Origin of the sequence: Sporolactobacillus shoreicorticis, from assembly GCF_024125445.1 — a bacterium.
Taxonomy (GTDB): domain Bacteria; phylum Bacillota; class Bacilli; order Bacillales; family Sporolactobacillaceae; genus Sporolactobacillus; species Sporolactobacillus shoreicorticis.
The window spans coordinates 1-57671 of the sequence record NZ_JAMXWM010000004.1 but is presented as its reverse complement, the minus strand read 5'-3'; the positions used below and the strand labels follow the sequence as shown (position 1 = coordinate 57671).

Here is a 57671-nt window from a genome sequence, read left to right as displayed (position 1 = left end):
AGTCAAAACCGAACTCACTGTTCGTCCCGTAGGTAATATCTGCAGCGTAGGCTTCCTTCTTATCCTCAGGACTCATCCCGTTAATGTTCAGACCGACCGACAGACCGAGAAAATTGTACAGCAATCCCATCTGCTCTGCGTCACGCTTAGCCAGATAATCATTGACCGTAACCAAGTGTGCGCCTTGACCGGCCAGCGCATTCAGATAAAGCGGCATTGTCGCGACAAGCGTTTTACCTTCACCGGTTTTCATCTCGGCAATGTTGCCTTGATGCAACGCAATCGCACCGATCAACTGAACATAATAAGGCGTCATGCCGAGAATACGTGTCGACGCCTCGCGGACAACCGCAAAGACTTCTGGAAGCAGGTCGTCCAACGTCTCGCCATTCTCCAATCGCTGTTTGAATTCTGGCGTCTTTGCCTGAAGCTCATCATCACTCAGCGCCTTCATTTGATCGGCATAGGTTTCAACCACATGCGCTAATTTTTCCATCTTGCTGAGCTTGCGGAGACTGGTATCTCCTAAAACCCGTTTAAGCATTCCTATCATGCCTGCATACACCTCATTTAAGATTTCTGATTGAGCGCCACATACCCGCGCCATCAGTAACAATCACTTATATCATGCGTTCACGTATGAACCCGTCCGAAAAAACACGTCCTCAATATGATCTCTATTTTAACAATATTCGCTTGCGGTGACAATTACCCGCAGTCCAGAATCATTTGATCCTCCGCATGTACGGCGGATGATCCACATAATTATTCGTCGCTTGCCTCGCTTTTCAGGGCAAGTATCCGTCATGGACAGACCACAACATCTTCCATTATACGGCAAAACACACGCCGTGAAAACAGAAGAACACTCCGGAAAAAGCAGCTTCGAGTAAATGGGCTGCGCAGAATCCCGAATTCAGCGTAAACGGCTCACACGTGTGCACGTCTGGGAATCCGAAAGGGGAGATTCGCCTGCGCGAATCTCCCCCAGTTGTATATAAACAATCTTAATCGTTATACCTGATCAATCAAGCCAAACCGCCCGTCTCTGCGGCGGTAAACCACTGCGGTCGCGTTGTCCTCCGCATTATTGAAAACGTAAAAGGAATGACCAAGCATATCCATCTGCAGAATCGCTTCGTCAACCGTCATCGGTTTAAACACGAAATGCTTTTTGCGAACAACGTCAAGCGTTTCTTCTTCTTCAACCGTCTTCGTCGCTGTACCGCTCGCATTCTGAAATACCTGCTTCGCACCTTGACGATTCTTACGATTGATTTTCGTTTTATGTTTCTTAATCTGACGCTCAAGCTTGGAAACAGCCAAATCGATCGCCGTATAGAGATCTTCCTCGCCTACTTCAGCTCTCAGGAGAAGGCCTTGAAGCGGAATCGTAACCTCGACCACCTGCTCTTTGTTGTGGACGCGCAAATTCACACGCGCGCTCGCTTCAATCGGTGTATTGAAGTACTTTTCCAATTTGCCGATTCTTTTCTCTGCGTAATCCTGCAAAGATGGTGTCACTGTGATGTTTTCCCCGCGAATAATAATATCCATGAGAAAGCCTCCCTTCAATATTATATACATTCGCCATTCCCGTCCTAATTCCTTCTCAAACATCAAAATGTTTTTACAAAAAACGTCTTGCTTTTTATATTTTCGACAAAAGCCGGACATTTAAACCTTTAACCTGATTCATGCAAATAAGGTATTAATAACATGCAATATTCCAATCGAAACACAGGCCACAAAAGGGCCAATTTGTATTGACGCTGCTCGTCATAGCACATATAATGATTACGCAAACAGGAAAAACCATAGCAGATTCAAGCGGTTTTGTCCAACATTTTCCTATATAAAACTAAGAAATTCGTGTTAGACTATCTAACACCTTAGCACGTATATGATTCATAACGCAAAGGCTATAAGCCGGACGGTGACCATATCTCATAAAAGGGGTTTTGACTATGTCAGTCAAAAAAGAAGAAATCATCGAATTGTTTGAAAAGCTCAATGAAGATGAAAAAGAATCCACCTACAATTACTTGCAGTTCCTCGCAAGTCTGAATACAGAAAATGAAGAAACAGCAGTTGTCGTTGGCGACTAAATGTAAATAAATTAACTGATTGATTGCCCATCCGTTCATAGCGGGTGGGCAATTTGTTTATCCGGAGAGAAAGCAAGAAACGAATCAATGATCCTAGTGTATGTAACGGATGGGCGGTTGGTGAAAAAGAAAAAACCACCGGCTTATACGGTGATCTATTCATGTCGATCAAAATATGCACTTGATTGATTAATCAAGGGGTTCTTATAGCCCCTATAAGTCTTTAATGATTCTTTTTTATGTTTAAATTGTTGCATCTCACCAACTAGATTTCGTCTTGCCACTTGCATTAAAGAATGAATTTCATTATTTGCTTCTATAATTTTTTCACCGATTTTTTTTTCATCTTTACTGAACGCTTTGGGAAGTTGATCAATTAGTTTCTGCCGAAGCTCAAGCTTGTCGTTGATCTCTTTAGTGAAATCATTCTTTGGGTTTTCTGATTGCTGTTTTACTAGTTTTTGAATTTCTTTAGTCACTTGATAAAGTTTCTCTACACTCATCAGATTCGAGTCCTAACTGGAGAAGATTTTGAGTGATTCCTTTTATTAATTTCCAATACCCGTTTCCATGCGTCACGAAAATCAAGAATCAATTTCTCTACCTCATCCAAGATTTCTGTATCATTCTTAATGTTTGCTTGAATGATTCGCCTTTGAATGTAATCATACAATCTCATCATATCTTTAGAGATCGATTGTTTTTCATCTAAAGTTACCATAAGCTCAGTAATAATCGCTTGTGCTTTTTGAAGTTTAATATTTTTATCTGCATAATCTCCATTAACTAACGCAATCTTTGCTTGTTTAATAAATTTAATGCATCCTTCATAAAGCATTAACGTTAATTCTCCTGGAGATGCAGTAAATACTGAGTTTTTTTGGTACATATTATATGCATTATTTGGCAATTGGACTGCCTCCTAGTTCAATTTCAACTGAATGCATTTTGAATAAAGGTCGCTTGCGAATTTGCTTGCTGAATAGCTTGTTCCATTGCAGTAAATTGAGTATAGTACCGCGTCTGAATCATTTTTAGATGATCCTGAAAGCTTGATATTTCATCATTAAGGTTATCAATGCTCTTTCCAATATAAAATTGATCGTTTGGAAGTGAAACTGTACCTGCCTGAGTTTTAATCTTAGATACAGTATCGGTAATTGTATTAAATAATCGTTTCGCAATACCCATTGATGACGCATTGGAAGTTGAGGTATTGCCATTTGTAAATAATTTCATGACGCTATCTGGATCAGACGCAATGGCTGATTGCAATTTACTTTCGTCAATAATTAATTTTCCGTGTTCCATATAATTCTGGCTAGTGGTAATACCAATTTGAGAGATTTGACTGTAGCTGCCGCCCGTAATCCCACTGATTGCACCATAAATATCCTGACGCATTTTGCTTAAGGAACTATTTAAAATCGTATCATTATACAAGGTTCCCTGTCTTGCTTTTTCATTCCAGTTCGTAATATCTGAGTCAGACATTTGGGCCTTTTGTGCAGCAGTTAGTGGTGAATAATCCCTATTAGGAGCCACACTGGTCATGCTGTTAATTTTATCGATGGTTTCATTATATTTATCGACAAAACTCTTGATCTTGTCGAACATCCCATCTGTATCCGTATCAATACCAATCGTTACAGTTTGCCCCGAAGAAACCTCTTGATTCAACGTAAACGTCGTATTGTTGATCGTAAACGTATTCGAAGATGATGTCATTGGCATTCCGTTAACCGTTACGTTAGCATCCGTACCATTGACTGCTTCTTTAAGTCCAAGTGTTGTTGTTAAAAAAGAAGTATTAAATGTAATGTCATTTCCGCTTTTATTTAAATCCCCAGTAGCAGAAGCAGCAACAGAAACTTGTTTCGATGTTGAATCATAGAAGGTATTTACTGTTCCGTACGAATTAATCTTTTGCAAAATACTATTAAGAGACATGCTTCCGTTTGCATCGAATTGAATACGTTTTTCATTACTATTGCTATCATAAGTAGTTAGATCGATTTTTACCGTATTATACTCATACGACGCATCAATGGTTGAATCTTTTTCAATCGTGTTATTAAAAGTCAGTTGACCCGTTGTTTTATTAAGAAGTACTTTATTTGCTTCTTCTGAGGTGTTAAATTCTTCCTCAGAATCAAAAACTGTGTAGCTGGTAGTCACTCCATCTTTATCGGTTACAGAAACCGATAGTGAATCTTTGTTAACCGCTCCGTTATTCAATTTAAAAACTTTTCCATCTGCTGAAACGGAATGTGACTCAGGGGAACCCTCTTCGTCCTGTGCCGATTGTGTTGTCCAACTAATTCCGTCTGCAAGGTTTGTCACTTGTTCAATTAACGGCTTGCTGGGATCAAAATCTTGACTAGCGTTTACATGACTATAAGTCATCGCAGCCGTAGCTAATGTAGCACTCGAAATTGTATACGTTCCATTTCCAGCACCGGAAGCCGGTGTTACTGTTACTTTTGTCGGATCACTGACCGTCGCAGCCTTTGTATAACTGGATTGCAACGTCATCGTATTGACAATATTAAGCAAATCAGACAATTGACTGCTCATACTGCGATAGTCATCACGTTTCCATTCAAGCAGCTGCAATTTTTGATTCATTGTATCCAGCGGAACAGATTCTGCCTGCATCAATTTATTTACGATACTATCAACATCAATCCCACTTGCTAAGCCTGAAATCTGCAGGTTGCTGCTCGTCCCGGTATTCAATAGGTAATAATTTGAAGTCGTTGTTGAGGACGTTCCACTTATACTCGCCATAATTCTCCACCTTCCTTTACGCTTGATGATTAACGATTAAACCTAGCTTTTCAGCAATTGCTGCATACATTTCCATAAATTTCTTCGGAGGGATTTCTCGAATCACTTGATGTGTGTTCACATCCTGAACTTGAACATAGTAGGTTTGTAATTTTTCAAAGTAGACATACTTCAGCTCAGTCACATCAGACTGCAAAATCTGATTCGCTTCATCGACTAACTTTCCAACCTGATTTTTAGATAAAACGTTACTCTGTTTATCAGCAGATTGTAATCGACTTTGCCCCGAAGTTAGTTGATCTAGTTCCGGCACTTGACTTAATTTATCTTGCTGCATGGATGAGCTATTCACATTAATCGAACCAACGTTAACATCCATGGTCTTCCCCTCCCCGAACCAATTAATGAAGTTATCTAATGATTTTATCGGTTAAGGGCAGGGAATGTTTAATAAAAAAATAAATTTATGCTCAAAATCACTTCCATTATGAACGTCTTTCAACCACCTTATGAAATGTAGCTTCAATTCGATCAACGACATTCTTCACCCGATATTTCTCAACAGAATCCATGCAGGTTTCGGCATTGGGTAGAACTTTCTTACCATCGATAATATCTTGTAGTATATTATGTAATTTTTCACGATCACCGCATGGAAAGAGCCAACCGTTTTTATCTTCGTCTACAATTTCATCTGCGCCACTCCAGTTACTGCTAATAACAGGTACTCCTCTTGCCAATGCTTCAATTAATATCAAAGCGAATCCTTCAAAATCTGAAGAGAGGATCAATAATGAAACATCTGTTATGGTATCCCATGGTTGTTCTTTCCAGCCATGCCAATTTATATTTCGATCAATTTTAAATTCGGAAGCCATCTTTTTAAGGGGGATAACATACGGTCCATCACCAATTATATCAAGTGCCCATTCTCCTTTTAAGTTCTGTAGACCTTTCAACAAAACATCTAAGCGTTTTTGACTATTTTCAATTCTACCAACATATACAAACTTTGTCCTACCGTTTGTTTTTCTAATTAATGAAGCATGATCAAAATCAATTGTATTGCCAATATAATAGACTTTATTAGGGTTATCATACTTAGCAATTTGATTGCCAATACTTTTAGAAATAGCAAGATGTCCTTCGCAAAGCGCAAGACAACGCTCACCACCAAAAATTTCAGGTGGGCCATGAAGCCAAGAAAGAATAATTGGTCTACTTTTTTTCAATTCCATTTTATCAACTGCTAATCTGCAGAGATAACTTATTATCGGTGCATGTGTTGCGAGAACTATATTAGGACGTCCTAATAAACGGGTAAGTTGCTCGTAACGTAAAGATAGTTTACCAATTATCTTTTCATCTAAAATGGCATAGGGAGTATCTCTATCGCCATAATAATATATATTAGAAATATTATCTGCCCATTCCTGATTTTCTGGAGGTACCATTTGAAAAACTCTGACTGTGTGTCCCCTTCTCTCCAATTCACCATATACTAATTTAATGACATTTTCGAGCCCACCTTTTCCGACTGCATAACCCAGTACAATGTCAATGATCATATTATTTATCCATCCTTGTTTTCATTCTCCATACCGTTGTAGCATCTGATCAATAAAACTCCATACCCTTTCTGTTGAATGATTGTCTTGATAAAAATGCACATGATTTTTTATTTTTATTCTTTCTTCTTGATAGTAACTTTGATCATTCGTTGATTTCAAAATCTCATGTTGGAGTTCTTCTTGTTGCGTTACTTTTGGTCCCGGCGTCCAATTTTCGTATGGCTCCAAAACGAATCCACGTGATTTCCGATAGTCTTCAAGATCAACTGGAGTGAAGATAATCGGGCGATTTAGCAATAAATAGTCAAAGTAAACTGATGAATAGTCCGTAATTAGCATATCTGCTCCGTTCAATAAATCATATACATCCAATTGCTGTTCTACTAGTAGATCCGTCGTCAACAGGAATATATTCTCACTCTCGTGAACACTATTTTTAAACATTCTTTCATCTGCAGGATGCAATTTAACAATGAGTTTATAGTGATTTTCCGCAAGAAATCTTTCAAAAACTTGAGAATCAAAACCACTCATGTCAAAAAGACTATTCCATTGTTTGTTACCATCTTTTCTATTTAAACGAGGTGTATGCCGCCATGTAGGCATATAGAAAATAACATGATCACCCTGATCAGTAAGATTAAACAGTTTTCTAAGCTTTTCTTTACCGTTTGTTTGCAACAACATATCATTTCTAGGAGTACCTAACACTTGAAACTTATTATTAGAAATACCAAAACATTTTTCCATAGATTGATTATATAACTGAGAGTAAGAGATCATCGCATCTATATTTTTCCAACGATTCTTTATTTGTTCTTTTCCTACCTCGCTTGCATCCAGAAGTCCCATCGATTTTAATGGGAACCCATGCCAAAGTTCAACTACTTTCTGATTTGTTTCAACCTTCTTTTTTTCGAACGGATAATTTCCTTCTGTGGTGACAACAACATCATTCTCTAGTAACTCGTTAAAGTAATTCAAATCACTTCTTTGCTCAATCCAATTAATTTGATATTTTAGTGTTATCTCATCCGGTACTTGGCGCATTAGAGCGGTGACATTCGATCCAGATAAAGGAGTATAAACAAGTGCAATCTTTTTTCGTTTTTCGCCCCAAATTGTTTTATTTATAAGATATTGACTATCCGGATAGCATTCTAACGCTAAATTTTGAATAGTTATTGCTAATTTATCCGCATTCATCTTGTAAACAACTTTTCCTAAATTTTGTAAGATAGAAAAATTATAGTAGCCCTGTTGAATTGCCTGATTACAAAAATTATAAGTTGCTTCTTGAAGATTATTTTTTTTACATTCGTCAATGAGGTTTAAGTATGTCTGCTCGTCAAAATTTTCATTTCCGGCTTTTTGATAAAATTGAATAGCCAAATCAAAAAAATGATTTTCATAAAGCAAATGGCCGATTTTAATATCTATCGTTGATTCAAAAACAGTTCTGAATTGAAGAAGTTTTTCAAGTAAATCAAACTTCCTCAGTGAAATGCTTCGTTTCAGTAATACAATATAGATTTCATCCTTAATTTTAATCGTGTTATTACTTCCATTTTCAAGTAAAAATTGTATTACTTCAGATGATTGTGGACTGATTTTAGAAAGAGATTCTAGCATTTGTTTTTTCCCTAAATCAAAACAAAGCAGGAGAAAATCAGTAAAATCAAAAAAATCTTGATTAATTACTTTTAATAGCTTTTCAAATGAAAGACTATTTAATTGTTCAAAGGCCTGTGTCGTACGATTTTCGTTCCATAGCCTTTTTATTTGAATACCAATATTGTCTTTATATTCGTCTAAACGAGCTAATTGATTAATAATTTCCTGAGCAGGCTGTAGATGTATTAAAGCGTGAATAATTTTTTCTGAATAGACCTTTTTTTTCAACCATTTTTCTTTTTTAATAAAGTGAACAACATCCTTCATCTCTTCATTATCAATTAACAATGTAAAAAACCTTTTAATCAAATCTTCATCATTAAAATTTACATTTAGTGCCTGACTATAGTAGAATACTGCTTTATTTTTATCATTCAATCTTTCAGAGATAATAGCCAGCCATTTATTGGGGTAATAGTCAAGATAATCAGGACTGGTAATTATTTCTTGATATTTTTCTTTATTATCTAATAGATCCATTAACTCTGATTTAGCTTCAATTAACCTTCCTTGCAAAATAAAAACATTCGTTTTCAAAACTTTAAAGTCGGGAGACTTAATAAAAATTTGGCTTGCTTCTCGAATTACTGCTAATGCATCTGAAAATCGTTTTAAATTAATGAGTGTTCTAACAAGTTGAACAAGGCAAGCCGGAATCCATGCATAATCAAAGTCAGGTTTATTTTGATAGGCCAACTTATAATAAGTTAATGCCTGATCATTATCTCCTTTCGATGAGGATTCGTTACCAAGATTAAAATAGTCAAATCCATTTAATCCAACTTTATCTATTTGTTCATCTATTAGTTGCTCATTCCGCTTTCGCTTCCCCTTTTCCCCAATCGTATCTGACATATATCCTGAATGATAGATCACAAGATCTGAACTGGCAATGGGAAGTAAATTATTTTCCTTATAAAGTTGCTCATGAATGGTCCTTTTATATTTAATTGTTGGCACGTTCCGGTAAAGGCGTGTATGGTGATGCTGTGTTGTGTATTCTCCATGTATTCCAACAAAATTATATATTTTTGCACTATAACCATCATATTGATTATCATTTCTTTTTAATTTTTTAACAGTTTCTTTAAGATTTTCTAAATAAACATATTCATCAGCATCTAAAGCAAGAATCCATTCTCCTTTTGCTTTAGATTGCGCAAAGTTCCTAGCTTCCGAAAAACTATTGGTCCATTGGTAATCAAATACAGAATCCGTGTACTCTTTCGCTATTTTTTTGGTTTCATCCGTCGAACCAGTGTCAACAATAACTATTTCATCAACTCCGCCTTGTACTGAATCCAAACATCTTTTGAGCACTTTTTCCTCATTTTTAACGATCATACACAATGATAAAAACACGGACATAGTACACACCTCTATTCAGTCATAATAAATAAAGGTGAGGTTCTATTATATAGAGCCTCACCCTGGCATATCTTATCCAAATCTTCTCAATTATCTTAAAAGTTGGAGTACTCCTTGTGGCAATTGGTTTGCTTGAGCAAGCATTGCTTGTGCAGCTTGATTTAAGATATTATTTTTCGTGAAATTAGCCATTTCAGAAGCCATATCCACATCCGCAATACGTGACTGAGCATCAGTAAGATTCTGTGAAGAAGTGCTCAAATTATTAATTGTATGTTCCAGACGATTTTGAAGCGCACCAAGATTATCACGCTGAGTAGATACAGTTTTCAGAGCAGCATCAATCAATGAAATTGCTGAACTAGCACCAGCATTATTTGTAATATTCAAAGCAGAACCAATACCTAATGAAGCAGTTGTCATTGCACTAACCGTGAATGAAAGAATCTGACCAGAATTAGCACCAATTTGGAGAACAACTGCACTTGCACCTGTAAGGTCTCCAGTTAGCAAATCTTGTTTGTTAAATTGAGTCGTAGTAGCGATACGATCAATTTCAGATTGCAATTGGTTCAATTCAGTATTAATCTGATCTTTATCTTCTTCTATGCTAGTTCCATTTCCTGCCTGAACAACCAATTCACGCATACGTTGAAGGATTGCAGTAGTTTCATTTAATGCCCCTTCAGCAGTTTGAATCATTGATGTTCCATCTTGTGCATTTCTCTTCGCTTGATCCAAGCCATTGATCTGTGCTTTCATTTTTTCAGAGATCGCCAGACCAGCAGCATCGTCAGCGGCTGTATTGATGCGAAGACCAGAAGATAGTTTTGCAAGTGATTTTTGTGTTGCCGTTTCGTTTTTGCTCAACTGATTCAATGTATTCAGTGAAGCAATATTGTGATTGATAATCATAAATAGTTTCCTCCTTGAATTGTAAATGTCCACATCCATGTGGAATAGTATTTGGCAATTGGAAAGGCGCCTTCCCAATTGCCTTACAATCTATATATCGTCATTAGCAAAAAGATGTTTAGCAGGCTAGAATATTTTTTCATATTTTTTAACAGCATCATAATCAATCTGAATTACGATTTTCTAAACATTTCTTCCACTTTGTCCTTATCTGCTTATCCTTTCTCCAGAAACTCATTAGGAATTCCATGTACATATCTTTATCATACTACCACTTGTCTAAAGAATGAAAATAAAAATGGTCTGTTGCGCAAGTATTTCCCCAAGGGGCATGATCTAAAGCAGGATTCCGGTCCCAACGTCCAACAACACGGTTGACTGAAGCACCGTCCAAGCAAACGTCTGGGATGGCAAACACCTTTTAAGGCCTTTTATCATCAGGGGTTGCACTTGATTCGACAATCTAAGCATTTTAATGCTGCAAAATAAGACTGCGAATAACTTGTGGCTTTATTTGATGAAAATGAGAAATAAATCCCTTTTTGAGAAAGATATTTATGACCAAATGCTGAGATCCGAAAAACTAGATCTTTTTTGCGTACTCATCGGGCAACACCTTTTTGCGCGAACGAATCGATAATTTCACGCATCTCATCTATAATCAACTTATACTGGGAAGGAGGCTGCCCGATGCGTTTTTATCTGTATTTGCTTATTCCGTGTATTCTATCGTCACTTCTACCCTTTCTATGGCAGGCGCTTGTTCTTCTACTTGTCTTCTCAATCTGCTGCGCTTTTATTGTCACTCGTGCTACAGATAAACGACTTGGTTTCTGGCAAGCCAGTCTGATTTTTTCGCTGTTGTTTCTTTTCCTGATATAGGATGGTTTTCACATATATCTTGGAGTGACGGATGGTGCGATGCCTCAGGCAACTCTTTATTAGAATTTTATCCCGCATAGCACATGTGTCCGATAAAATGTTAACAAAAATTGGTGTATGGCTTATAAATCGAAGAAAATCATCGTATCTGACACTTCTGCAAAGATATAGATCTGCCAATGCTCATTCTGATTCGTATGTCTGCGAAGCGGGCTTGTTCAACTTTTAAAAACAGATAGACCAGGTTCAGATCAAACGCACCGATTCGCTTTCTGTTTTTAGTCTGGCTGTTTCATCCAAATTAATCGTACAATGAGGGGGACCCTATGACTGAGCAAAAAAAAATAATCGGCGGTTTTTTTTCTTTGGAACTGCCGGTGCGAACGGAATATCATAGTCAGGCATTGCGTCTGAACAGCGCGCGTTATGCACTTGAGTATGTGCTGCGGATTAGAAATTACAAAAAAATTTATCTGCCTGCCTACATTTGTGACAGCGTACTTCAACCAATGAAACGGCTGAATGTTGCCTTTGCTTTCTACACTATTGATGAACACCTCGCACCTATTTTCAACTCCATTCCAGAAGATGATGCCTGCTTGCTTTATGTCAATTACTTCGGTATAAATAGCAGCAATGTGCAAAATATCTGCCATAATCTGAAGCACGTCATCATCGACAATACGCAAGCTTTTTTTGAGCAGCCTCTCACGGGCATAGACACGGTGTATTCGCCACGTAAGTTTTTCGGTGTTCCGGACGGTGGTTATTTATACACCGATTCCAAAGCACAGCTTGATTTGGAACAGAATCCGTCCTACTATCTTTGCGACGCGCTGCTGAAACAAATTGATCTTGGGAGTGTCTCCGCCGAGCCGCTTTTCGAGCAAAACGAAGCCTATCTCGATACATGCGGCATGCATGCAATGGCATGCGCGACTCAGCGACTGTTGACGAGTATTGACTATGAGCAAGCACGGACCATCCGAAACGACAATTTCCACTTTCTTCATCAGCAGCTTGGACGGTACAATCAGCTCGATACGCATTTCGGTAACGTGAACGGCCCAATATGCTACCCTTTCCTCATTGAGCGCGGAGAACAACTAAAGAATCATTTATTGCGTCATCACATCTATGCTGATGATTTTTGGGAAGATGCTCTATCGCGCGTACCCTCCGCAAGCTTCGAATATCGACTGGCTAAAGATTTGGTCGCACTGCCGATTGATCAGCGCTATACTCAGACGGACATGAACTATATTGTGCAAACCATTCGCGGCTTTCTGATATGATTGGTTAACTCAAACGTTCGCCGATCCATTTTCCCAGAACGGATTCACGATGCCCACTTATTCGGATTTCATTAATCGATCACCGGGATAAAAGCGGTATTTCTGAACATTTCTTCAAAACTGGAGATTCATAACTTAGTTATGCCTCGCTTGTTAGTAATCGCTTCTTCACTTAATCCCGTCATTTCACTGATTCTCTCATGACTCATTCCTTTCTGCAACAGCTTTTGGGCAACCTGTTCTCTCCCCAGATCAATTCCTTGTTTCTTTCCCAAATTAATTCCTGTTCAATTCCCTCCTTCTTTCCACGCTCATGAAAGGAGTGTTGGGCCATTTGAGCACTTCTTCTCGGATTTCCTCCGGGAGTTCTTTCGCTTGGTCCATCAATTGATCCACCTCTTTCTTATTTAATTGAAGATAGGTTTCGAAAAATCCATTGATCATGCTTTCACGTGCTTCACTAAGATGCATGCCGATCATCTGCCTGATAAAGGCAAGCCGAACCTGCACACGTTCCTTTTTGGAGTAGTTCATCCTGCTCATGAGTGCGGCGGCAGGATTATTGCTACACATGAATTTTCGCCAATTCATTTTAGTAACCACAAGCTTAAAAAAATGGAATTCGCTGACCCCCGTAAAACCTTGACCACAAATTCATCCGGTTCCTCTCTAACTCCATCATAATTGAAGATCGCAATCAGTAAAACAGGCTTTCGAAATTTCAGATAAATTCAGATAAATAACGATGTAGTAGAGGTACATCCGTCCGGCAAAATCATCTTGAAAGTAATTTTGCGTCTCGAGATGGACCATCAGGATCAGATCTTTTTGGGATTTCAGCTTTGCTTCCGCAATGATGTCCGTCCCTCTTCTTGTCGCCCTCGATTAGATCAGGAAACAGCTTCTCCCAGAGAAATCTTTTCTCAGACAGATCAAGCATGTAATCTTTGGGAAAAAGGCTTCGAGAAATTCATCAAAAAACTCGTGCAGCAAGACTTTGAAGCGCCGATCATGGTCAGTAGGCATAGGGGCCTCCTTCGAGGTATGATTTGAGTTGTGCAAAAGGAATTAGAAAGAAGAAATTGAAAAAAAGTAGGAACAAACGATCGTATGCACAAAAAATATAACCAAATCTACATCAAAATGTCGAGAAAATAATCTAAATAAAACTGTAGTTTTAGACATGCCGCTAATCCTCAAAAAGTTAATTAATAAATAATCGAAATCTGCCGGGACTTTGCTTCAACACTTTTCAAGCAATTATGCTATCTTTTGTATAGATGCGCGTTTGGAGGCTGCAGTTTCATGAATAAGTCAAGAGCTTTAACCTATCAGGATGATCCAATCGTCCAGAAAAGACGATGGCTGATCCTAATCAGTATTAATATGTTCACGTTTATGTCGACACTTGATGCGAGCATCGTCAATGTAGCGCTGCCGCAGATTTCCCGTGACTTACATTTGCCAATCGCCAGCAGTCAATGGATTGTCACTATTTATTTGATGACAATCTGTGTCTTTATCCTGCTTTTCGGGCGGCTTGGCGACATGCTGGGCAAAATTCGCATTTTTAAGATTGGCACTGCCCTTTTTGTTTTTGGATCACTGCTGTGCGGATTTGGTCTTACCTTGAGTTTCTTGCTTGTCGGTCGCATAGTTCAGGCCATCGGCGCTTCGATGACGATGGCCAATAATTTTGGGATCGCAACCGATATTTTCCCGAAATCCGAGCGCGGACGGGCGCTTGGTTTAATCGGTACTTTCGTTTCTCTGGGCTCAATCACCGGTCCGGGAATCGGCGGACTCGTTGTCTCCACGTTGAGCTGGAATTACATCTTTTGGATTAACATACCGATAGGTCTTGTGGTGATGATTCTGGGCTGGCGTGTTCTGCCTAAGGATTTGTTTGCATCAAAAGGCCGCTTGGATTGGGCAGGAACATCCATTTTTGGATTATTCATCATAGCTCTATTCAGTGGATTGCTTCTTGGACAACACTTAGGGTTCAGCGACGGACGTATTCTTGGATTGCTTTTTCTTTCTGCCGGTTTGCTGGTTTTATTTATCTTTGTGGAATGGCACATCGAACAGCCGATGCTCCGGTTGCGTCTGTTCAAGAATCTTATGTTCTCGATCAGCATTTTCTGTGGCTATTTAGTCTTTCTTTCCAATTTCTGCTTCAATATGATCGCACCATTCTACACCCAGGACATTCTGCATCTGTCGGCGGGTCATTCCGGACTGCTGTTGATGCTGTTTCCGATGATGATGGCCGTCGTCGCACCGTTCAGTGGCGCTCTGTCAGACAAAATCGGTTCAGAAATTCTCACATTCATTGGATTACTGGTTCTTGTGGTGGCACAGATCGGACTTGGATTTTTGAATGGGAAAAACTCGCTTATCTATGCTGGCATACTGATCGCTTTGCTCGGTGCCGGCAGTGGATTCTTTATGTCGCCAAATAACTCGCTCGTCATGTCGACGGTTCCGAAAAATCAGCTTGGAAGCGCGGGGAGTGTCAACGCATTGATCCGAAATTTAGGCATGATTAGTGGGATTACCTTTGCAACAACCTTACTGTTTGCCAACATGTCGCGGGCTGCGGGTCACCGTGTAACCGGAATGATCCCAGGCCATCCGTCTATTTTTCTTTACGGTATGCACACCGTCTTTTTGGCGTCTGCCGGAATTTGCGCGTTTTGTGCCGTGATTACAGGCGTCCGGCTTCTTACCGTACGACGCCAATTGCATAAAACCACTTAAAACACAGCGATGATATCGTTGTGCACGGATACATGACTAAATGTTTAAACTAAAAGAAGACTTGTTACCGATCTAATCATTCCGGAGACTTAAAGCCCGGCGCCCTAAATTCAATACTTAAGCAGGCAAGACTGAAATAAGTTCTGTTTTCTCTACGGAAATTTTGATTATGGCTAAATATATTTACCCTGCTGTATTTGACCCGAAAATAGACGGCAGTAAAGGATATACCATTACATTTCCTGATCTTCCCGGCTGCATTTCTGAAGGAACGGATATACAAAATGCTCTATATATGGCAAGAGATGTTCTCGAAGGTTTTATGTACATCCTTGAAGAAAGATGGTTCTATTATCCCTGCTCCTTCTAATCCAAGCAACATAAAAGCACTATCAGAGGGATTTGTGGTACTTGTCGAAGCCTGGACGGACATTGTACGTGATGAAGCTGAAAACAAAGCCATCAAAAAAACATTGACTATTCCAAAATGGCTAAACGATGAAGCAGAGAAGAACAAAATTAATTTTTCTCAACTCCTTCAATTCACCATAAAAGAACAGCTAGGCATTAAGCGTCCTTAATTAGGGACGTTTTTTTATTATTGTAAAAAGAAACCTGTGCTGATTAGGTACTCTTAAAAATGCTGATTGTATGATGCTTACAGATTAAAAGAACGATACTCATTTACTGATATAATAGAGGTTAAATCAAACTAACCGCTCTTTACCACCCACACTATGACGTGGGTATTTTTTTCAGAAACACACTATAAATATATAGATGTATAGAATTTTGTTAAATACAGTTCTTAAACAAGCATTTTTGTTGAATGATGTTTTCCAAGTATTTATTATTTAGAATGTCTTATATTTTAAATTGGAGGGGAAACTAATTTGCTGAATTTAGGAATTTTAATTATTCGCCTTATATTAGGCTTATCATTTGTTGGTCATGGAGCCCAAAAATTATTTGGTTGGGCTGGGGGGTCTGGATTAAAAAGTACCGGTGGATTTTTTGAATCAATAGGAATAAAACCTGGTTTTCTTATGGCTGTTCTCGCCGGGCTATCTGAATTTATTGGTGGTATTTTATTTACACTTGGTCTGTTGACGCCACTTGCCGGGATCATCATTGCAGGAACAATGATTGTAGCCATCGCCACTGTCCATGGGAAAAATGGATATTGGGCTACTCAAAATGGTTTCGAATATAACCTCCTTATATTTGCCGTATCTATTGGTATTGCTTTAACAGGTGCAGGGACTTATTCGATTGATGCACTTTTATTTGGGTAATTAAGGAAAAAATAGGAGAATTCCCTTTTGAAGGGTGGTCTTGATTCAACAGCAACATTACGAGAACTGCAAAGCTAATCATCTCATCAATGTTAGAATTTAATACTGTAGTTAAGATGACGAAAATCGTGTTCCTGAATCCTGGCAAACCTTTCGGCAGACAATGCAGTTGATTGATGCTGTTTTATTTGTAACTCCCGAATATAATCGGTCAGTCCCTGCTGTTTTAAAAAATGCACTGGATATAGGTTCACGTCCATATGGGCAAAGTGTTTGGGACAAAAAACCGGCCGCAATCGTTACTGCATCTCCCGGCGGAATTAGCGGTTTTGGTGCCAACCATCATCTACGTCAATCTTTAGTATGTCTTAATATACCAACGTTACAACAACCAGAGGCTTACATTGGTCACGTTAATTCACTCATCGATGAGAATGAGAAATCACAAATGAAGGAACTTTGAAATTTTTCCAGACGATTGTTAATGTATTTGTAGAATTGATTAAGAAATACAATTAAAGACATAAATTCAACGCATTTTAATAATAGCACGCTTAATTAAGACTAGTTCAGTACTGAACTAGTCTTAATTTTATATATTTTTTGAATGCCTCAAGTCTTGTTATGCAAAAAGAAAACGGGGACCCGCCGAATAACGATTCCCCGTTTCCTAGCTGCTTAGTCAGCTCTGTTAAGTATATTTTAACCTATTATGTATCCGGTGTATTTATATACCGCGCAGTCACCGTGGGCGGTCGAGTTACGCAAGATACTAACATTCGCGACTGTTTTCCAAGCGCCGTTACGATTTCGGGTCGCACATTCTCATTACCTATATTATTCCGCTTTAAGCACTGCCTGCTTAATCAGCTGCGGAATGAGCGCTTTAATGTCGCCAATCGCTGACTTTCCAAGAGCAATCAACTCCGGAGCTTGAGCAATGGAAGCAAGGCCATCAATTGTCTTGTTGACAATGTCCGCCTGCGATGTGCCAAGGGGTTTGTCCACTGCCTTAATTTAAAATAGGTTCTCCCCCCATGTCCCGTATCTCCCCTTGGGGGGCGTTTGTTCCAACTGTAACTTTTAGTATGCTTCAGTTAGTAAATTCTGTGAATTTAAGTTTTACTTTCGGCATAGTTACCCATCCCTTATTTTATTTGGGGATCAAAATTCCTCCCCCTCGTCCCATTTCACTGTTGCTTGCTTAAATGAACTTTCTTTTCCGGTAGCGACACCCTGATCAAGTTTCGAAATTCATTTATATCATCAGCATTTTCAAAGAACCGTTTTGGAAGAGAAATTGCCAAAAACCTAGATACCTGTAAACGGAACAGATCCTTATATTCATAGGCAGAGATCAAATCGCCCCATTCATAGCGAGCATTTGAAACGCCCTTAGTTAGATCAAGCCCATCCTTGCTTGCTACATATCGTATTTCCTGTTTCATGAGCTTATTGCTTGCATACTCTCTTCTTATCCGAAAATAAAGAAAGAGTACAGCCAGCATAAAAACTACCAATGTAGCTATCAGAGATAAAATAAATGAAACAACCCACATATCAGGAATAGTCAGTGTTACTATGGAAAAAAGAACTAGAAAGTAGCACGCCATCATAATAATTGTCGACTTTCTTCTTGTATAAAAAACTAATTTTTTGTAATCATTAAATGAAACTGTTCCTCCAAATTCAATTCCTTCACTGTGCACTCAATCGTCTCCCATTTTAAAATTCTTCGCCTTCGTCCCACTTCACGCTGATGAGTAATGATCTTCGTCTCCCCAAACTCCGGCAGATTCGCTATTTTTGCTTTCCCATTTCCAATCACAATCACTTTGTTATTTATTCCCATTATATCAACATTCAGCTGCATTGTGGCAGGATCTATCTTCATTTCTTTTAATCTCACGGTAATCCCTCCGATATGTTAAAATGAGGTATCGGATAATCGGGAGTGATCCCGATTTTTTTGTCAATTCCGTCCCCTTGTTGGCGCAGAAAAATTATAAGGGAGCGATCAAGTTGGAATGTAAAGACACTCATATAAATGGTTTAAGTAATAATGATTTAAGCGACATGCTTTATAATGCAGAACTCCGATATAAAATTTTGTTAATCGCCCATAATTTAGCTGATGATAATTTTTATACAAAAAGCCATGCAATAAATGACCTACTAGATGTAATCTCGATCACGAAATAAATGACTGTGCCAACTCGTTCCTATGTCGCTTTAGTGTTATACTGCAAATTATTGATCAAGATCAATATCTTCAAGACCAGTCCAATACCCGTCACCCGTATGCATGTTCTGAACGCATATGGAAGTACCAGTGTCATATTCCATAGCATCTACAATTTCAAGCTCAACCGTTTTCGTTGCTGTTTGTCCAATTAGATCGTTTCTTTTCTTTGGCTTCACTTTAATAGCTCTCTTTTATTCGTTGCATATTAACCGTCAACTGCGCAACATTTCAAATCATCCCCAACGCATTCCGGAGTATAATAAAACAAAAGTAAATGTTTGGAGCTGATCGAATGTTTCAGAACGTTTTCACTAAGTTCAAACGCCATTTTAAAGAAAAACGCTTTTTGTATTTTGAACTTCCGTATTTAGTTATTGGAGCAGCATGGCTGACCTTTACTCCTGACAAATATCATTTCTGGATCACTTATTATGTTTTTGCCTATTTGTTCCTCGTAATGATCTTCGACATCATCGACTGGAACAAATTTAAAAAACACAATCAAAACAACGATTTCTGAAATATCCCCTGACCATCACATCTTGAAAGGACTGCATGCAGATAATCCAGCACAATCCCATTCCGGCTTCATACCGACTCGCAGTTCTCCAAAAACCATTCATAAGGAATGCTCTTTCTGCCGCCGTTCGGCACCGCGTCATACTACTTAATAAACTCCTTAATCGTTAGGATATAAGTCTCTTGGAGTACAGACACGAAAAGATAGGGCTAAAAGCGGATACCGTCTAAAGACGATGGGTTTAGACCCCGCTTTTGGAAACTAAATTTATGAGACGATTTAACTGTGAAAACAAAGCTAAAAATCAACATCTAAACAGGTGTCGTAGATATTATTAATGCATTCTTGATTATGATCTCTTGGCTTGTTGTACGATTTTCAGCTATTGGTGAAGCAGTTTCCGGAGGCAAAGGGCATATTACTGGTGGTATCGGTACATTCTTTTATATCTGTGCTGGTATTGGTTTGGTGCTTCATATCATTGCTCTTATCAAGTCTAAAAAAGCAGGAATTTCAATTGTTGGTCATGTATTAGGAATCGTGGCTGTGCATGCTTTTGGGGCTTACATGGTATGAAGGCCCATTACTTCAGGAGGTAGCGGACCGGATGAACATTGAAATACATCGTTCTCCGCTGTATAGTTAGGCGTTGCGGGTTAAAATGAAAAAGAACACCTCTCAAAAAGTGATCCACTATTTGAGAAATGTCCTTAAAAGAGAAGTAGCAGAAACAAAATGAGAGGTTTTTGCTACTTTTTTCATTTTTTGATCCGATCAGAAGCCAGAAATCCCTTTAGATTACTTCATTTTGCTCATCATATCCATCATTTTTGTCATCATTTCATCGCATTTATGCATACAGCTCATCATTTCGTCCTTGCTCATCATCGTGTCGTCCATCATCATGTCCATGCCCGACATTCGTTCCATCATCATCTGCATGCACTTCATTTGGCACATCATTTTGTCCATTTCCATCATCATCATCATGTTCATCGGCATCATCATTGATTTGTTCATCATATCCATCTTTTCCATCGTAAAATCCCTCCAGAATTTTGTTTTGTGGAAAAAGGTCGAGTGACCAATGAAAAATCAATCACATGCTGCTTCTCTCCACAACCTAAATTTACCATGGAAAATAAACTTACTCAAAGCATATTTGCCGTGTGCAAAAACGTGTGAATGGCAAAAAGGACATTAAGGCTTGCCCTCATGCCTAGTACCGCTCTTCAATTGATAAAAAACTTCTATGAGTCATCTTAATATTAATTTAATCTTATTTGTTATTTGCAAATTCTCTGATTTTGAATCCTCAATCGATCAATTTCTTTGCCAAGTTCAATGCGACGATGCTTCAGCACAAACAATTCTGCTGTGACTGCATCATTTAATTCCTGTTTGCCTGTACGAAGGCTCCGATATAAATGAAGGATTTGCCGATTAACATACGTGAACTGTTCCTGTAATTCCTTTTCCTCATGTACTGCAGGCAATTGGGAAGGTCGCACATATTCAATAAGTTTCGCCTTGATTTCAGCCTGCCATGCGTCATCATGGAGCTGCTTCGCATAAAGGTACAAGTCCAAGTAATCATCAATTTGTAAATCATTCGTCTGTGTTGTCATTTTAAAAATCCTTTCTTATCTTCATTCCGGAATTAGCACGGTACTTCTTTAAAGCCCGTTGCTGAGACTTCACAGGGCCGGTCCCTCCGCCTCTCTCGATAAGAATGATCCGGCATTTTTTCATAAGAACAAAATGAAAAACGATCATTTCCCTCGAAGATCAAGAAAAATAACCGCTGCCGTTCGCTTTATTTTTCTTATCTCTCAGATTAACTCTGCTGGAATTAACACCATGCACACGACTGTGCTGGTTGTCGGGTTTCATGGGGCCAGTCCCTCCACCACTCTAGATAAGATTATTTGATTAATAATAGTTTAACGTGAATTATTACCTTTGTCAACGTTTAATTTATACTTTACCTATCGGAATTAAAATCATTCGATTTTCGATGAATCACATGTATTTTCTTTATTTTTTCCAAGCTCATATGCTTTGTGATACATCTTCACCATCCGTTTTGCAATAGGAACGAGTTTTTCTCCTTGATCGGACAATCGAATGCCGCGCCCTTGACGCACAAACAGGTTTACGTTTAATTCCTGCTCAAGTGCCTGAATACGCGAGGTGACCGACGGCTGTGACAGAAAGAGTCTTTTGGATGCGCCATGAAAACTGCGACACTTTACGACCATGAGAAACGTATTCAATTGGTCAATCGTCAAGACTGCATCACGTCCTTTACCATCCTGGGTGGTTCATACGCCACTGCTTCTTTCGCCCTTTTTGCGCCTCATCCCAAGTATTGTTACGATTGTACGATTGAAAAATCGTTTCGTCAATGATTATTCCTATTATTTTTATGTGTTTTATGCATTTTATCGATAAATGTATTTTATCACATGGTAAATCAGGGGTAAATGAAACAAGTACTTGCGGGAAACAGTACTATTAATGAGATACTCATTGAACAAAATGAAAAGGAGCCAATGATGCAGACAGCTAAGCTAACCCATAATGTTCTTGATGTAGTCTTGAAGATGCCGGGATTAAAGGTCAATCGTAAAGAATTTTTCAGGCGGTCATTTCCAAAAGAAGATTTGGAACGACTGATTAAGATCGGACCTGTAAACTATTTTGGACAAGCTGAGCTTGAAAAACGGGCCGCACAGCTGATTCATAATGCAACACTAAAAAGCTCAGCGATGTCGTTTGCCGCCGGAATCCCCGGCGGTCTGGCCATCGCGGCAACAATTCCCGCCGATACAACGCAGTTCTATGCGATCGCACTGCGTCTCGCGCAGGAACTTGGCTATCTCTACGGTCGAGAAGAATTATGGAATAACCAGGAGCTCGCGACAAAAAGAGGACGTGAAACACTGATTCTCTATCTTGGTGCGATGCTCGGGGTCAGCGGTACGGGTGCGATGCTGCGCGTACTGTCATCGAAGCTTGCCGCCGGCGCTCTTGAACGAATTCCGCAGAAGTCCCTGGAACAGACCATTTATTATCCATTGATCCGTAAAGTTGCCGCTTTTTTCGGTGCGAAAATGACAAAAAGCACCTTCGCACGCGGCGTATCGAAAATCGTGCCGGTTTTAGGCGGTGCAATGGCTGGAGGAATCACTTACGTCACAATGAAACCGATGGCACGCCGTTTGCAAAAGGAGCTTGCCGCCGGGATGGTCGATAATCCTGACCTGTTAGAGCAGACTTGATTGAACTCAAACAAATCGACAGCATGCCTCATCCACAGGATCACAAAGAATGACGCCTCAGCACAGGTGACAATAGGTCACCTGTTTTTTTCCATACCTTCTCCTATATCTTCAGGATTTACACTATTATCAGAATAAACTAAACTAATAATAGTTTTACTTTTTAAACGGCTCTCTCGTAAAACCTTACGAGTAAGTGCCGCTCAATTTAGACAGCAGGAGTTGGAGATCATGTTAAGCAACTGGAATGGCTATTTAGATGAAAATCAAGACCGTTTTCTTGAGGAATTTTTTGAATTGCTGCGGATTCCAAGTATTTCGGCGGATCCCGCCTATGCGAAGGATGTGCGTGCGGCGGCCGAGTGGGTCGGCGAGCGTTTGAAAAAGGCGGGCATTGAGCATGTACAGATGTTGGAGACCGGCGGACATCCGGTGATTTATGGGGATTGGCTGCATGCTGAAGGAAAGCCTACGGTATTGATCTATGGACATTTTGACGTTCAGCCGGCCGAGCCGCTGGAATTATGGGATTCCGATCCGTTCGAACCGGTTATTAAAGATGGCAAAGTATTTGCTCGTGCCGCCACTGATATGAAGGGGAATCTGCTTTTGCCGATTGTCGCTTGCGAAGCACTGCTGCAAACAGACGGTGCGCTTCCGGTAAACATTAAGTTCCTATTTGAAGGCGAGGAAGAAATCGGCAGCCGTTCGTTCAGCAGTTTCCTTGATGCGCATCAGGATCTGCTCACCTGTGATCTTGTGATCAGTGCCGACAGCGGTGTCGGAACAGAGGATCAGCCAACCGTAGGAACAGGCGTGCGCGGGGTATTCTCAGCGCAAATCAATGTGAAGACGGCCGCTATGGACATGCACTCGGGATTCGGCGGTGGTATTGCACCAAATGCGATTCACGAACTGGTGCGCATTCTTGATTCGATGCGTGATGAGAATGGCCGTATTCTGATCGATGGATTTTATGATCAGGTACATCTGCTCACAGATGAAGAAAAGAAGCAAATTGCCGATTTCGACGCATTTCCGGATGCGATGCGTGAAAACGTCGGTTTCAAAGAATTTTATGGCGAACCAGAATTCACACCGATGGAACGCGGAGTTGCACGCCCAACACTGGAAGTTAACGGTATCTGGGGCGGCTATCAAGGCGCCGGCGGCAAGACAGTCATTCCCTGCGAAGCACACGCCAAGATCACCGCACGCCTTGTTCCCGACCAGGAACCGAAAAAAATTCAAAAGCTGTTTGAACAGCATGTCAAAGCACATACGTTCCGCTCTGTGGAAGTATCGATTGAGGACGAACATGGTACGCCGCCATATCGTGTCCCCGGAAATGATCCTGCGCTGAGAAAACTTGAACGCGTACTGGAAGAACTAACCGGCCACCCGGTCAAGCGCCAATGGGCCGGCGGATCGGTTCCGGTGACCAGTCTTTTCAAGCGAGTACTCGGAGCGGAAACCCTTTCGCTCGGCGGTTCGCAGGATGACGAGCGGCCGCATGCACCGAATGAGTTCTACCGCTTAAGCAGTTTCACACGTATTCAAAAAGCGTATTGCCTGTTTTTACAGGAACTGGCTAAAAAATAAGAAAATAAGAGCAACACAGCTGCTGAGTTTGCACACTCAGCAGCTTTTTGATTTTTTAACAACGTTTTAAATGTTTTTTGTTATTTTTTTCACACAACTAATGTAAGCGCATAAAAATTTTGGTAGAGTATTTATGTAGAACTGCAGATTTTTCAGTCGTTCATAAAACATTAAATCGAGGGATCGACATGTATCAGGTTAAAGAATTTGATCAGCAAGGCTTACATTTCTTCCGACTAACAGACGGGATTTCTTACGTTGATATCTGTCCGGAACGCGGCGGCATGGTAACCGCTTTTCATACGGACGATGAAGACATTCTGTTCATGAACGAAGCCACGCTTTTTGACACGAGCAAAAATGTGCGCGGCGGCATTCCGGTTCTCTTCCCGATCACCGGTCAATTAACCAATAAGTCCTATGAATGGAACGGCGTGCCTTATTTCATGGACAATCACGGACTAGCGCGCACCAGAGCCTGGAAGGTCGCAGGGCAATCCGCCGGTCATGACTGCTCGGCGCTGAAAATCACATTCCATAGTTCAGAGGATACGCGAAAATCCTATCCATTTGACTTCGAAGCTGTGCTCAGGTACACACTGTCGGACGGTGAATTGACTATCAGTCAAACCATCAGCAATCTTTCAAATGAAGCAATGCCAGTCTACCCAGGTTACCATCCTTATTTTAAGATGAAGGATCAACAGCTTCGTATAAAAAGCAGGGCAGCCAGCTATTTGGATTACAATGATCATGAAACCAAACCGTTCAGCGGCGAAATCAATATGAAAGGACTAAAAGAGTCTGTCGTGCTGCTAAACAGCGGCGATCCGCAACTAGCCTTTGATTTCAACGATTCGAAAAAAATTGTGATCAGCCAGGATCCTCGCTATCGCTATACCGTATTATGGATTGAAGGCAATCAGCCGTTCGTGTGTGTCGAACCTTGGACCGCACTCACCAATACACTTAATGAAAATAATGACGATTTGCTCATGGTGGCGCCTGATGAACCATTGGAACTGAACATAGCAATACGTCTTGATAAATGTTAAGTTGATCGATTCAAAAACGGCCGCTCTCTTCTGGAGCGGCCGTTTTATTGGATGATACATTACATTAACTGATGCTGCGCTTCTGCTCTCTAATTTGGCTAAGCTCCGCCTCCAATTCCAATCTGCGCTGTTTTAGCGCGTACAGCTCATTTGTAATTCCTTCGGTGAGGTCGACGTTGCGTTTACGCAATTGTTGATACAGGCCAAGAATTCTGCGATTGACATAACCGAGTTGGACACGCAGATCACTTGCTCTCTGCTGATCACGGTCAGCCGTCGCCTTTAAAAAAGCCGCTAAATTATTTTTGATTTCCTTTTGCCATTCTTGATCGTCAATTTTTGTAGCGAAGAGATACAGATCCAGATAGTCATCGACTTTGGCATTATTTTGATGATTCATCACGTATTGCATCCTCCTTTTTATACCAGCCCACTAGTTTCTACTCGTCATCCCAATACATGGCTTATGCAGCTAAGGATTATGAACGTAACGGCGATTCGTCTGCCATTCGTTCCGAAAAAAGTGTGTTTTGTCCATTTTATTAAAAAGTCTTTTTTTTGTTACACTTTATAATTATTTGAAAAATAATCAAACACTTTCCTCTATTCATTGCATCCCATCATTTTTTATCCATGCTCATTTAATTTTTTTTATTTTAACGTGAACGATTCAATCTGTCAAAAGATTTATTTCATATAGGATGTACCATACACCATTTTGCAGGCTTAGTCCCACGATTCATAAAAAATCGAGCAATGCCTTCAAGTACAGTAAAAGTTTTTTTCCCTTTTCAGACAAACCAATTGTACGGTTAATGCAGATAAAACAGAGGAACATTTAATTTTTTTTTGAGGTAATTCGTGTCTGGGAGTTGAGTAAACGGTGTGCACGTAAAATATGACGGGACCGTTATGCCTGACAACTGCAAGGAATGGTTCAATTTGATCAATGGTCACTATTCAGCACTTTCACTTCTTGCCTGCTATAGGTTGTCAAACTGAAGGCATTATGGCTGTTGTTCATCGGTTGATCATACTGACTTTTCAAATTAAGGGTAAGTACGCTCCGATTGAGCACGTTCGCGAGTGATTCACCGCAGACTGTACTTCCGCCCACCTTTTAAAATTTTAAACTTATACTGTATAAAAAAAACACGGCTGCCCGCATCTGATTAATGATCCTTCTTCTTCATTGACTTCATCGTGTTCAAAATATCTGTAGGAAGCTTACCAGATGCCGCGGAATTATTCTCTTTGCAAATTGCTTCATAAATTTCACCACGATTAACATCAACTTCATGCGGTGCTGTGATCCCAAGCTTAATCTGATCACCGGACACCGCTACAATTTTCACCTCAATATCATCGCCGATATGTATCGATTCGCCCAGCTTTCGGGTCAAAATAAGCATCGGTTACACCTTCTTTTCCTGAAGCTGTCCGTTGAGCGGCATTCGAAGAGAGTAATCCGATCGCTCAGGTATATACTGTTTGCCGAATTTTTTATGAATATTGATAATGATCGGTGCATTTAAATTGACTGTTGAATCTGAAAAAGGATTGTGTACGCTGATGATTACCCATACTGCGACGTCCTCCTGCGAACGAACTTCAAGCTGTTCCACAAAATGGTCGGGCAGATCTACGCTGTAATTCTCAAAATAGTAAAAAGGCGAGGTAACAATGAATGCGACATCTGCATCATCTACCGACTGAAGAATGGAGAAAGCTTCACCAAATGGCTGAATAATGAAACGATGGTCGTGCGCAAAGCCGGGAAGCCCTGATGAGAACAATATAATATCTTTTTCTTTGATTTCCTGTTCACCAAAATATTTTGTTTGGATGATCATAGCACATTCATTATCCTTTCTCATCAATGAAGATGCCGACGGGCCAAATGTCAAGTGATGGATATTGTTCCATTGATATGTTGACGCGACCTGGTTGATAACTGTATTCTGGTGCATTTATTGTCGCTTGAATAATCGGTGCCTGCGTGCGCCAATTCACCTGCAAGGTTGCGGGTATCACATCATAACTGACTGCTTGGGATGCCGGTGTGTCTCCGGTACTGTAACGTGTACCGATGACTGCCGCATTCACACGATCAGCTGCCTGCTTTGCAAACAAATTTCTCCCTTTATTCCGCTCAATATGCAGAAGCTCGTCTCCTTCTTGAGAATGACGAGCGATTCCTTCAAGTACCGCCTGTTTGCCGGCATCCGCTGCCTCGGCAATACGTATTCTTGCCGATTTTAGATCAAGATTATGCCAGCCTGCCGACTGATCAATCTGAACATGTGCCGATTCTCGATCAATCGTCATTTCCGCTTTCGGCTGCTGAATGGATTGTCCTGCTTTCGGTTGACGGATCGTTTGCGTTGCATTTTGCGTACTTACGGATATTCTACCGAAAACTTGTCTCATTTCTACATGCGGAAGAATTTTAGCCATATGATCGACCTACCTGCATTCATAAACTAGTTGTTAATTTAAAAAGTCGATGAGTGATGTTTGAATGATTTTCGCTCCGACAGAAAGCGATGCATTGTAAACATTTTGCTGTTGATTTAATTTCACAATGGTCTCAGCATAATCCGCATCTTCATTCCTTGACATGACGTTTGTCGCCACAGTCTTCTGCTCAGCCAACCGATTCTTCGTCAAATCAATCCGATTGGTTTTTGCGCCTAAATCGGCCTGAGCACTGGATACTTCATCCAAATGTGTGTCAATTTCTGTTAAATGTGCACTGATTTGACTGCCTGTCGCCGTGCCTTCAGTTAAGTCCTTTTTCAATTGATTTAAATCTTGAAAAAGCTGATCATTGAAGACTGCCTCAGGCTTCACATTAATCGTTATCTGAATGCCATCGTTGACAGCCACAGAAAAATCAGGCTGGCTCAAATCAGCAACGATTGAAACAGTCCCGTCAGACGCTTGAGAGAGTAACGGATGCGCTGAATCACTGCCGCTGAAAATGTACTGACCGCCGACCTGTGTATTCCCCAAAGTAACCAATTGCTGTATCAGTTGATCCACTTCCACGCCCGCCGCCGCACGCTGATCTGCTGTATAGGTATCTGTACTCGCTTCATTGGTCAGCTCACGAATTCGATTTAGCGCATCATCAACTTGTTTCAGTGCATCATCGGAACTATCCAACCATTTATACGCATTTGTTACATTTCTTTGGTATTGTTCGACATGGTTGACATCCGTACGATAGGATATTCCCATCGTCGCAACGACCGGATCTTGTGACGGACGCGTAATTTTCTTGCCGGAAGCAAGTTGACTCTGATAATCTGCCAGTTGGCTGTAGCCGCCGGAAATATTTCTCAATAAATTATTGGCCATCATACTTTGTGTTACCCGCATTCAATATCACCCCATTTTATTGATTAAAGTATCCAACATGGTGTCCAGAGTTGTGATAACCTTTGCAGCCGCACCATAGGAATGCTGAAATTGAATCAGATTTGTTAATTCTTCATCAAGCGACACTCCGCTGATTGAGGCGCGTCGATTTTGTGCCGCATCAAGCATCACTGCGGAATTGCTTGTAAATTGGTTGGCAGATTGAGCGTTGACGCCGATTTGGCCAATCAGACCCTGTAAATAATTTTTCAAGGTTATTTCTTCTCCATCTGTATCAATTGCATATTTGTTGGTAGCGATCACATCGGCCATTGCCGTGGCCCCGCTATTGTCGCCGCTTGGCATGCCATCATTTGCCGAAGTCACGTCACTCCCGCTTAAGTTGCTGTTGACATGAATATTCAAAGCGGTCACTGTTCCTGAATCTGTACCTGATCCACTGCCAAGGAAGAATAGACCCTTTGTATCACTGTAACCCGCCGTATTTTGATAAGCCGCATTCAAATTCTCCGCCAATGCGCTCGCCATATTGTCCAAACTTTTCAGCACGCTCGGATAGTCAATGGTATAGGCATCAATTAATCCCTGAAGTTTGCCGGAAAAATTAGTCAGATTGCCTGTAGATACAGGCGTTGTATCATCTGCCTGCACCATGGATACCGTAACGGTTGGACTTGATGCATTCGCTGTATTGATATCTGCCTTCAGATGATTATTTGACATTCCTGCTCCGTCCACCAAAGTGGCCTTAGGTTCATACGAGCCGCCATTAGCGTCCACAAGCTCGATCGTATATTTTCCCTCAGCGAGCGGCGACGGATTGCCACCGCTTGGCTCTTTTGTTACCTTAATATTCACTAACTGTGCAAGCTTATCAGTCAGCGCGTCCCGCTCATCATACAAATCGTTAGCAAGAAAGCCGTTTGCTTCCTGCTTGTTAATTTCTTTGTTAAGCGCATTGATTTGATCGGCGTAATTATTGATCAGTTTTGTATTTTCCGTGATCTGCTGATTCAGGTTATTCTGAACCTTGCCTAAGGATTTGGCAATATAATTAAACGTGTCGGCAACAGCCGCTCCCTTTTGCAGAACCACCGTACCTGTGCCGGATGTACCCGAATTTCCTGCCAAGTCTTGAAGAGACTGCCAGAAACCGTCTAACTCAGATGAGATTCCCGTGTCTGTCGGTTCGTTCACGATATCTTCCATCTGGCTGTATGCATCACTGAGAGCGCCCCAATAGCCGTTTTGGTTGGAATTGTCACGTACTTGAAGATCAACGAACTGGTCGCGAATACGAACAATTGCTTCATCGTTAACCCCCGTTCCAACTTGTCCCGCTCCGCGAGCAGCATTAATGCCGACACCGGGGTACGGAAGCCAAGTTGTTAGATTAACACGTTGGCGCGAAAAACCGTCGGTATTGGCATTTGAAATATTATGACCTGTTGTCTGAATCGCCGACTGTGTGACCTGCAGCGCCCGCTGCATCATATTTAAACTGGAAAAAATAGGGATCATTGTTGCTCACCTCCGTCTAAAAAATTATGTCCGAGAATCAATGCGCCCGCTGAAAACGGATGACGATGACTGCCCACCTTTTGGATTGGGATAATTGTTCAACGCCTGCGTCTTTGGTTTCAGCAAACTGATATTCAGCCTGACCCAAATCAGAGAATCACGAAGAAGTTCCTGATTTAACGTATTTGCCTGTTTGAGTGCATACACGCTTTTTGTCAGTTTCAGGTAAAGTTTTTGCCATTTTTCCTGCTCATCTTCATGAATAACCGCCTGTTCCCATTCTGAAAATGTGGCATCTGAGTGTGTGCTGCCTAAATCATATTCAATCACGGCAATACGTTTCTTCTCAAGCCTGATCAGTTCATCAACGAATGGAGCTTCTTTGTTTGTGATCGCGCTCACCGTCTGCGCGTCTTCCCTTTTAATCGCTTCACATTTGCGTTCGGCAAGTTTGCAAAGCACATCATGCTGACTGATCATTGCTTTGACTATTTGTTCCATGCGCTCAGCAGACAACATTTTCCACTCCTCATTGCCGAATTCTCTTACTGCTTGTTCCAGAATCCGTACATTTTTTCCGCAATACTTTTTGCCGGAACATGGTAAGTTCCATTCTCAATTTGCGATTTAATTTTCTCAATTTTATCCTGCCTGATCTCATCCAGCTTCTGCGTGCCTTGCAAACGTTTCGCCGCATTGGAAATTTCTACTTTATCATCTGTCTTCGATGCTGTCGATTGCTGATCGCCGGATTTCGCCGTCTGATAATTATTCGTATAGGATTGTACCGGTTGGTAACGATTTATTTTCAATGAATTCACCTCGTCTCAGAGGAATTTACCGTATCATTATCATTTCTATTTACATTGTACATTTTATTCCACTCTTTATATCGACAAGAAAGCGAAAATCTTTAGTCTTTAATCATTTCACTTCGGTATGGTAGGTTTTTCCTTTGGCGGCTGTTTGCGAATCAGCGGTTTGTTCCTGCTGCATATCGTGTTCCAAATTTTTGCGGCAATGCTCGCATAAAGTACCATTTTGTATCGTTCGTCCGCATGAGCGACATGGATAGCCAAGGTTGGGGAAAACAGCGGTTTTGAGTCTTCCCTCACGAATCCACTGATAAATCCAGTCGAGATCAACACCAGTTGCTTCATGAACCTGTGTAACCGTAGACATTCTGTTTTCTTGTTTGCGTATATAAGTGTAAACCATATCAAACAGCTTTTCCTGTTCTTTTAAACAACTCGGACAATAAGGCGAAGATACTCGGACAAAAAGTTTTCCGCATCCTTTACAATTTTCGAGTTCCGACACTTAAATTCCTCCTTGCAGCAGCTAAGAAGCCTGTATACACATTTTCCGCTCATCTGTTATTATCGGCAGGAAGTCGGTAAAATTTAGCTGAACTGTTACAAATTAAGCCGAAAATACTTCAGATAAGGTGGTACACTAACAACGCACTGTCATTATCCCATGTATCGCTTGATTAAGGAATCACAAAAAATTTGATGTATGAACCTACGCGCAGCATGATCCATACGATCGCATTATATGATTGCAGTGAAAGGAGATGGCGTGATGCATTTCAAAAAGCATTGGTTAAGCTGGTTTCTTGCTTTTGACATCGTGCTTGCAGCGCTGCTCTTTGTGCTTTATTCACCTGAAAATCGATCAATTAGAAGAAGATGGATATCGGATGTATTCTTTGAAGCAGACCGGATTAAGAAAGAGACAACCGGGCAACCGAGAAAAAGGTCAGCGCGCATTGACGCGCCTTTTATTCTCCAAAAGCCGGAATTGCCTCGTGGCTGTGAGGTTACCTCATTAGCAATGCTGCTGCAGAAGGCAGGTATCCGTGTAGGAAAAATGGAACTCGCTCGCGAAATAAAGCATGTCCCTTATTATCAAAACCGACAGTTCGGAAACCCAAATGAAGGATTTGTCGGCAGCATGGAGGATGCCAAGAAACGCGGGTACGGCGTGTATCATGAGCCGCTCGCACAACTGGGCCGTCGCTATCTTCCCAGTCGTATCATTGACTTAAGCGACAAATCATTCGACGCAGTATTTGCACAATTAAACGACGGTATTCCTGTAGTTGTGATTACAAATGTAACGTTTAAACCGCTCGCAAAGAATTATTTTCACTATTGGCGCACAAGCAGCGGGGGTACGGTTAAAGTAACAAATCAGGAACATGCGGTGCTGATTACAGGCTATGATCAAAATAAGATTATCGTTAACGACCCACTCAGAGGAAAAAATACGATTACCGACCGTGCTTCATTTATTAAGGCTTGGGAACAGATGGGCGGTCAGGCGATCAGCTACCGAAGATCAACTCTATTCTGAATAAAGCTTCACATCATTTGCATTGATGTAAAGCTTTTTTATACAAATGTCATCTGTGAACTTGCCCTCGCCAAGTTTTCTTTATGCATGGATCAGCGTAAGCGAATCCACTTTCAACGGATTTCCTTTTGACAAGGCATATGCGGCCAGGCGCATGGTTGCTCCGGTCGTGTAGATGTCGTCAATCAACAAAACGTTCTTTCCCAAGATGAGTGATGCATACTCGTTTTCTAGGCGAAAAGGCGTGTCACGAACAATTAATCGCTCACGACGGTTTTTTTTACTTTGCTTTGGTTCATGTCTTACTCGAATGAGCGCATTTATGATCGGCATACCCAGCGTCTCGGCCAACACTTCTGCCTGATTAAATCCCCGTTCCGCAAGCCGCTTCATGCTGAGCGGGATGGGTACAACGATATAATCACCGGACGAACGAATGAAACCGGATTGCCATTTCAATCGTTGCTCCTTCCTTATTCTCCGAAAGCTTCTTTTCATTTCATTTGCAAAACCACAGGCAAGAACGGAATCCCCCCGAAATTTGAATTGATTCAGCACATCTTTGATAAATGCATTGTATTGGTAAACAGCATGATTTCTTTCATACAGCCCGTTTCTGCCGCTCTTTTTCCATTGCATACAATCGTTGCAAATGTGCCCATGCACTGTTCCCGAATCAAGCAGCAAAAGGTCTCTGCCGCATAACTGGCAGCTGTTTTGCGAACCAATAAGCGCCAGCCGATCTCGGCACGAACGACAAAAGCCGGGACTGTCTGCTGCACGAAGCAGGCTGCGAAACGTCAGCATTTCCGGCTGATCTGCACCGCAAAACAGGCAGTGCATCAACGAAAACCCCCATTCTGATTCATTTGCTCGATTTGTTTGCGTGCACGAACCATTGCCATGGTTTTACCGTTATGAAAAAAAATAATATCACCGGACGGAAATTCTGCCGATCTTCCGACACGGCCGGAAATCTGAACAAGCGCGCGATCGTCAAATACAGGATCATCAGCTCCAACCACGCAAACCTCGACACCCGGAACAGTCACTCCACGTTCAAGGATAGTCGTTGTAACTAAAATATTGATTTTTCCTTTGCGAAAATCGCTTACCTTTGCATGGCGATGCGGATCTTCGGCATGAACACCGGCCGTTCCGCTAAAACCGGCTCGCTGCAAAAGCTCTGTTAAATCGCGTGACAAAGTAACAGAAGAGACGAATACAAACATTTGACGTTTTTGACCCATTTTTGCACGCAGCCATTCGCAAAGCAAAGATGGAAGTTGCCCTTTTCGAATCAACTTCAGCCAGTTGCCGATCCATCGAAACTGCGGCTCGGGCAACGGATGTCCATGATAGCGCCTGGCGAGCATAACACCGCACAATTTTCCGGACAAATAATCGTTCTTCAAATCCGCAGGCGGTGTCGCGGACAAATAGGCAATTGGAGCCCCCGGCCTAGCAGCTTTCCGAATCGCGAACTCCAGCATCCGGTCGAAATGATAAGGGAACGCATCGACTTCATCGATAAAAATGCAGTCAAAACAATTAGAATAGCGGATCAATTGATGGGCCGTCGACACAACGAGTGGTGCATCCGCATTTGATTCTTCACTGCCGGCATAAAGCCCGCTGATCGGAACATCCGGGAAAGCCGCACGCATACGCGGCAGCAGTTCACGGACAACATCCGTTCGCGGAGTTGCCAGCACAACACGCCGCCCGTTCTTCAGCTGACGTTCAATCGCTGGATAGATCATCTCCGTCTTGCCGGACCCGGTGACAGCCCAGACAAGAAATGATTTGCCGCACTCAAGTGCCTGATTCAGCGCTTTGGCAGCTGCGCTCTGTTCATCGGACAAGGTGCCGTCCCACACACACAATGGGCCATTCTGATGGATAAAACGATGATGCAGAGCAGGTTCGGGTCCGCACCATGTCACCAGTTTAGTACATGAACGCACAATGCCCATGGTCAAACAATGACGGCAGTAGATACAGTTCTTTCGGCATCGGCCGCATGTACATGTCGCAAACGTTTCTTGGTCGCGATTGCCGCATCGCGCGCAAAGCCATTTTTTTCGATCGGTTAGCAAATCAAGGACACTTTCATTGAGCGGTACAATGCCGGAACGGACAGCAACATAACCCTTCTTCACACAGTCTTTGATCACTTTTTCAGACAATGGAAGTTCTTCAGCACGAAACTCTCTGCCATGCAATATGTGCTGAACATTAGCATAATCATTCGGGGGCAGACCTTTACTTCGGGAGAGCAGGAGCATAGACAAACCTTCTTTCGGAGATTAAGTTGAGGGGATTACAAATAACCGAGAGATGAGACACAGTGGAAAAGTGAGGCTCCCTAGACATAGAATCAATATAAAGAACGGTAGTTAAAATTTACTGAGAAATTTAAATCTTTAATAATCATTTCGACACTAACTACTAATATCCTTCAAGATCAGAAAATTTTTTTGATGCTTCGCACGCAGGGAAAAGATTCAATGTGATCAATTTTTTGGTCCAATGAATCTGGATCAGCATTTTGTTTCCGGTAAAACTTAAACTAGCAAATAATGCATGAGTAAAAGGATATCTTTGTGTTCATGAATACCAAAAGCACAGCATGTTATCTAAAGAAAAACGAGAGCCGCTCGCAGCTCTCGTTTTCTCTCAATATATTTTTACCCAGCCATTTTTAATTGCTTCAACAACGGCCTGCGTTCGATCTTCTACACTCATTTTTTGAAGAATGTTGCTTACGTGATTCTTCACCGTTTTTTCACTGATATAAAGATGTTCGCCAATTGCCCGGTTGCTTTTGCCGTCTGCCATCAGCTGCAGCACCTCACATTCACGGTGTGTCAAAATATGTAGCGGCGGTCGATATTCAAGATCGCGGAACCCTGAAAGTTCTGTAGAATAGCCCTGAGTCGCAAGCCTTCTGAACTCATTAACTAAATTGTGCGTTACTTTCGGATGAATATAAGCTCCACCCTGTGCAACAATTCGTACCGCCTCAATCATCGAGTCTGCGTCCATTTCCTTCAGTAAATAGCCTAGTGCACCTGATTTCAGTACATGAGTGACATAGCTTTCATCATCATGAATCGAAAGAATAATCACCTTAAGACCCGGGTGATTTTTAATCAGCTGTCTTGTTGCTTCGACACCATTCAATTTCGGCATATTAATATCCATCAATACAACATCAGGATCTGATTCCTCAATCAGTTTTTCTGCGGTACTTCCGTCATCACCTTCGGCGACAACTTCAAAATCGTTTTCCATGTCTAAAATTCTTTTCACGCCTTCACGAAACAGACGATGATCGTCAATCAACGCAATCGTTGTCACTTTCGGTCGCACATTTGTCACGATTATTCCTGCTGCTAAGCAAACGATCTCATGCATGCTCATCTTTAGGTGCATATCTCTCTCGTTTTATTAAAAAGACTGCCAAAAAATAAGAAAAAATGCTAGATTCATAATCCTAAAGAGAACAGTCGTTATTCGCATATCCCGTGCCGCAACAGTTTTTCACCTCTCTTTTTTCACTGTAGCCCATGCGGATCGGTTCCGGGACTTACCTCATCCGCCACTTTTGCTGCGTTATTTGCTAAACATGTCTTCCTGCTGAATCGGTATGTTTATAAGCACTTTGGTTCCTTGCCCGGCTTCTGAATGAATCGTCAGTTCGCCATTCAATAATTCGGTACGTTCCTTCATGCCGATCAGCCCGTAACTTCCTTCTTTCTTCACTGACTGATCAAATCCTGCGCCGTCATCTGTAATCAGAATGAGTACTTTATTCTCCCTGTATTCAATTCTAATACTGATATGCGATGGATTTGCATGGATACAGGCGTTTTGAACCGCCTCCTGAATCAACCTGAATAAAGCGGCTTCAATTCTTGATTGCAGTCTTTTCTCCTTCCCCATACTGTCGAAATGGATACTTAGAGAAGGGTAATCACTGTTCACTCGGTGAAGGTATTTCTGCAGCGTCGGCACAAGTCCAAGATCGTCAAGACTCATTGGACGCAGATCATAAATAATTCTCCGAACTTCGGCCAGAGCGCCCTGCACCATTACTCTGTACTTTTGCAATTCGTCGTGCGACGCCGCCATCCCCTCTTTTTTCCCGACACGTTCGACCACATCGAGACCAAGCAACACCTGTGCAAGTGTCTGAGCGGGTCCGTCATGAATTTCACGAGAAAGTCTTTTTCTCTCTTCTTCCAGTGCTTCAATGACCTTGAGCCCAAATGCGCGCTGCTCCCTTGCGCTGGCGATCACCTCACCAACTTGTTTCAGATCACTCGTCAAGTAGTTCAATACGACCGTAACTTGTCCGACCAAGCTCTCTGCTTTGTGAATGGTCGCCTTTAATTGAATCAGGCGTCGCTCAAGTTCGTCTCGCCTTTTCTTCATCTGCCGTTCCATCTCACGAACAATTGACAGATCGTTTTGAATGGAATTCGCCGTTTCATAGGCGTGGCGGATGTCTTCCTCACCGTACTGATTAAAAGCTCTGCTGATCTCAGCTAAATGGCCTCTCGATTTTCGCGCTTCAATCTCAAGTGTGTCGCTTCGATCAATGATTCCTCTTAGCTCTTGCTTTACAAGTTGGAGTTCTTTAACCAGCGCGTCATGCTCTTTTCGTGATTCTTCGCCGATCTCGAAAATCTGAGATTTGCTGTCGCTCACATTATCAATCATGCTATTGATAATTTTATCAAGATGCTTGACATCAAGTTCTTTCTTGAATGGCTTGCTGGTTGACATAATTTCCCTCCATAACAAATGTAGCCGAACCATTACGGACGTGCTAGCCACCTTGTACCTATCTGTATCTAGGTATTATGCACTAATTCATGATGTAACCATCTGCCCGCTTCATATAATTGTTTTCATAATATACGAAATAGCAAAGCACAATCAACCAATTTCATATATAATTTCTTTTAAACATGTCTATACCCATTGTTTCTTACTAAGAAACAAAAGGCAAGTGCAAATGTTACCATGTTTCCATGTCCCTTTTATCGATTTCTCTGGTATTTTTTGAATCGACGGACGCAACTGTGTAATTGTTTGTCGAATGTAACTGTGTATTAATACATGCTTCTGGCTCACTTTGAATGAATGGCTCATCCTCCCCATTAACCAGCATCAAAGTCATACATAGACAGAAAATCTGGTTACAGTGTCGAATCGAAGGATTAAATGAAAGGAGCCGAAAATGCCATTAATTGCTTATGTTACAGTTGGAAAAGGTGTTCTGATTGAAACGGAGATCAAACGTTCCCGATTTATTTGTTCCGTTCATCCGGTAGAAACCGAGACCGACGCGGAACAATTCATTCAGAACATGCGCAAGGAACACTGGAAAGCCAATCATAATTGTTTTGCTTATATCATAGGAAAGAAACAAGAAATTCAAAAGGCGAGCGACGACGGCGAACCGAGCGGAACCGCAGGCGTTCCCATTCTGGATGTATTAAAGAGACGTGGTGTTTGTAATGTGCTCGTTGTGGTCACCCGTTATTTCGGCGGCATTAAACTCGGAACCGGTGGATTAATCAGAGCGTATGCCCATGCAGCCAGTGCTGGACTGAATGCTGCAGAGGTCGTGAAAAAAGTTCCATCCGAACAATGGACCGTGACTGTTGATTACCACCTGAGCGGCACACTGGAAAATAAACTGCGCGAATCTGCATACATCATTAAGAAGATCCATTACAGTGACAAAGTCAGTTTCGATTTGTACGCAAGTCAGGAAGACGGTCAGGCATTTCTGAATTGGGTGACCGATTTAACGAACGGTCAGGCAGAAACGAAGAAATCACACGAATTGTACTTAGAGGAGAAACTTCCAAATCCAAGCAATACGTCTAACAATGATTAAGTTCTGCCGCAGCCTGGCCTGTTGTTTGACGGACTTAATACAGACTACTCACTCTTCTTATCTCCGTTTTGCGAATTTTGCCGAAAAAGCACAGATTTTAGATTGATAGAACAGAAGTACTCAGGTAAAATAAATCTATTGTTAAAAGACATGACAATTGGCCTATATTTATATATTAAACGATATCCAGTGAAAAAAAGAACTACATTTGCATCTATCTGTGAAAGACTGAGAACCTGAAGGAGAATACGTCGAAGATGGCATTGAGCAGAACAGAAAATCAAAAGAAGAAAAAACATGGGAAACGTAAAGCAATTATCCTGACCCTATCAATTGTGCTTCTCATTCTAGTCGGAAGCGGCGCAGCATACGGCTATTATTTAACAAACAAGCTGGAAAATGTAACCAGCCATGCACAAAATAAACTGACGCGCGGCAATAAATCGAATCTTCGTTCGGAGAAAGTTGATCCTGTGAAGGATGATTTCTCTATATTATTCATGGGGATTGATAAACGAAAGAATGAACCAAGCCGCTCCGATGCACTTGTTTTAGCCACCTTCAACCATTCAACCAACGAGGTGCATATGGTCAGCATCCCACGTGACTCGAAAGTCCAGATTATTGATCCGACACACGCACGCGATTACGGTATTTCTAAAATCACACACGCGCATGCATACGGCGACGCCAATAACAACCAAGGCGCGGATTACACAATTGCCACCGTTGAAAATCTATTCAAGGTTCCGGTTGATTATTACGTCCAAGTAGATTTCGATGCATTCGTTAAGATCATTAATGCTCTTGGCGGTGTTGAAATGGACGTTCCTGTCGCGCTTCGCACGCAGAACAGCAAGGACAAAACAGGTAAAGACGCTATTGTTCTGAAACCGGGAAAACAGCTTCTGAACGGCGAGCAGGCTCTTTCTCTCGTTCGTAACCGCAAGTCACCGGGTGCAGGAGGAGACTTCGGCCGCGGTAAGCGTCAAATGGCGATGATTGAGGCAATTGTGAAAAAAAGTGCACAGCTTTCTTCTGTAACTAAATACAGTAAAGTCATTGATTCACTCGATAAAAACTTTGAAACGAATTTGACGTTCGGACAATTGCTCAGCCTACGTCAATATGCAGGATCCCTTTCGGAAATCAAAACACTTCAGTTAAAGGGTACAGATGATATGAGCTCTGGAGTATACTATTTTGCGCTTGACGATGATTATTTGAATAAAGTTCGTTCCGATCTTAAACAGCAGTTAAATTACCAGCCAACAGTCGAAAGCAGTGACAACGGCAGTGATTCCAAAAGCAGTGGGTCGGCAACGTCCGGTACATCAAGTGATCGTGAGGGCACCGATCATTCCGGACTGGCTGCCGAATCATCCGACGGTACGAGCAGAAATCAATAAAAAAAACATTTTGTTTGGAAGACGGTCACAAGCAAATGCTTGTGACCGTCTTTCATTTATTCGATAAATGGTAACATTTTTTGCAGAGAACCATTAAATATTTGAAAAAATTTTGAGTAGCTTAACACTCAAAATCGTTGTGTTCGGCAATATCGTAACAGATGAATGCCATAGATATGCTCTCTTTCAACTATTGGAAGTAACTTCTCAGGCAAATAGTAAATCCTCGCCGCGTTTTTTCAAACCAAGTGGAAACAGATTGAAGTAACTTCTTAGCGTTTAGATCCGACCTCAACATCGAAAATTCCTTGCATTGTTCGTTCGCCACTACCTGCGGTAAATTAAACAGCCATCACAAAGTTCATCCCAATAAGCTTCACTCGATAAACGGTCGCCGTGCGTACAGAGCCTCATTTACTTGTCCTTTAACCTTGAACATGCGCCGCAACGAATAAAGGACATTGTACACCTTTATTTACGAACCATACGGCCGTCTCTCTCCTTATCGAAACAAAAAAGCGACCTATTGGGCCACTCCTTTGTTTTCGATCCAGCTTAACTAATTATTTTACTTTAGCCATGCTAAGCAGGCGCTTGTACGTGTTCAGCAACGGCTTATAGTTTGCACTAACAAGACCAACGCCTTCCACAACCAGCTCGATAACGAGCATGACGCTGATGACGATAATCATGGAGCCAAGCAAAGTTGAGGTTGAAAACAGGATTGCCGCCAAAGCAAACATCGCGCTCATCCCGTAAATAAGAACCACAGTCTGGCTCTGCGTGAATCCATAACGAAGCAGACAATGATGAAGATGCGACTTGTCCGGCGCCGTTAACGGTTTTCTGTTTACCAATCGGCGGATGATAGCAAACAAAGTATCGGAAATCGGAACCGCCAAAATAATGATCGGTACAACAAGTGAAAACAAAGTAACGTTTTTAAAGCCAAGTAATGCAAGAACAGAAATGATATAACCAAGAAAGTAACTGCCGGTGTCTCCCATGAAAATCTTCGCCGGATGAAAATTATAAGGCAGGAAGCCCAGCGTACTTCCAAGCAGGATCGCGCTGACCGTAAAAACAAACAGGTTGCCTTCTGTCAACGATAACCCGGCAATCGTTAAAAGCACAATGCTCGATACACCGACAGCCAAGCCATCAAGCCCGTCAATGAGGTTAATTGCGTTCGTAATACCCATAATCCAAAGCAGAGTCAGCGGAATACTGAGCCAGTACAAATGCAGCACACCGTTAAACGGAAGATTTATAAATGTGACGCTGATTCCGCTATTAACAATGACTAGAGCAGCGAAAAAGTGAGCCACAATCTTCACCTTTGGCGACAGCGAGTACATGTCATCCAGTACGCCCGTGATAATGATAATTACACTGCCAATGATCAGCGGCAATGTAAAGCTGCTGTCCGGCCACATAATCAACATGCCGATCATAAAGGCCAAGTAAATAGCCAAGCCGCCCATTCGCGGCATTATTTTTTTGTGTACTTTGCGGGCGTTCGGAAGATCGGTCGCGCCAATGCGAATCGCCAGTTTCCTAACAAGAGGTGTCAAAGCAACCGCAGCAAGAAAACAAATCAGGAACGTCACATAGACCATCATTTCAGCCCGCCCTTATCAATAAATTCGGATTCGTGTCTAACATAGGTTAGCAATCTTTAAAGCTTTCTTATACGGAATTATAACACATTGTAAAGACAATGCCACAGATAATTTAACAATATCGATACAAACAACACAATCCGTTAAAATTAGTTTACAATATTAGAGGCACCGACCATCAAATTCGGTATTTTTTTGATGATTCAAGTAACGTTCGGAATTCCTAATAGGATTAAAAAAATAGAAAAGGGAAAAATGAATCAGATTGTTTCACTCTTAAGGATGGGATTAACCTATGAATGAAAAAAAACAAGTCGGTACGATTCGTATGAATGACTTTCACACGAAACAAGATTTTGCGGATGTATTTACTGGCCGCATTATGAACCATAAACCCATGAATTTATATTTTCTAAATGACCACGGTTATAATATTGCTCAAAAAGACCGCGATTATAACGAAATCCTTAATCGGGCGGATTACTTACTTAATGATGGGATCGGTATCAAATTAGGAGCGAAGCTTTGGGGCGTCACTCTGGGAGAAAATTTGAACGGAACGGATCTTATTCCCCTGCTGCTGCGAAAATGTGCGGAGAACCATTGGTCAGTATTTCTGCTCGGATCGGCGCAGCATATCGTTCAAACCGCATCACAGAAATTAACAGAGCAACTGCCGAATTTAATGATTGCCGGAACACATGATGGCTATTTTTCATCAGATGCGGAAATTGTTGCAGAGATTAATCAATCAGGTGCTGATATTCTGCTTGTCGGCATGGGCATGCCCCTACAAGAAAAATTTATTGACCGCAACTCCGACTCTCTAAAACCATTAGCCCGAATCGCTGTTGGTGGCTTTATCGACTTCGCATCCGGTGTCAAGCCAAGAGCACCGAAGATCATGCGTCAACTGAATCTTGAATGGTTGTTCCGCATGGTGCTGGAACCGCGAAGAATGTGGAAACGTAATGTAGTTGGACATGCCCAGTTTTTCTCAAAAGTTATTTGGCTGAAATGGAAGCATAATCGCTAAATGGAAAATGCCGGATCAAGAAGTTGTGCACACAACTTCTTTGTACCTAATGATAGAATGGTAATGGACAAACAATTGACGAAAGAAGGATCCGCATGGAAAAAAGCTTTTTTATTCAGAACCGTAAGAAACTTTATGAAACCTTAGAAGATCAATCGCTGACTGTTCTTTTTGCCGGTGAGGCTGCACATCAATCGGCAGATGAAAGCTATCCTTTCTACCCCAACCGTAATTTCTACTACATGACCGGCATTGCCGAGCCCAAGGTTATTTTCGCTGCTGCAAAATTTGGCGGTAAAATTGAAGAAACACTGTTTATTGAGCGTGCCGATCCTTGGATGGCCAGATGGGTTGGCGAAACCATTACGCCTAATGAAGCCCAAGAAGCCTCAGGTGTTCAGAATATTGAACTTCTGGATAAATTTTACAGTTATATCCGTTCACAAATGGACAGTCGTGTGTATCATCATTTGTATGCAGACCTTGAGACGAAATCATGGGAATTTCCTGCAAAGCCCTCGAATAAGTTTGCGGCGGAATCCTCTGTTTCCTATCCCTATTTAAGCATTCACAACCTTTATCCGGTCATCTGTACGTTCCGCCTTGTTAAAACATCTGAGGAAATTGAATTAACACGAACCGCCGGAAAAATCACTGCGGACGGGATTAAAAATGTGCTTGCAAACGCAAAACCGGGCATGAAAGAATACGAGTTGGAGGCCTATTTCAACTTTGTCTTAAAAAGCCGCGGCTGTACGGAGTTTGCTTTCCCTACCATTCTCGCCAGCGGATTCAATGGTACCGTTCTTCACTATTCGGCAAACACAGGAACTGCCGCTGATGGAAGTTTGGTATTGCTCGATCTTGGTGCACAGTACAATTATTATAATGGCGACATCAGCTATACCTTTCCTATAAACGGAAGATTTACACCTCGCCAAAAAGTAATCTATGACATTGTTTTACGCTGCAACCAAGAAATAACAAAAATGGCAAAGCCGGGCGTTGCATTCATGGAACTGAACCGATTTACAATTGAGTTTTACACTGAAGAACTCATGAGAATCGGCCTGATTAAAACGCCCGAGGAATTGCGCAAGTATTACTTCCACGGAGTCAGCCATTCACTCGGGCTGGACACACATGATGTCGGTCCCTATCGCGAGATGGAGCTGATTCCCGGTGAAATCATCACGAACGAACCAGGGTTGTATATTCCTGAAGAAAGCATTGGTATCCGCATCGAGGACGATTTGCTGATCACAGAAGATGGTTCTGAAGTACTAACGACCGGTCTGCCGCGTACGACCGATGAAATTGAAGCCTTCATGGCAGAAAACAATCGTCATCTAAACTAATCTTTTTTAGTCATGAAGAGATTCCGATAAATAGGACGGAATCTCTTTTTTATGGAAATAATTTGTCTTATTTTGTCATTTCCCCGGAAATAATCCTGTTCCAAATCATAGGAATCACTGAATCTGTTACAATGAAGAAAAAGATCTTTGACAAAGGAAGGATACGGGATGAAACAGAAAAAAATAGTTATCGCACCGGATTCATTCAAGGAAAGCCTATCCGCACTTGAAGTTGCTCAATCGATCCAGGAAGGGCTTCATAAAGTGTGGCCGGATGCGGACTATGTTCTCGTTCCTATGGCTGACGGCGGAGAAGGGACTGTCCGTTCCCTCGTTGATGCATTAAACGGAGAATTGATCCATAAACAAGTAACCGGTCCGCTTGGCGAGCCCACAGAAGCATTTTATGGATTAATCAATGATAACCATACAGCAGTGATTGAAATAGCTGCGGCTGCGGGCCTTGAGCATTTAAAGAAAGCGGAACGTAATCCGCTCATCGCGACAACTTATGGTGTTGGAGAGTTGATCCACTCAGCTATGGATCATGGTGCTCGCCACATCATTCTCGGACTAGGCGGAAGCGCAACAAACGATGGAGGTTGCGGCATGGCGCAAGCTCTAGGTGCTCGTCTTCTTGATGCCGAAGGACAAGAACTTTCTGCCGGAGGATCAGCATTAATTCACTTGGACACTATTGATTTGTCTGGACTTGATCCGAGGCTAAAAGAGGTCCGGTTTGAGGCCGCGACCGACGTCACAAATCCGCTAACCGGATCTAAAGGTGCCTCTGCAATTTTCGGTCCGCAAAAAGGAGCGGATCCAGACGAAGTCATCCGGTTGGATCAGGCACTTGCAAGATTTGCTATGATTGTGAGGCGCGATCATAAATCTGAGATCGAAACTGTCCCTGGAAGCGGCGCAGCAGGCGGCCTAGGCGCCGGTGCATTCTTTTTCTTAAACAGCACCATCCATCCGGGCATTGAATTGGTAATCAAAGAATCAGGACTTGAGGAGAAAATCTCCGATGCTACGCTCGTGATCACCGGAGAAGGCAAAATTGACGGGCAAACGATTTTTGGAAAAACACTGATCGGCGTCGCGAAATGCGCGAAAAGGCATTATGTTCCTGTGATTGCATTTGCCGGATCTTTGGCAGAGGGCAGTGAATCTGTTTCCGAACATGGAATTGATGCCTTATTTTCGATTGTTCCGGGTATTGTGTCACTCGATCAGGCATTAAAAGACACACGTGTCAACCTGATACGTACTGCCGCTAATATTGCTCGTGTTTGGCAAATCGCTCAAAATAAGTAAATCTTAAAACAAGCGACAACACAAGAAAACAGCTTGATCCCCGCTTCTCTGCTTTTTCTCATTTTACAGTTCAATGGTCTACCACACCCTAAAAAATCACCGGTGAGCATAAAAAGTTCACCGGTGATTTTATACAAATTACATTATTTAAGCCGCCATTGCTTGCTTACATGGTCAATCCCAATCTTCAGACCGGTCGTATTCATCGTGTATCCGTCATCATCGACGGCATCCGCACGCTTTGGCCCTTCCTTTGGCCATTCAGATAAATAGTTCAGCACCGACAGCTTTTGTTGCTCATTGCCGCCTGCAATCTACTTATCGTCTTAATTCGGTCCAATTTATGATCCTAATACCGTTTGCCTCCAATCACACTCATAAGGCAAAGCACACAAACCAGGATCAGCCAGATTTTTCTCACTTACCCCCGCCCTCAACTCTATACCATTATGTATGTTGAGAAATTCCTCATGCATTAAATATATCGGTTGGCGTATAATGATGCAATCATTTATCAGGTAAATCAATCTTTTCAATACTTTTAATCGAAATCCTGCTTCTCTTCACGAATGACGACAATATTCACACGGCGATTCATTGCTTTGTGCGTCGGTGTATCGTTTTTTACAACCGGCCGGTATTCGCCATATCCGACAAAGTGCATGCGTTTCGGTGCAAGACCGTCTTTATGAATCAAATAATTCATGACGGTTTGTGCCCGAAGACCGGATAGTTCCCAATTTGAACGAATGGTTCCGCCTTGATTGCGAAATGGAGTATTGTCCGTATGCCCTTCAATACTGACTTCATTCGGCACACTATTAAGAATGTCGCCGATTCGTGTCAATATTGCTTCAGCATTTTTCTTCAAATCAGCTTTCCCAAGATCAAAGAGAATTTTTTCACGAAACGTAAGCTGCACACCCCGCTGCGTTTCCGTAAGCGACACATCCGGACTTAAATGGTTGTCCTTGATGTATTTATCCAGCTGCACGTACAGAGCATCAAGTTTCTTTCTGTCCCTTTGTTTTTCCGAGTCACTAATAGACTGCGATTTTTTGACCAATGGCACACTCGGCTTTGTCTGTCCCTTGTCCGCACTCGGATAACCGATTCCCTGAAGAATCGAATCACCTTGAAATGAGGATTTCAGTGATGAGACAAGCGCATTAAATTTCTGGTTTTCAATGCTGCTCATCGAAAACATGACGATGAAAAAGACTAACAAAAGAGTGATCAAATCCGAATAAGTGACAAGCCAACGCTCCGAATTCTGACTCGATTCCTCCGGCCTGGAGTACCGTTTTTTTCGTGGCTTGCTCATAACTGACCCACTTCTTGGAATGCCTGATCCGCATTTACACTGCCGGATCTGCTCGTCAGTTTCTGTTCAACCTTTCGGCATTCCTCCTCTGTCAGGAATGCATAAAGCTTTTTCTTCAAAATCATTGTGCTTTCTCCATATTGAATCGACAGTATTCCTTCGGTTTTCAATTGACGGATTAATACATCACCGGCTAACTTGTTTCTTATCTTCGTGTAGATAGGTAAATAAATCACGTTCGCACTGCCTACACCATAAAGGGTCGCGATAAACGCGACCGCAATGGCCGGTCCGAGCGCCGCGGCATCTTCCAGGCTGCCAAGGACATGGACAAGTCCCATAACGGTTCCGATAATGCCCATGGTCGGCGCGTAGCCGCCCGCAGATTCAAAAATTTTGCCAATGGAGAGAATCTTTTGTTCGTAGAGTTCAATGTCTCGATTCAATATGTCGTCGATAACGTCCGAGTCTACACCGTCGACGACCATCTGAATGCCGTTGGACATAAACGCATCATTTTCAAACTTCCGCTGTTCGCCTTCCAAAGCAAGCAGGCCCTCACGTCTGGAGATATTCGCCAGATTAATTAATTCAACAATTGTATCATCCTGACGTTCTTTAGGTTTTGTAAATGCATATCTTAAAATAAATGGAGTTTTTGCCAGAATCTTTCCCGGAAAACTGACGACCACCGCTCCGATTGTGCCTCCGACAACAATCAGGAAAGCAGTAACTTTTAATAACGCAACTAACTCTCCGCCTTCAAGTAAAAATCCAACAATTAAAGATAGCAATCCGACCAGCAAGCCGATGACTGTTGCCACATCCATGTAAGTCAACCCTTTCCGCTGCTCTAATACCATTCCTATTCTTTATCGGCTGTTTCCGCGTCGAATTAAAGTAGTTTCTTAAATTCAGTGCGGCAAACCTATGAACGGTTCCGAATCGATAGGCAATTATACCTAATCCAATAAATTTCAAGTAAATGGATCATAAGACCCCAATCTTACTAGTGAGAAGTTCAGACGTATATGCGTACCAAACAATTTTCACTTCCGTTTTTTTACATATCTTGTTAAAATATTACTTGTAACTTATTGTCGAAATAGTACCAATTAAAGGCAGTCTCTCTATTTTAAAAATGGGAACTGCCCCTTGTTATGAATATCGCGTTAATCCGGATACCGCAAAACACATCCTACTTTCCAGAGTTATTGAACAGGAGTGAACGGCACCTATGCCCAAGGTCATAAAGCTTGAGAAATTGAAGGACGGAAACATTCTCGCCAAGGATATTTACATAAATTCTTCTGTTCTCTTTCGAACAGGAATGCTGATCACTTCTGAACTCATTAATTATCTTAAAAGAAAAAAGGTGCCTTCCGTCGCCATTTTCGACGGTCCCTCGATCGCACCATTTCGAAACCTATTTACACCGAAGTCACTAATGCCCGCTCATGAACGTAAAGAACTTACGGAGCGTTTTCAAAATGAAATGACGCAAATCGCCGATGAATTACGCTACGGAAGAATTTTGCATTCTGAAGCTTCGTACCGATGGCTCCATTCTCTTTATTTGAAATTCTACTCAAATCCGACTGTTCGTTTTCTATTAGATTGCCTGAAACAATGGGATCCGATTTGCTATATTCATTCACTTGACGTATTTGTATTAACAAGCCTTTACTTTAAGCATGTTCATTGGCCGGTCAGTCAGGAATTCCTTCTTGGCTGCCTGCTGCATGATATCGGCAAACTTTATACACCAATTGAGATCTTGTTAAAAACAGGGAAACTCACTCAGCGTGAATATGAGAAAATAACGCAGCATCCCGTGGATGGCTATCAATTACTCGAGCAAATGAAATTTCCAGAAGAAACATGTCGAATTGCCCGTTCTCATCATGAACGGTTAAACGGCAGTGGTTATCCTGATCATCTGCACGTGAAATCGTCCGACCGCGATCTCAAATTAATGATGATTGTTGATGTCTATTCAGCATTGACTTTAATCCGTTCCTATCGAAAACCGATGCACACAACAAAAGCAATGCAGATCATTCTGAATGACAGTCATAATAATGATTTATTTGATTTAAAAATCTGTTATTTATTTATCAACTTCATACATATATTCCCTCCTGCGACCCGCGTTTTACTGACAAACGGTGACAAAGGCATTATTCTCGCTAATTCGTCGGGTTCAGACATCCTACCGCATGTTAAGCTTGAGAACAGCGGCAAGGTGATCCAATTGCCAAGTGACTTGTCTGTTACTGTCGAAACAATCACCAGCTGGGACAGCAGAGAAATGGTTTTGCAGGCAAAGCAGACCTGGAATGATTACATCAAGTATTTAATCGATGGCGACAGTGTCAAAGCAGTTGATTGTCTCGACGCACTTTCCGACGGTATGCGTATCGAAGATGTATTTGTAAAACTTTTTGAGCGTTCTTTGGATGAAGTACAAAAGGGGTGGTTATTGAATCGTTTTGTCGAAGCAGAATATATGGTTGCTGCTTTCACGATCTTAAGATTGCTCAGTTGGAAAATGCTGAAAATAACGCACCAGCTTCCGAATACCGAAATGGGCAAGATTGTCATCGCAAATTTGGAATCGTTTAATGGGCTGACTCGAACAAAATTAATGGATGATCTTTTTACAATCAGCGGATGGAAAACCGATTTTCTTCCTGAAATCAGTGAAATAGATATAGTGCTCGATCAAATTCAAAGGAAACAGGCGAATTATCTCGCTGTTTTATGTACAAACAGGCATTCCTCTGTCCTTTTTGATTTACTGAAGCATCTAAGGAGCAAGTTTCCTAATTTGATGATCTTTATCCTTGGAAACCAAGAAAAACTCGCACAGAACCCGCAAAAAAACAGGTTATTGGTCAGCACAAATCTGAGTGAACTGATCACCAACATGAAACCTTGTTTGTCCAAAAAAGGGGCGCATGATTTTTATAAATAAAAAAGCGGGGAATCTGAACCATGACTGCTCAAGACCTCCCACTTTTCATATCGTTTCAATAAAAGTTTTAGTTATTTAACTGTTCGTTAATCATATCATGAACGCGTTGCTTTTCAGCAGAACCAACAACAAGATAATAAATTCCGTTAATTTTCTGCCCCTGTCCTTTTACTTCATAATCAATGGAATGCTTGCGCGCATCACGATAATTAAATGCGAGATTTTTCATGTCATCAAAAGTCAGGTTCGTCTTTACATTGCTGCCAAGAGCATTGAGAATCTGTGAATAACGGGATACTGATGATACATTAGCCATCTTATTGACAATAGCCATGATTACATCACGCTGTCTCTGATTTCGTCCGAAATCTCCTTGCGGGTCAAGATGGCGCATCCGGACATAGCCCATTGCTTTTGCCCCCGTATCCAAGGTAATATTGCCACGTGCGTAATGATAACCCTTCTTATAGTAGCCTTCATCCTGCCAGTCCAATTTATTATTCACTGTAACTCCGCCGACCGCATCAACAAGGTCGCTCATGCCTTCCATGTTAATCTTTATGTAGAAATCAAATGGAATATCGCCAACAAATTTTTCTACCGTATCTTCCGCCATTTTTATACCGCCGTAAGCGTACGCTGCGTTAATTTTATCCATTGATCCGCGGCCAACAATTTCTGTTCGCGTATCACGCGGAATGGAAATCATCTGCATCGTGTCTGTCGTCGGATTTAATGTCGTTGCGATAATGGTATCCGAACGTCCTCGGTCTCCTTTGCGTTCATCGACACCAAGCAAAAGCAGACTAATTGCTTTTTTCTTAGTGATCGCATCGTGGTTGCCCTTGCCTCCGGCTGTCTCATACATATCGCCGGCCGTCGACGCGACCGAGTGATACATCCACCATACATAACCTGCTCCTGCTGCAAAAAGTACCACAATAATGCTGCCGATCGTCAGTAAAATTTTCTTTTTCATGATCTCTTCCCTTTTTCTCATAGATTCATCTTAGTTATTGAGCACTGCTTGTATCGGCACACCTCGAACGATTTATCTTTTTTCTTAGTCGCAGAGCTGAACTTATACAGAAATCATAACATGCCCTTTCGCTGATGTGAACATTTTCCTAGTTACGTAATTCTTATCGAAAGATATTTTTCGATATCTATTTAAGAAATGAGGGGTCAGTGATCATTTTTTGACCCATAACAAAAGCTTGCCAATGTACCTCTGCGTTGTGCACCGGATGCGCACAAAATTAGCGGAAGTTCCCTATTCTTTTTCAAGGAAACTCTTTTTGAGCAAGCGCTTCGATTCCGTTTTCTTCCCTAAGCATTCGCTAATCCTCTCTCTTTAATAGAAAACCTTATTTTATCAGGTCTTCGGTGAACAATTATGCCTGTACCGGACCACTTAATCTTAATTTTGCCCTATTTTGATGCAAAAAAAGCGCAACGGAATAATTCCGCCGCGCTTCTTATTCAAGAATCAATAAATTAACCAACGACTTCGATCTTGTCTTTGCCGCCAAATTTTTCATACCAAGGAGTTGCGTTTTCAGCAAGAATTGCGTTGAGTTCTTCAACATTTGCCCTGCCTTGTGTGCGAAGCCATTCAACAGCGCCTTTTTCTCCGCCCTTACCGTAAGCTTCAACGCCGTCACGCCATGTCGCGCGGCCACAAAGTACACCATTGTACTTAGCACCTGCATCGTGGGCGAATACGAGTGTCTTTTGGAAGAGTTCGGTTGAAACGCCTGCGCTCAGCCAGATGTAAGGGATCGTCGTTGCTTTGTCTACTTCGAGGAAGTAATTCTTTGCTTCTTCAGCAGTATAAACAGGAGCATTTTCACCAACGCCTTCAACACGGCTCATGTCAACAGGAACTTCCAATTTCAGAACGTCGATGCCGTAGCGTTCTTGTGTAAAGACCTTGATCGAGTTAAGAACTTTCTGAGGTTTAACTTTTGCATATTCTTCTTTGTCCGTAATCTTTTCGTCATAAGTTACGATTTCGAAGAACAGCGGAATATCTTCTGCTTTACATTCAGAACCAATGCGTTCTACGAATGCCTTCTTAACATCGTTGATTTCATCAGATTCATCCGGATCAAAGTACACGAGCAGTTTAACAGCAGTGCCGCCGCTTTCTTTGATGCGTTTAACAGACCAGTTAGGGAGAAGGTCAGGAATACGGCCAGGCTCCGTAGCGTCATAGCCTGTTTTTTCATATGATGTCAGCAGACCGCAAGAAGCTGCGCGTGCTTTGCCAGCAGGAATACCATATTCAGGATCAAGCAGAATTGCACTTGCATATGGAGTTAATTCTTTAGATACAAGCGTTTTGAAATCCGCCAGTTCTTCAACCGTAGCATCTTTGCCCTGCGCTGCACCGATCATTCTCTTCAAAGAACCGCGTTGGTCGATTGCGAGTGCGGCAATAACGCCGTTTTTGTCGGACAACTGTTCGAGGAATTCAAACTTGCCTTTGGAAATTTTAACCATTACCAATAACCTCCAGAAAAATTTATTGGACAACTAAATCTGTCCGCTCTTATCAATAACGACAAACAACCGCTGCACCTTCATCAGGTGGCCTATCGTTTTTATCTCACAAACTTCATTTTACGTCATTTTCCGTCATAAAGTCAATTTCACAAATTCAATAATCCTGTGAACAAAAATTTTTCTTTTCACCATTTATTCTTAGTAGATTAAAAGCGATAAATGAATGCAAATAAATAGCTGTCTCTCTAAAAAGTTCAAAATTATTTTTAAGTAATTGTTGCTTTACCCTGTATGATTTAACTCGTACCTGATAGAAAACAAAATCTAGCCAAAGAATGTTTGATAGAGCAGAAAAAGATTTAGAAAAATAACGACAACCGCAATACACCAGGCTGTGACTGTTGTCAGCTTATGATTCACGAGTTTGTCCATGAGTGCTTTATTACTGGTGAACACAATAAGTGGGATAATCGCCAGCGCAATACCGAACGACAAGACAACCTGGCTCATGACCAATGCTTTGGTCGCGTTTGCTCCGGATAGGATCAGGATGAGCGGCGGCAGCATCGAGCAGACACGGCGCAGGAAAACCGGAATCCGTTTATGAATAAAGCCTTGCATCATAATATCGCCCGCAAGTGTTCCTACTGATGAACTCGACAAGCCTGCGGACAGCAAGCCGACACCAAACAAGACGCCGGCGATTGGTGCGATATAATTGCTGAATCCATGAAAAGCGACGGTTAAATCATCGATGACTTCTTTACCGAAGAATGTAGACCCTGCCACGGCAAGCATAATTGCGTTAATCACACCTGCGATAACCATCGCAATAAGAATATCAATCAATTCAAAGCGGAAAATCTTCTTGCGTTCTTCCGCATTCCGTCCAATAACGCGTCTGCAGGTAAGTCCTGAGTGCATGTAGATCGCATGCGGCATGACTGTGGCCCCGAGAATTCCTGCGGCAAGTAACACGCTATCGGTTCCTTGAAATTGGGGAACAAAGCCTTGAACAAATGGCTTAAATTCCGGTAATGCAAAAAATATTTCCAGACTGAATGCGATCACAACAATAAAAACCATTAAGGCGATGACCATTTCAAGCGGCCTGAATCCTCTGACTTGAAACGTGAGAATGAGCAGTGCACAAATCGCTGTCAAAATCGCAGATGGAATCATCGGCAAACCAAAAACAAGATGGAAACCAAGTGCCGCACCAATAAATTCAGCGAGATCAGTCGCCATGATCATGATCTCTCCCTGAATCCAATAAAAGATCGAAACCTTTCTCGGCCAACGGTCACGAATAATTTCAGGCAGATTGTGCGAGGTCGCAATGCCAATTTTAGCGGACAGTGTCTGAATGAGAATGGCCATTAGATTAGAGGCGACCACTACCCACAGCAGCAAATAACCAAATTGCGAGCCTGCCTGAATATTTGTTGCATAATTGCCCGGATCAATATAAGCGACTGCTGCGATGAATGCAGGGCCGATAAATGGAAGCATTTGTCTCCATCCCTTTACCCCTCCGACAGCTTGATCATATGATTGCGGGTGCGGTTCAGAACTGACAGAACTAGAAGATTGTCTTTTGTTCATAGTCTTTTGTTCAAATTGGTTCAGTCCGGTCACCTGTTGTTCTTGATCGGACATGACACTCCTCCTTTTCACTCAGCGAACATAAGTTTCTCTTGTGAAACTTATGCATCTATCAATAACCTACTTTATTCTTCTGCATAATGCAACTAGTTTTTACTCAAAAATAGCTCATGTAAAAATTTTATTTCAGGAAAAAACATTTTTTACATGATTAACGTTTTTTTTCAGGAAGACGTACGAAACACATATAAATGAAAACCACGGCACAAAGTGCGCCATAAAGAGGATAAAGTGTGGATATGAGCGTTGCATAACCGAATTGTCCAATAAGAAAGGTACAAGTGACCAGAGTAAGCATCGCAAATCGAATGGAAAATACTGTTGGAAACACGCTGTGCAGCTGACGAGTCAGGCCAAAAATATTGCCCACAAAAGTAGTCAGTATTTCTCCGAAAATAACGCAAATAAATGCCGCATGCATTAATGTTCCAAGCGGACGTACCATTTCTGCCATCGGCAATTCAAACAAGCTGATGTCGGACTTTCCGAGCATCATGAGATGGGACATAATCAGAATAATTGCAAGTCCACATCCCCCAAGAATACCGCCAAGGCGGATCACCCGTTCATCTTTAAACTCCTTCGTCATCGGTACAAGTACAATGAGCGCTGTAGAAAGATTAAATGCGGAGTAATTAAATGCAGAAAGCAGCCAGTGAATATGACTGGATTCAGAAAAAAGTTGGGTACCGGCTTTATTTATCCAAAAAGTAATCAGCACGAAACTGACCAGAAGAGGTACGACCAGCATGTTGATAAACAGCAGGCCCCGAACACCTCGAACAAGAAATAGAACGCCTATTATAAGCGCGAACGCGATGCCGAATTGCCGGTTCCATCCCAGCTGTTCGCCAAAGACCGCCCCGGCCCCGGCCAGCATCACACCGGTCATTCCCAATAGGATAAAGAACAGCAGTGCTTGAATCACATTCCCGATTCGTTCACCGAATAGAGCAGAAAGAAGTTCATTAAAAGAATAAGCGTCTAATCGTTTCGCATACAGCATCATTTTCGTTCCAATCCATGTCATGAATGCGCCGCTTAGGATTGCACCAAGCGTACCAAACGCTTGATATTGAGTGAAAAATTGAATGATTTCGCGACCAGAGGCAAATCCGGCACCGACAACGGTCCCGATAAACGTTGACGCGACTTGCACGATGCCAATCAACTTATTCTTCATCTGATCGACCCTCTCTGATCCCGTTATGCTCGTTTTCTACTTCTCATCTTATGCGCAGCTTGTCCCGTCCATGCCTTTCTCCATTTCTTTTATAAAAGCTATGAAGGGGATCATGTTTTATGACAAATAGCATATGTACTACCGCATGCAATCTCATTGTCGCGTGCCGCCGTTTTCAACACGATCTGAACGTTGAACTGACGATTTGAGATCGGAGACCTTTCACAGGGCAGCTCCATTTTTGCGAAGGACCATGTGGACAGTCTTTTTTAATACCAAAAGCAGCAGGCGTAACTACTGTGGAACAAATGGTCACCGCTAATATTGATACCGTCTTCCTTGTCATGGCATTGAATCATGATTTTAATATCCGCAGATTGGAGCACTATTTCACGATGACTTGGGAGAGCGGCGCGAACTTCTTAAAGAAAAAGATTCATATGACCTGCGCCGCTATCGCTGACACCTCCGAATAGAAAGTCAAAGAGCCTTCGTTGCTGATTTTATGGAAACGAAGGCCTTTTTGTTTTATGTTAAAATAGAAATGACCCACTAGAAAACAGATCATCAGTTTATGGAGGCCACAAGTTGGATCACAAATTAGCACCGCTGAAAACGATTGATTTTGATCTGTTTTATCATTTAATGAAACGTTCGTTCCCAAGTGCAGAATTTCGTCCGCGCAGTAAAGAACGCCAACTTTTAAACCAAGCGAATTTTACCGTTTTAACCCGTTATGATTTATCTGGGAAAAAGATTGACGGATTTATTGCAGAATGGTCATTCAGCGATTTTCTTTTTCTAGAACATATCGCCGTTGATCCTAACTTGCGCGGACACGGGATCGGATCGAAAATGCTCTGTAATTATCTTGAGCAAGCGAAAAAGCCGGTGCTGATTGAGGTTGAAGCACCGACTACCGATCTTGCAGTTCGCCGTATTCGCTTTTACAAACGGTTGGGATTTTCGCTCAGCTCGTTCGGTTATGTTCAGCCGGATTTAGGGCAAGCCGGGGATCACATTGACTTGCTCCTAATGCAGTACCCGAACCTCCTGACCGAGGATAAATTTAAGCAGCGAAAAAAAGAAATCTTCCAATCCGTCTATGGAGGAGAGAGCTGAAGATTATGTACAAAAAATCGGCCCGGGGACACAGCCGGCCCGATTTTTTGTTTTAATAAGCCCACGACGCGCCAATGATAATTAAGAGAATAAACAACACAACCACCAACGCGAAGCCTGAGTTATATCCGAATCCTTCTGAAGCACCCATGATCCTCATCACCTCCACTTGATTTTCCTTACTATCTTATGCGAATGGCTCAATTCGTTTCGCCCGTTTTTTTTATTTAATTTTTGCTTTGCTTGCGGTGTCAGCATGCTGAACTGAAAGGACTGTGATAGAATGGCAGTGATTGTGCCGACACTGTTCATTTACTGATCAATCGGCATGGAACGGATCTTAAAATGGAGGCTTGCTACATGGAAAATTTCGAAACATTGCTGGATCATTATGCTGACATCACCGTTACTATCGGTCTTAATGTGCAAAAAAATCAGGATGTCATGATCTTTGCGCCCATTGAATCGCCGGAATTTGTGCGGAAAGTGGCACGAAAAGCTTACCAAGTTGGTGCGCGGCATGTGTACGTTGACTGGACTGACGAGCAATTGACCCGATTGAGGCTCGACTTGGCGTCCCAGAAATCATTAAGCGAGTTTCCCGAGTGGCGCGCCCATTCATTTCAGGAACTCGCTGATCAAAATGCGGCGTTTCTCTATATCTATTCGCCAAATCCGGAATTGCTTGCAGGAATAGATCCTCAGCGCGTGGCCGCAGCACAGAAAGCAGCTGCTACGGCCAACAAACAATTCACAAACGATAAAAGCAGTGCAAAGGTAAGCTGGACAATTGTCTCGATTCCAACCGCAGCCTGGTCGGCTAAAGTATTTCCTGGCATGGAAGCATCCGAAAGAACCGATGCGCTTTGGCGGCAAATTTTCAAAATCACACGAGCGGATAAGGAAGATCCTGAAGCTGCGTGGGAACTCCATATCCAATCACTGACAGATAAGCTGAATTATTTCAATCGAAAACGATTCAAAAAGCTGCACTACTCTGGACCGTGCACTCAATTAACAATTGAGCTTCCGACAGAACATCTTTGGATCGGCGGCGGAATGTCCAATGATCAAGGCACCCCGTTTCAGCCGAATATACCGACCGAAGAAATCTTTACAATGCCGCTCAAAACTGGGGTTAACGGTACTGTTTCAAGTACAAAACCATTGAATTACGGCGGAAATTTGATTGACAACTTCTCCGTGACGTTTAAAAACGGCAGAATTGTTGATTACAAAGCGGAACACGGATTGGAAACGCTGAAACAAATTATTGAGACTGATGAAGGTTCGCACTACCTTGGTGAAGTTTCACTCGTTCCGCACCATTCACCCATTTCAGAAACCAATCTTATCTTTTACAACACATTGTTTGATGAAAATGCGTCCTGCCATTTAGCGATCGGTCATGGATTCCCATTTAATTACCGCGGCGGACGCAAAATGTCTGAAGAAGCGCTCGCAGCAGCGGGAATGAATCAAAGCCTTACCCATGTTGATTTCATGGTTGGCTCCGGTGAACTGAATATCGACGGAGAAGCAGCAGATGGTGAGATGACACCAATTTTCCGTAAAGGTAATTGGGTGATCTGAGTCAAATTCA

62 protein-coding genes, 1 pseudogene and 2 riboswitches (1 of these 65 running past the window's edge) are annotated in these 57671 nt (G+C 41.8%); of the genes and pseudogenes, 23 read left to right on the top strand and 40 right to left on the bottom strand.

Annotated features, from left to right (window positions below):
• Positions 1-553, bottom strand: partial view of a preprotein translocase subunit SecA gene (gene secA, locus NIE88_RS04460; RefSeq protein WP_253059383.1) — the 5' portion only. Its footprint begins 1967 nt before the window's first position; only the first 553 of its 2520 coding nucleotides appear in the window; its start codon is at positions 551-553; the stop codon falls past the left edge of the window.
• A 461-nt stretch (positions 554-1014) separates the two neighbouring features.
• Entirely contained in the window at positions 1015-1557 is a 543-nt protein-coding gene (hpf, locus tag NIE88_RS04455) for a ribosome hibernation-promoting factor, HPF/YfiA family (protein WP_253059381.1), read from the bottom strand.
• A gap of 410 nt (positions 1558-1967) precedes the next feature.
• Between hpf and NIE88_RS04450 the strand changes: the two genes are divergently transcribed.
• Positions 1968-2108: a hypothetical protein gene (locus tag NIE88_RS04450; protein ID WP_253059379.1), complete on the top strand. Its 141-nt coding sequence runs from the start codon at positions 1968-1970 to the stop codon at positions 2106-2108.
• 155 nt (positions 2109-2263) lie between these two features.
• On the opposite strand, the gene fliT is transcribed toward NIE88_RS04450, so the two are convergent.
• The 7 genes from fliT to NIE88_RS04415 form a co-directional block, all read right to left on the bottom strand.
• Positions 2264-2611: a flagellar protein FliT gene (fliT, locus tag NIE88_RS04445; RefSeq protein WP_253059377.1), complete on the bottom strand. Its 348-nt coding sequence runs from the start codon at positions 2609-2611 to the stop codon at positions 2264-2266.
• A complete protein-coding gene (fliS, locus tag NIE88_RS04440) occupies positions 2611-3018 on the bottom strand; it encodes a flagellar export chaperone FliS (RefSeq protein WP_253059375.1) in 408 nt (135 codons plus the stop codon). The genes fliT and fliS overlap by 1 nt, the downstream gene beginning before the upstream one ends.
• A 23-nt stretch (positions 3019-3041) precedes the next feature.
• Complete coding sequence (gene fliD / locus NIE88_RS04435) at positions 3042-4898, bottom strand: flagellar filament capping protein FliD (protein WP_253059373.1); 1857 nt, start codon at positions 4896-4898, stop codon at positions 3042-3044.
• Between the two features lie 16 nt (positions 4899-4914).
• The gene (locus NIE88_RS04430; protein ID WP_253059365.1) at positions 4915-5277 is read right to left on the bottom strand and encodes a flagellar protein FlaG; all 363 of its coding nucleotides are present in this window, start codon (positions 5275-5277) and stop codon (positions 4915-4917) included.
• A gap of 106 nt (positions 5278-5383) precedes the next feature.
• Positions 5384-6466, bottom strand: coding sequence for a glycosyltransferase (locus tag NIE88_RS04425; protein WP_253059363.1), 1083 nt, complete (start codon positions 6464-6466; stop codon positions 5384-5386).
• A 21-nt stretch (positions 6467-6487) separates the two neighbouring features.
• Positions 6488-9511 (bottom strand): CDP-glycerol glycerophosphotransferase family protein, encoded by a 3024-nt coding sequence (locus NIE88_RS04420; RefSeq protein WP_253059361.1) that lies wholly within the window; start codon positions 9509-9511, stop codon positions 6488-6490.
• Positions 9512-9601: 90 nt separating this feature from the next.
• A complete protein-coding gene (locus tag NIE88_RS04415; protein WP_253059359.1) occupies positions 9602-10426 on the bottom strand; it encodes a flagellin N-terminal helical domain-containing protein in 825 nt (274 codons plus the stop codon).
• Between the two features lie 690 nt (positions 10427-11116).
• Here NIE88_RS04415 and NIE88_RS04410 point away from each other — a divergent pair.
• Together NIE88_RS04410 and NIE88_RS04405 are read left to right on the top strand one after the other, a co-directional pair.
• On the top strand, positions 11117-11308 hold the full coding sequence (locus NIE88_RS04410; protein ID WP_253059357.1) for a hypothetical protein: 192 nt from the start codon (positions 11117-11119) through the stop codon (positions 11306-11308).
• A 326-nt stretch (positions 11309-11634) separates the two neighbouring features.
• Positions 11635-12603 carry a hypothetical protein gene (locus NIE88_RS04405; RefSeq protein ID WP_253059355.1) on the top strand — a complete coding sequence of 323 codons (969 nt, stop codon included), beginning with the start codon at positions 11635-11637 and terminating at the stop codon, positions 12601-12603.
• A 128-nt stretch (positions 12604-12731) separates the two neighbouring features.
• Here the strand turns inward: NIE88_RS04405 and NIE88_RS04400 are convergent, their stop codons facing one another.
• Positions 12732-12878 carry an Rpn/YhgA-type helix-turn-helix domain-containing protein gene (locus NIE88_RS04400; protein WP_253059353.1) on the bottom strand — a complete coding sequence of 49 codons (147 nt, stop codon included), beginning with the start codon at positions 12876-12878 and terminating at the stop codon, positions 12732-12734.
• 1 nt (position 12879) lies between these two features.
• The gene (locus NIE88_RS04395) at positions 12880-13194 is read right to left on the bottom strand and encodes a hypothetical protein (RefSeq protein WP_253059351.1); all 315 of its coding nucleotides are present in this window, start codon (positions 13192-13194) and stop codon (positions 12880-12882) included.
• 714 nt (positions 13195-13908) lie between these two features.
• Here NIE88_RS04395 and NIE88_RS04390 point away from each other — a divergent pair.
• The 5 genes from NIE88_RS04390 to NIE88_RS04375 all read left to right on the top strand — a co-directional run bounded on the left by NIE88_RS04390 (position 13909) and on the right by NIE88_RS04375 (position 17124).
• Positions 13909-15366 carry an MFS transporter gene (locus NIE88_RS04390; protein WP_253059349.1) on the top strand — a complete coding sequence of 486 codons (1458 nt, stop codon included), beginning with the start codon at positions 13909-13911 and terminating at the stop codon, positions 15364-15366.
• 169 nt (positions 15367-15535) lie between these two features.
• Positions 15536-15736 carry a type II toxin-antitoxin system HicB family antitoxin gene (locus tag NIE88_RS22580; protein WP_309247012.1) on the top strand — a complete coding sequence of 67 codons (201 nt, stop codon included), beginning with the start codon at positions 15536-15538 and terminating at the stop codon, positions 15734-15736.
• A complete protein-coding gene (locus NIE88_RS22575) occupies positions 15699-15947 on the top strand; it encodes a hypothetical protein (protein ID WP_309247011.1) in 249 nt (82 codons plus the stop codon). Before NIE88_RS22580 ends, NIE88_RS22575 begins: the two co-directional genes overlap by 38 nt.
• 312 nt (positions 15948-16259) lie before the next feature.
• A complete protein-coding gene (locus tag NIE88_RS04380; RefSeq protein ID WP_253059347.1) occupies positions 16260-16661 on the top strand; it encodes a DoxX family protein in 402 nt (133 codons plus the stop codon).
• Between the two features lie 169 nt (positions 16662-16830).
• Entirely contained in the window at positions 16831-17124 is a 294-nt protein-coding gene (locus NIE88_RS04375) for an NADPH-dependent FMN reductase (RefSeq protein WP_290446310.1), read from the top strand.
• Positions 17125-17498: 374 nt separating this feature from the next.
• On the opposite strand, the gene NIE88_RS04370 is transcribed toward NIE88_RS04375, so the two are convergent.
• From NIE88_RS04370 to NIE88_RS04355, 4 genes are all read right to left on the bottom strand, one after another.
• The gene (locus NIE88_RS04370) at positions 17499-17669 is read right to left on the bottom strand and encodes a hypothetical protein (protein WP_253059345.1); all 171 of its coding nucleotides are present in this window, start codon (positions 17667-17669) and stop codon (positions 17499-17501) included.
• Between the two features lie 182 nt (positions 17670-17851).
• Positions 17852-18370 carry a YcxB family protein gene (locus NIE88_RS22570; protein ID WP_253059343.1) on the bottom strand — a complete coding sequence of 173 codons (519 nt, stop codon included), beginning with the start codon at positions 18368-18370 and terminating at the stop codon, positions 17852-17854.
• On the bottom strand, positions 18310-18570 hold the full coding sequence (locus tag NIE88_RS04360; RefSeq protein WP_253059341.1) for an XtrA/YqaO family protein: 261 nt from the start codon (positions 18568-18570) through the stop codon (positions 18310-18312). The genes NIE88_RS22570 and NIE88_RS04360 overlap by 61 nt, the downstream gene beginning before the upstream one ends.
• A 341-nt stretch (positions 18571-18911) precedes the next feature.
• A complete protein-coding gene (locus tag NIE88_RS04355) occupies positions 18912-19082 on the bottom strand; it encodes a hypothetical protein (RefSeq protein WP_253059339.1) in 171 nt (56 codons plus the stop codon).
• Positions 19083-19198: 116 nt separating this feature from the next.
• On the opposite strand from NIE88_RS04355, the gene NIE88_RS04350 reads away from it, so the two are divergent.
• Both NIE88_RS04350 and NIE88_RS04345 read left to right on the top strand, forming a co-directional pair.
• A complete protein-coding gene (locus tag NIE88_RS04350) occupies positions 19199-19426 on the top strand; it encodes a hypothetical protein (protein WP_253059337.1) in 228 nt (75 codons plus the stop codon).
• A gap of 351 nt (positions 19427-19777) precedes the next feature.
• A complete protein-coding gene (locus NIE88_RS04345) occupies positions 19778-20002 on the top strand; it encodes a hypothetical protein (RefSeq protein ID WP_253059326.1) in 225 nt (74 codons plus the stop codon).
• A 222-nt stretch (positions 20003-20224) separates the two neighbouring features.
• Here the strand turns inward: NIE88_RS04345 and NIE88_RS04340 are convergent, their stop codons facing one another.
• The 3 genes from NIE88_RS04340 to NIE88_RS04330 all read right to left on the bottom strand — a co-directional run bounded on the left by NIE88_RS04340 (position 20225) and on the right by NIE88_RS04330 (position 21717).
• A complete protein-coding gene (locus NIE88_RS04340; protein ID WP_253059324.1) occupies positions 20225-20464 on the bottom strand; it encodes a hypothetical protein in 240 nt (79 codons plus the stop codon).
• Positions 20465-20712: 248 nt separating this feature from the next.
• A complete protein-coding gene (locus tag NIE88_RS04335; protein ID WP_253059316.1) occupies positions 20713-21054 on the bottom strand; it encodes a hypothetical protein in 342 nt (113 codons plus the stop codon).
• 12 nt (positions 21055-21066) lie between these two features.
• A riboswitch (SAM riboswitch) is annotated at positions 21067-21159 on the bottom strand.
• Between the two features lie 89 nt (positions 21160-21248).
• Positions 21249-21351, bottom strand: a riboswitch (SAM riboswitch).
• A 78-nt stretch (positions 21352-21429) separates the two neighbouring features.
• Positions 21430-21717: a LysR family transcriptional regulator gene (locus tag NIE88_RS04330; protein WP_253059314.1), complete on the bottom strand. Its 288-nt coding sequence runs from the start codon at positions 21715-21717 to the stop codon at positions 21430-21432.
• A gap of 195 nt (positions 21718-21912) precedes the next feature.
• Between NIE88_RS04330 and NIE88_RS04325 the strand changes: the two genes are divergently transcribed.
• The 3 genes from NIE88_RS04325 (at position 21913) to NIE88_RS04315 (ending at position 25367) form a co-directional block, all read left to right on the top strand.
• Positions 21913-22710, top strand: a complete 798-nt coding sequence (locus tag NIE88_RS04325) for a hypothetical protein (protein ID WP_253059312.1) — start codon at positions 21913-21915, stop codon at positions 22708-22710.
• Positions 22711-22941: 231 nt separating this feature from the next.
• Entirely contained in the window at positions 22942-24312 is a 1371-nt protein-coding gene (locus tag NIE88_RS04320; RefSeq protein WP_253059310.1) for a dipeptidase, read from the top strand.
• 188 nt (positions 24313-24500) lie between these two features.
• Entirely contained in the window at positions 24501-25367 is an 867-nt protein-coding gene (locus NIE88_RS04315; RefSeq protein ID WP_253059308.1) for an aldose epimerase family protein, read from the top strand.
• A gap of 64 nt (positions 25368-25431) precedes the next feature.
• On the opposite strand, the gene NIE88_RS04310 is transcribed toward NIE88_RS04315, so the two are convergent.
• The 9 genes from NIE88_RS04310 to NIE88_RS04270 form a co-directional block, all read right to left on the bottom strand.
• Positions 25432-25770 (bottom strand): hypothetical protein, encoded by a 339-nt coding sequence (locus NIE88_RS04310; RefSeq protein ID WP_253059306.1) that lies wholly within the window; start codon positions 25768-25770, stop codon positions 25432-25434.
• Between the two features lie 769 nt (positions 25771-26539).
• Positions 26540-26779 carry a carbon storage regulator CsrA gene (gene csrA / locus NIE88_RS04305; RefSeq protein WP_253059304.1) on the bottom strand — a complete coding sequence of 80 codons (240 nt, stop codon included), beginning with the start codon at positions 26777-26779 and terminating at the stop codon, positions 26540-26542.
• A 3-nt stretch (positions 26780-26782) separates the two neighbouring features.
• Complete coding sequence (gene fliW / locus NIE88_RS04300; protein ID WP_253059302.1) at positions 26783-27220, bottom strand: flagellar assembly protein FliW; 438 nt, start codon at positions 27218-27220, stop codon at positions 26783-26785.
• A gap of 10 nt (positions 27221-27230) precedes the next feature.
• Complete coding sequence (locus NIE88_RS04295) at positions 27231-27824, bottom strand: DUF6470 family protein (protein WP_253059300.1); 594 nt, start codon at positions 27822-27824, stop codon at positions 27231-27233.
• Between the two features lie 33 nt (positions 27825-27857).
• Complete coding sequence (gene flgL / locus NIE88_RS04290; protein ID WP_253059298.1) at positions 27858-28751, bottom strand: flagellar hook-associated protein FlgL; 894 nt, start codon at positions 28749-28751, stop codon at positions 27858-27860.
• Positions 28752-28757: 6 nt separating this feature from the next.
• Positions 28758-30272, bottom strand: a complete 1515-nt coding sequence (gene flgK, locus NIE88_RS04285) for a flagellar hook-associated protein FlgK (RefSeq protein ID WP_253059297.1) — start codon at positions 30270-30272, stop codon at positions 28758-28760.
• A 24-nt stretch (positions 30273-30296) separates the two neighbouring features.
• Positions 30297-30791 carry a flagellar protein FlgN gene (locus NIE88_RS04280; protein ID WP_253059295.1) on the bottom strand — a complete coding sequence of 165 codons (495 nt, stop codon included), beginning with the start codon at positions 30789-30791 and terminating at the stop codon, positions 30297-30299.
• Between the two features lie 26 nt (positions 30792-30817).
• Positions 30818-31084: a flagellar biosynthesis anti-sigma factor FlgM gene (gene flgM / locus NIE88_RS04275; RefSeq protein WP_253059293.1), complete on the bottom strand. Its 267-nt coding sequence runs from the start codon at positions 31082-31084 to the stop codon at positions 30818-30820.
• Positions 31085-31196: 112 nt separating this feature from the next.
• Positions 31197-31592 (bottom strand): TIGR03826 family flagellar region protein, encoded by a 396-nt coding sequence (locus NIE88_RS04270; RefSeq protein ID WP_253059291.1) that lies wholly within the window; start codon positions 31590-31592, stop codon positions 31197-31199.
• Between the two features lie 264 nt (positions 31593-31856).
• On the opposite strand from NIE88_RS04270, the gene NIE88_RS04265 reads away from it, so the two are divergent.
• Positions 31857-32630 (top strand): C39 family peptidase, encoded by a 774-nt coding sequence (locus tag NIE88_RS04265; RefSeq protein WP_253059289.1) that lies wholly within the window; start codon positions 31857-31859, stop codon positions 32628-32630.
• 81 nt (positions 32631-32711) lie between these two features.
• Here NIE88_RS04265 and NIE88_RS04260 read toward each other — a convergent pair whose 3' ends face one another.
• The 4 genes from NIE88_RS04260 to NIE88_RS04245 form a co-directional block, all read right to left on the bottom strand.
• A complete protein-coding gene (locus NIE88_RS04260; RefSeq protein ID WP_253059287.1) occupies positions 32712-33473 on the bottom strand; it encodes a ComF family protein in 762 nt (253 codons plus the stop codon).
• Positions 33473-34918: an ATP-dependent helicase ComFA gene (locus NIE88_RS04255; RefSeq protein WP_253059285.1), complete on the bottom strand. Its 1446-nt coding sequence runs from the start codon at positions 34916-34918 to the stop codon at positions 33473-33475. Before NIE88_RS04255 ends, NIE88_RS04260 begins: the two co-directional genes overlap by 1 nt.
• 391 nt (positions 34919-35309) lie before the next feature.
• Positions 35310-36050: a response regulator gene (locus NIE88_RS04250; RefSeq protein WP_253059950.1), complete on the bottom strand. Its 741-nt coding sequence runs from the start codon at positions 36048-36050 to the stop codon at positions 35310-35312.
• A 198-nt stretch (positions 36051-36248) separates the two neighbouring features.
• Positions 36249-37424, bottom strand: coding sequence for a sensor histidine kinase (locus NIE88_RS04245; protein ID WP_253059283.1), 1176 nt, complete (start codon positions 37422-37424; stop codon positions 36249-36251).
• A gap of 457 nt (positions 37425-37881) precedes the next feature.
• On the opposite strand from NIE88_RS04245, the gene NIE88_RS04240 reads away from it, so the two are divergent.
• On the top strand, positions 37882-38547 hold the full coding sequence (locus NIE88_RS04240) for a YigZ family protein (RefSeq protein WP_253059281.1): 666 nt from the start codon (positions 37882-37884) through the stop codon (positions 38545-38547).
• Positions 38548-38804: 257 nt separating this feature from the next.
• Positions 38805-39956, top strand: a complete 1152-nt coding sequence (locus tag NIE88_RS04235) for an LCP family protein (RefSeq protein ID WP_253059278.1) — start codon at positions 38805-38807, stop codon at positions 39954-39956.
• Positions 39957-40519: 563 nt separating this feature from the next.
• Here the strand turns inward: NIE88_RS04235 and NIE88_RS04230 are convergent.
• A complete protein-coding gene (locus tag NIE88_RS04230; protein ID WP_253059947.1) occupies positions 40520-41575 on the bottom strand; it encodes a glycosyltransferase family 4 protein in 1056 nt (351 codons plus the stop codon).
• A 298-nt stretch (positions 41576-41873) separates the two neighbouring features.
• Here NIE88_RS04230 and NIE88_RS04225 point away from each other — a divergent pair, with 298 nt between their 5' ends.
• The 3 genes from NIE88_RS04225 (at position 41874) to NIE88_RS04215 (ending at position 45289) form a co-directional block, all read left to right on the top strand.
• On the top strand, positions 41874-42614 hold the full coding sequence (locus tag NIE88_RS04225; RefSeq protein WP_253059275.1) for a WecB/TagA/CpsF family glycosyltransferase: 741 nt from the start codon (positions 41874-41876) through the stop codon (positions 42612-42614).
• Between the two features lie 95 nt (positions 42615-42709).
• Entirely contained in the window at positions 42710-43972 is a 1263-nt protein-coding gene (locus NIE88_RS04220) for an aminopeptidase P family protein (protein ID WP_253059273.1), read from the top strand.
• Between the two features lie 168 nt (positions 43973-44140).
• The gene (locus NIE88_RS04215) at positions 44141-45289 is read left to right on the top strand and encodes a glycerate kinase (protein ID WP_253059271.1); all 1149 of its coding nucleotides are present in this window, start codon (positions 44141-44143) and stop codon (positions 45287-45289) included.
• Positions 45290-45432: 143 nt separating this feature from the next.
• Here the strand turns inward: NIE88_RS04215 and NIE88_RS04210 are convergent, their stop codons facing one another.
• The 3 genes from NIE88_RS04210 to NIE88_RS04200 form a co-directional block, all read right to left on the bottom strand.
• On the bottom strand, positions 45433-45570 hold the full coding sequence (locus tag NIE88_RS04210; protein ID WP_253059269.1) for a hypothetical protein: 138 nt from the start codon (positions 45568-45570) through the stop codon (positions 45433-45435).
• Between the two features lie 260 nt (positions 45571-45830).
• Positions 45831-46613: a flagellar motor protein MotB gene (locus NIE88_RS04205; RefSeq protein WP_253059267.1), complete on the bottom strand. Its 783-nt coding sequence runs from the start codon at positions 46611-46613 to the stop codon at positions 45831-45833.
• Entirely contained in the window at positions 46610-47443 is an 834-nt protein-coding gene (locus tag NIE88_RS04200) for a flagellar motor protein (RefSeq protein ID WP_253059265.1), read from the bottom strand. Before NIE88_RS04200 ends, NIE88_RS04205 begins: the two co-directional genes overlap by 4 nt.
• A gap of 407 nt (positions 47444-47850) precedes the next feature.
• Between NIE88_RS04200 and NIE88_RS04195 the strand changes: the two genes are divergently transcribed.
• Positions 47851-49590: an HD-GYP domain-containing protein gene (locus NIE88_RS04195; protein ID WP_253059263.1), complete on the top strand. Its 1740-nt coding sequence runs from the start codon at positions 47851-47853 to the stop codon at positions 49588-49590.
• 67 nt (positions 49591-49657) lie between these two features.
• Here the strand turns inward: NIE88_RS04195 and NIE88_RS04190 are convergent, their stop codons facing one another.
• The 4 genes from NIE88_RS04190 to NIE88_RS04175 all read right to left on the bottom strand — a co-directional run bounded on the left by NIE88_RS04190 (position 49658) and on the right by NIE88_RS04175 (position 54946).
• Positions 49658-50569 carry an LCP family glycopolymer transferase gene (locus NIE88_RS04190; RefSeq protein WP_253059261.1) on the bottom strand — a complete coding sequence of 304 codons (912 nt, stop codon included), beginning with the start codon at positions 50567-50569 and terminating at the stop codon, positions 49658-49660.
• 518 nt (positions 50570-51087) lie between these two features.
• Positions 51088-52095, bottom strand: a complete 1008-nt coding sequence (gene lacD / locus NIE88_RS04185) for a tagatose-bisphosphate aldolase (RefSeq protein WP_253059259.1) — start codon at positions 52093-52095, stop codon at positions 51088-51090.
• Positions 52096-52422: 327 nt separating this feature from the next.
• A complete protein-coding gene (locus NIE88_RS04180) occupies positions 52423-53703 on the bottom strand; it encodes an Nramp family divalent metal transporter (protein WP_253059945.1) in 1281 nt (426 codons plus the stop codon).
• A 211-nt stretch (positions 53704-53914) separates the two neighbouring features.
• On the bottom strand, positions 53915-54946 hold the full coding sequence (locus tag NIE88_RS04175) for a YkvI family membrane protein (protein WP_253059257.1): 1032 nt from the start codon (positions 54944-54946) through the stop codon (positions 53915-53917).
• A 278-nt stretch (positions 54947-55224) separates the two neighbouring features.
• Here NIE88_RS04175 and NIE88_RS04170 point away from each other — a divergent pair.
• A pseudogene (locus NIE88_RS04170) lies at positions 55225-55365 on the top strand (ribosome small subunit-dependent GTPase A); the annotation flags it as partial.
• A gap of 169 nt (positions 55366-55534) precedes the next feature.
• A complete protein-coding gene (locus NIE88_RS04165) occupies positions 55535-56068 on the top strand; it encodes a GNAT family N-acetyltransferase (protein WP_253059256.1) in 534 nt (177 codons plus the stop codon).
• A gap of 52 nt (positions 56069-56120) precedes the next feature.
• Here the strand turns inward: NIE88_RS04165 and NIE88_RS04160 are convergent, their stop codons facing one another.
• Positions 56121-56219, bottom strand: a complete 99-nt coding sequence (locus NIE88_RS04160) for a YjcZ family sporulation protein (RefSeq protein WP_253059254.1) — start codon at positions 56217-56219, stop codon at positions 56121-56123.
• Positions 56220-56428: 209 nt separating this feature from the next.
• On the opposite strand from NIE88_RS04160, the gene NIE88_RS04155 reads away from it, so the two are divergent.
• The gene (locus NIE88_RS04155) at positions 56429-57661 is read left to right on the top strand and encodes an aminopeptidase (protein ID WP_253059252.1); all 1233 of its coding nucleotides are present in this window, start codon (positions 56429-56431) and stop codon (positions 57659-57661) included.
• Positions 57662-57671: the final 10 nt, after the last annotated feature.

What these genes read in the sequence shown, in the direction of transcription:
- hpf (WP_253059381.1), bottom strand. Translation starts at nt 1,557, where the DNA reads ATGGATATTATTATTCGCGGGGAAAACATCACAGTGACACCATCTTTG.
- NIE88_RS04450 (WP_253059379.1), top strand. Translation starts at nt 1,968, where the DNA reads ATGTCAGTCAAAAAAGAAGAAATCATCGAATTGTTTGAAAAGCTCAAT.
- fliT (WP_253059377.1), bottom strand. Translation starts at nt 2,611, where the DNA reads ATGAGTGTAGAGAAACTTTATCAAGTGACTAAAGAAATTCAAAAACTA.
- fliD (WP_253059373.1), bottom strand. Translation starts at nt 4,898, where the DNA reads ATGGCGAGTATAAGTGGAACGTCCTCAACAACGACTTCAAATTATTAC.
- NIE88_RS04430 (WP_253059365.1), bottom strand. Translation starts at nt 5,277, where the DNA reads ATGGATGTTAACGTTGGTTCGATTAATGTGAATAGCTCATCCATGCAG.
- NIE88_RS04425 (WP_253059363.1), bottom strand. Translation starts at nt 6,466, where the DNA reads ATGATCATTGACATTGTACTGGGTTATGCAGTCGGAAAAGGTGGGCTC.
- NIE88_RS04420 (WP_253059361.1), bottom strand. Translation starts at nt 9,511, where the DNA reads ATGTCCGTGTTTTTATCATTGTGTATGATCGTTAAAAATGAGGAAAAA.
- NIE88_RS04415 (WP_253059359.1), bottom strand. Translation starts at nt 10,426, where the DNA reads ATGATTATCAATCACAATATTGCTTCACTGAATACATTGAATCAGTTG.
- NIE88_RS04410 (WP_253059357.1), top strand. Translation starts at nt 11,117, where the DNA reads ATGCGTTTTTATCTGTATTTGCTTATTCCGTGTATTCTATCGTCACTT.
- NIE88_RS04405 (WP_253059355.1), top strand. Translation starts at nt 11,635, where the DNA reads ATGACTGAGCAAAAAAAAATAATCGGCGGTTTTTTTTCTTTGGAACTG.
- NIE88_RS04395 (WP_253059351.1), bottom strand. Translation starts at nt 13,194, where the DNA reads ATGAATTGGCGAAAATTCATGTGTAGCAATAATCCTGCCGCCGCACTC.
- NIE88_RS04390 (WP_253059349.1), top strand. Translation starts at nt 13,909, where the DNA reads ATGAATAAGTCAAGAGCTTTAACCTATCAGGATGATCCAATCGTCCAG.
- NIE88_RS22580 (WP_309247012.1), top strand. Translation starts at nt 15,536, where the DNA reads ATGGCTAAATATATTTACCCTGCTGTATTTGACCCGAAAATAGACGGC.
- NIE88_RS04350 (WP_253059337.1), top strand. Translation starts at nt 19,199, where the DNA reads ATGTTTCAGAACGTTTTCACTAAGTTCAAACGCCATTTTAAAGAAAAA.
- NIE88_RS04345 (WP_253059326.1), top strand. Translation starts at nt 19,778, where the DNA reads ATGATCTCTTGGCTTGTTGTACGATTTTCAGCTATTGGTGAAGCAGTT.
- NIE88_RS04340 (WP_253059324.1), bottom strand. Translation starts at nt 20,464, where the DNA reads ATGGAAAAGATGGATATGATGAACAAATCAATGATGATGCCGATGAAC.
- NIE88_RS04335 (WP_253059316.1), bottom strand. Translation starts at nt 21,054, where the DNA reads ATGACAACACAGACGAATGATTTACAAATTGATGATTACTTGGACTTG.
- NIE88_RS04325 (WP_253059312.1), top strand. Translation starts at nt 21,913, where the DNA reads ATGAAACAAGTACTTGCGGGAAACAGTACTATTAATGAGATACTCATT.
- NIE88_RS04320 (WP_253059310.1), top strand. Translation starts at nt 22,942, where the DNA reads ATGTTAAGCAACTGGAATGGCTATTTAGATGAAAATCAAGACCGTTTT.
- NIE88_RS04315 (WP_253059308.1), top strand. Translation starts at nt 24,501, where the DNA reads ATGTATCAGGTTAAAGAATTTGATCAGCAAGGCTTACATTTCTTCCGA.
- csrA (WP_253059304.1), bottom strand. Translation starts at nt 26,779, where the DNA reads ATGCTTATTTTGACCCGAAAGCTGGGCGAATCGATACATATCGGCGAT.
- fliW (WP_253059302.1), bottom strand. Translation starts at nt 27,220, where the DNA reads ATGATCATCCAAACAAAATATTTTGGTGAACAGGAAATCAAAGAAAAA.
- NIE88_RS04295 (WP_253059300.1), bottom strand. Translation starts at nt 27,824, where the DNA reads ATGGCTAAAATTCTTCCGCATGTAGAAATGAGACAAGTTTTCGGTAGA.
- flgL (WP_253059298.1), bottom strand. Translation starts at nt 28,751, where the DNA reads ATGCGGGTAACACAAAGTATGATGGCCAATAATTTATTGAGAAATATT.
- flgK (WP_253059297.1), bottom strand. Translation starts at nt 30,272, where the DNA reads ATGATCCCTATTTTTTCCAGTTTAAATATGATGCAGCGGGCGCTGCAG.
- NIE88_RS04280 (WP_253059295.1), bottom strand. Translation starts at nt 30,791, where the DNA reads ATGTTGTCTGCTGAGCGCATGGAACAAATAGTCAAAGCAATGATCAGT.
- NIE88_RS04265 (WP_253059289.1), top strand. Translation starts at nt 31,857, where the DNA reads ATGCATTTCAAAAAGCATTGGTTAAGCTGGTTTCTTGCTTTTGACATC.
- NIE88_RS04260 (WP_253059287.1), bottom strand. Translation starts at nt 33,473, where the DNA reads ATGCACTGCCTGTTTTGCGGTGCAGATCAGCCGGAAATGCTGACGTTT.
- NIE88_RS04255 (WP_253059285.1), bottom strand. Translation starts at nt 34,918, where the DNA reads ATGCTCCTGCTCTCCCGAAGTAAAGGTCTGCCCCCGAATGATTATGCT.
- NIE88_RS04250 (WP_253059950.1), bottom strand. Translation starts at nt 36,050, where the DNA reads ATGCATGAGATCGTTTGCTTAGCAGCAGGAATAATCGTGACAAATGTG.
- NIE88_RS04245 (WP_253059283.1), bottom strand. Translation starts at nt 37,424, where the DNA reads ATGTCAACCAGCAAGCCATTCAAGAAAGAACTTGATGTCAAGCATCTT.
- NIE88_RS04240 (WP_253059281.1), top strand. Translation starts at nt 37,882, where the DNA reads ATGCCATTAATTGCTTATGTTACAGTTGGAAAAGGTGTTCTGATTGAA.
- NIE88_RS04235 (WP_253059278.1), top strand. Translation starts at nt 38,805, where the DNA reads ATGGCATTGAGCAGAACAGAAAATCAAAAGAAGAAAAAACATGGGAAA.
- NIE88_RS04230 (WP_253059947.1), bottom strand. Translation starts at nt 41,575, where the DNA reads ATGGTCTATGTGACGTTCCTGATTTGTTTTCTTGCTGCGGTTGCTTTG.
- NIE88_RS04225 (WP_253059275.1), top strand. Translation starts at nt 41,874, where the DNA reads ATGAATGAAAAAAAACAAGTCGGTACGATTCGTATGAATGACTTTCAC.
- NIE88_RS04220 (WP_253059273.1), top strand. Translation starts at nt 42,710, where the DNA reads ATGGAAAAAAGCTTTTTTATTCAGAACCGTAAGAAACTTTATGAAACC.
- NIE88_RS04215 (WP_253059271.1), top strand. Translation starts at nt 44,141, where the DNA reads ATGAAACAGAAAAAAATAGTTATCGCACCGGATTCATTCAAGGAAAGC.
- NIE88_RS04205 (WP_253059267.1), bottom strand. Translation starts at nt 46,613, where the DNA reads ATGAGCAAGCCACGAAAAAAACGGTACTCCAGGCCGGAGGAATCGAGT.
- NIE88_RS04200 (WP_253059265.1), bottom strand. Translation starts at nt 47,443, where the DNA reads ATGGATGTGGCAACAGTCATCGGCTTGCTGGTCGGATTGCTATCTTTA.
- NIE88_RS04195 (WP_253059263.1), top strand. Translation starts at nt 47,851, where the DNA reads ATGCCCAAGGTCATAAAGCTTGAGAAATTGAAGGACGGAAACATTCTC.
- NIE88_RS04190 (WP_253059261.1), bottom strand. Translation starts at nt 50,569, where the DNA reads ATGAAAAAGAAAATTTTACTGACGATCGGCAGCATTATTGTGGTACTT.
- lacD (WP_253059259.1), bottom strand. Translation starts at nt 52,095, where the DNA reads ATGGTTAAAATTTCCAAAGGCAAGTTTGAATTCCTCGAACAGTTGTCC.
- NIE88_RS04180 (WP_253059945.1), bottom strand. Translation starts at nt 53,703, where the DNA reads ATGAACAAAAGACAATCTTCTAGTTCTGTCAGTTCTGAACCGCACCCG.
- NIE88_RS04175 (WP_253059257.1), bottom strand. Translation starts at nt 54,946, where the DNA reads ATGAAGAATAAGTTGATTGGCATCGTGCAAGTCGCGTCAACGTTTATC.
- NIE88_RS04160 (WP_253059254.1), bottom strand. Translation starts at nt 56,219, where the DNA reads ATGGGTGCTTCAGAAGGATTCGGATATAACTCAGGCTTCGCGTTGGTG.
- NIE88_RS04155 (WP_253059252.1), top strand. Translation starts at nt 56,429, where the DNA reads ATGGAAAATTTCGAAACATTGCTGGATCATTATGCTGACATCACCGTT.